Annotated in this window: 56 protein-coding genes and 1 tRNA gene (2 of these 57 running past the window's edge); 32 read left to right on the top strand and 25 right to left on the bottom strand. The window is 66.3% G+C overall.

All coding sequences use genetic code 11. The annotated features are described in order from the left end of the window. From BLR24_RS26195 to BLR24_RS26185, 3 genes are all read right to left on the bottom strand, one after another. On the bottom strand, nucleotides 1-301 hold the 5' portion of the coding sequence (locus BLR24_RS26195; RefSeq protein WP_093022877.1) for a DUF192 domain-containing protein. The gene continues 158 nt to the left of window position 1, outside the view; the window shows 301 of its 459 coding nt (coding positions 1-301); its start codon is at nucleotides 299-301; its stop codon lies off the left edge, out of view. Between the two features lie 86 nt (nucleotides 302-387). After that, nucleotides 388-576, bottom strand: a complete 189-nt coding sequence (locus BLR24_RS26190; protein ID WP_093022875.1) for a hypothetical protein — start codon at nucleotides 574-576, stop codon at nucleotides 388-390. A gap of 155 nt (nucleotides 577-731) precedes the next feature. After that, the gene (locus BLR24_RS26185) at nucleotides 732-1,055 is read right to left on the bottom strand and encodes a cell envelope biogenesis protein TolA (RefSeq protein ID WP_093022873.1); all 324 of its coding nucleotides are present in this window, start codon (nucleotides 1,053-1,055) and stop codon (nucleotides 732-734) included. A 220-nt stretch (nucleotides 1,056-1,275) separates the two neighbouring features. Between BLR24_RS26185 and icd the strand changes: the two genes are divergently transcribed. The 5 genes from icd to sbcB all read left to right on the top strand — a co-directional run bounded on the left by icd (nucleotide 1,276) and on the right by sbcB (nucleotide 8,627). Continuing rightward, complete coding sequence (icd, locus tag BLR24_RS26180) at nucleotides 1,276-2,535, top strand: NADP-dependent isocitrate dehydrogenase (protein WP_093022871.1); 1,260 nt, start codon at nucleotides 1,276-1,278, stop codon at nucleotides 2,533-2,535. Nucleotides 2,536-2,886: 351 nt separating this feature from the next. Beyond that, complete coding sequence (gene clpS / locus BLR24_RS26175) at nucleotides 2,887-3,246, top strand: ATP-dependent Clp protease adapter ClpS (protein WP_021007487.1); 360 nt, start codon at nucleotides 2,887-2,889, stop codon at nucleotides 3,244-3,246. 67 nt (nucleotides 3,247-3,313) lie between these two features. Further along, nucleotides 3,314-5,635, top strand: coding sequence for an ATP-dependent Clp protease ATP-binding subunit ClpA (gene clpA, locus BLR24_RS26170; protein WP_055796837.1), 2,322 nt, complete (start codon nucleotides 3,314-3,316; stop codon nucleotides 5,633-5,635). Between the two features lie 106 nt (nucleotides 5,636-5,741). Then, nucleotides 5,742-7,187, top strand: a complete 1,446-nt coding sequence (gene cls / locus BLR24_RS26165) for a cardiolipin synthase (protein ID WP_093022869.1) — start codon at nucleotides 5,742-5,744, stop codon at nucleotides 7,185-7,187. Continuing rightward, nucleotides 7,188-8,627 carry an exodeoxyribonuclease I gene (gene sbcB / locus BLR24_RS26160; RefSeq protein ID WP_093022867.1) on the top strand — a complete coding sequence of 480 codons (1,440 nt, stop codon included), beginning with the start codon at nucleotides 7,188-7,190 and terminating at the stop codon, nucleotides 8,625-8,627. It abuts the gene before it with no gap. 27 nt (nucleotides 8,628-8,654) lie between these two features. Here sbcB and BLR24_RS26155 read toward each other — a convergent pair whose 3' ends face one another. After that, nucleotides 8,655-9,935: an amidohydrolase family protein gene (locus BLR24_RS26155; protein WP_093022865.1), complete on the bottom strand. Its 1,281-nt coding sequence runs from the start codon at nucleotides 9,933-9,935 to the stop codon at nucleotides 8,655-8,657. Between the two features lie 151 nt (nucleotides 9,936-10,086). Between BLR24_RS26155 and cysC the strand changes: the two genes are divergently transcribed. Next, nucleotides 10,087-10,668 carry an adenylyl-sulfate kinase gene (cysC, locus tag BLR24_RS26150; RefSeq protein WP_093022902.1) on the top strand — a complete coding sequence of 194 codons (582 nt, stop codon included), beginning with the start codon at nucleotides 10,087-10,089 and terminating at the stop codon, nucleotides 10,666-10,668. Next, complete coding sequence (locus BLR24_RS26145) at nucleotides 10,665-11,741, top strand: hypothetical protein (RefSeq protein WP_093022863.1); 1,077 nt, start codon at nucleotides 10,665-10,667, stop codon at nucleotides 11,739-11,741. Before cysC ends, BLR24_RS26145 begins: the two co-directional genes overlap by 4 nt. A gap of 72 nt (nucleotides 11,742-11,813) precedes the next feature. Here the strand turns inward: BLR24_RS26145 and BLR24_RS26140 are convergent, their stop codons facing one another. The 11 genes from BLR24_RS26140 to BLR24_RS26090 form a co-directional block, all read right to left on the bottom strand. Next, complete coding sequence (locus tag BLR24_RS26140) at nucleotides 11,814-12,263, bottom strand: hypothetical protein (RefSeq protein ID WP_093022861.1); 450 nt, start codon at nucleotides 12,261-12,263, stop codon at nucleotides 11,814-11,816. Next, complete coding sequence (locus BLR24_RS26135; protein WP_093022859.1) at nucleotides 12,263-13,186, bottom strand: ABC transporter permease; 924 nt, start codon at nucleotides 13,184-13,186, stop codon at nucleotides 12,263-12,265. Before BLR24_RS26135 ends, BLR24_RS26140 begins: the two co-directional genes overlap by 1 nt. Nucleotides 13,187-13,316: 130 nt before the next feature. Further along, nucleotides 13,317-14,378: an ABC transporter permease gene (locus BLR24_RS26130; RefSeq protein ID WP_175543351.1), complete on the bottom strand. Its 1,062-nt coding sequence runs from the start codon at nucleotides 14,376-14,378 to the stop codon at nucleotides 13,317-13,319. Continuing rightward, nucleotides 14,378-15,985, bottom strand: coding sequence for an ABC transporter ATP-binding protein (locus BLR24_RS26125; protein ID WP_093022855.1), 1,608 nt, complete (start codon nucleotides 15,983-15,985; stop codon nucleotides 14,378-14,380). Before BLR24_RS26125 ends, BLR24_RS26130 begins: the two co-directional genes overlap by 1 nt. Nucleotides 15,986-16,121: 136 nt before the next feature. Further along, nucleotides 16,122-17,060 (bottom strand): 5'-methylthioadenosine/S-adenosylhomocysteine nucleosidase, encoded by a 939-nt coding sequence (locus BLR24_RS26120; protein ID WP_093022900.1) that lies wholly within the window; start codon nucleotides 17,058-17,060, stop codon nucleotides 16,122-16,124. A 14-nt stretch (nucleotides 17,061-17,074) separates the two neighbouring features. Further along, nucleotides 17,075-18,079, bottom strand: a complete 1,005-nt coding sequence (locus tag BLR24_RS26115) for a BMP family protein (RefSeq protein ID WP_093022853.1) — start codon at nucleotides 18,077-18,079, stop codon at nucleotides 17,075-17,077. A 76-nt stretch (nucleotides 18,080-18,155) separates the two neighbouring features. Next, complete coding sequence (upp, locus tag BLR24_RS26110; RefSeq protein ID WP_055796873.1) at nucleotides 18,156-18,785, bottom strand: uracil phosphoribosyltransferase; 630 nt, start codon at nucleotides 18,783-18,785, stop codon at nucleotides 18,156-18,158. A gap of 36 nt (nucleotides 18,786-18,821) precedes the next feature. Then, a complete protein-coding gene (locus BLR24_RS26105; protein ID WP_093022851.1) occupies nucleotides 18,822-20,234 on the bottom strand; it encodes a URC4/urg3 family protein in 1,413 nt (470 codons plus the stop codon). Next, nucleotides 20,231-21,577, bottom strand: coding sequence for a GTP cyclohydrolase II (locus tag BLR24_RS26100; RefSeq protein WP_093022849.1), 1,347 nt, complete (start codon nucleotides 21,575-21,577; stop codon nucleotides 20,231-20,233). The genes BLR24_RS26105 and BLR24_RS26100 overlap by 4 nt, the downstream gene beginning before the upstream one ends. 112 nt (nucleotides 21,578-21,689) lie before the next feature. After that, entirely contained in the window at nucleotides 21,690-22,160 is a 471-nt protein-coding gene (locus BLR24_RS26095; protein WP_093022847.1) for a DUF6152 family protein, read from the bottom strand. 15 nt (nucleotides 22,161-22,175) lie between these two features. Next, on the bottom strand, nucleotides 22,176-22,595 hold the full coding sequence (locus BLR24_RS26090) for a hypothetical protein (RefSeq protein ID WP_093022845.1): 420 nt from the start codon (nucleotides 22,593-22,595) through the stop codon (nucleotides 22,176-22,178). 180 nt (nucleotides 22,596-22,775) lie between these two features. Between BLR24_RS26090 and BLR24_RS26085 the strand changes: the two genes are divergently transcribed. Both BLR24_RS26085 and BLR24_RS26080 read left to right on the top strand, forming a co-directional pair. Beyond that, nucleotides 22,776-23,357, top strand: coding sequence for a sigma-70 family RNA polymerase sigma factor (locus tag BLR24_RS26085; protein WP_175543346.1), 582 nt, complete (start codon nucleotides 22,776-22,778; stop codon nucleotides 23,355-23,357). Then, a complete protein-coding gene (locus BLR24_RS26080; protein WP_093022843.1) occupies nucleotides 23,354-23,995 on the top strand; it encodes a DUF1109 domain-containing protein in 642 nt (213 codons plus the stop codon). The genes BLR24_RS26085 and BLR24_RS26080 overlap by 4 nt, the downstream gene beginning before the upstream one ends. A 38-nt stretch (nucleotides 23,996-24,033) precedes the next feature. Here BLR24_RS26080 and BLR24_RS26075 read toward each other — a convergent pair whose 3' ends face one another. Next, complete coding sequence (locus BLR24_RS26075; RefSeq protein ID WP_093022841.1) at nucleotides 24,034-25,542, bottom strand: helicase HerA-like domain-containing protein; 1,509 nt, start codon at nucleotides 25,540-25,542, stop codon at nucleotides 24,034-24,036. Nucleotides 25,543-25,643: 101 nt separating this feature from the next. Between BLR24_RS26075 and BLR24_RS26070 the strand changes: the two genes are divergently transcribed. The 10 genes from BLR24_RS26070 to fabG are packed head-to-tail and all read left to right on the top strand — an operon-like array spanning nucleotide 25,644 to nucleotide 35,172. Next, nucleotides 25,644-25,955, top strand: coding sequence for a phosphopantetheine-binding protein (locus BLR24_RS26070; protein ID WP_055796895.1), 312 nt, complete (start codon nucleotides 25,644-25,646; stop codon nucleotides 25,953-25,955). Between the two features lie 3 nt (nucleotides 25,956-25,958). Then, nucleotides 25,959-26,603, top strand: a complete 645-nt coding sequence (locus BLR24_RS26065) for a COG4648 family protein (RefSeq protein WP_093022839.1) — start codon at nucleotides 25,959-25,961, stop codon at nucleotides 26,601-26,603. 16 nt (nucleotides 26,604-26,619) lie between these two features. Then, on the top strand, nucleotides 26,620-28,329 hold the full coding sequence (locus BLR24_RS26060) for an ApeI family dehydratase (RefSeq protein ID WP_093022837.1): 1,710 nt from the start codon (nucleotides 26,620-26,622) through the stop codon (nucleotides 28,327-28,329). Further along, nucleotides 28,329-29,327 (top strand): acyl-CoA synthetase, encoded by a 999-nt coding sequence (locus BLR24_RS26055; protein ID WP_093022835.1) that lies wholly within the window; start codon nucleotides 28,329-28,331, stop codon nucleotides 29,325-29,327. Before BLR24_RS26060 ends, BLR24_RS26055 begins: the two co-directional genes overlap by 1 nt. Next, nucleotides 29,299-29,913 (top strand): LolA-related protein, encoded by a 615-nt coding sequence (locus BLR24_RS26050; protein ID WP_093022833.1) that lies wholly within the window; start codon nucleotides 29,299-29,301, stop codon nucleotides 29,911-29,913. Before BLR24_RS26055 ends, BLR24_RS26050 begins: the two co-directional genes overlap by 29 nt. Further along, on the top strand, nucleotides 29,910-32,309 hold the full coding sequence (locus BLR24_RS26045) for an MMPL family transporter (protein WP_093022831.1): 2,400 nt from the start codon (nucleotides 29,910-29,912) through the stop codon (nucleotides 32,307-32,309). Before BLR24_RS26050 ends, BLR24_RS26045 begins: the two co-directional genes overlap by 4 nt. Further along, complete coding sequence (locus BLR24_RS26040; protein ID WP_093022829.1) at nucleotides 32,309-33,151, top strand: polysaccharide deacetylase family protein; 843 nt, start codon at nucleotides 32,309-32,311, stop codon at nucleotides 33,149-33,151. The genes BLR24_RS26045 and BLR24_RS26040 overlap by 1 nt, the downstream gene beginning before the upstream one ends. Beyond that, nucleotides 33,148-33,912: a class I SAM-dependent methyltransferase gene (locus tag BLR24_RS26035; RefSeq protein ID WP_093022827.1), complete on the top strand. Its 765-nt coding sequence runs from the start codon at nucleotides 33,148-33,150 to the stop codon at nucleotides 33,910-33,912. Before BLR24_RS26040 ends, BLR24_RS26035 begins: the two co-directional genes overlap by 4 nt. Nucleotides 33,913-33,914: 2 nt before the next feature. Then, entirely contained in the window at nucleotides 33,915-34,382 is a 468-nt protein-coding gene (locus tag BLR24_RS26030; RefSeq protein WP_175543349.1) for a hotdog family protein, read from the top strand. Between the two features lie 58 nt (nucleotides 34,383-34,440). Beyond that, nucleotides 34,441-35,172 (top strand): 3-oxoacyl-ACP reductase FabG, encoded by a 732-nt coding sequence (fabG, locus tag BLR24_RS26025; RefSeq protein ID WP_093022823.1) that lies wholly within the window; start codon nucleotides 34,441-34,443, stop codon nucleotides 35,170-35,172. 17 nt (nucleotides 35,173-35,189) lie between these two features. On the opposite strand, the gene BLR24_RS26020 is transcribed toward fabG, so the two are convergent. The 4 genes from BLR24_RS26020 to BLR24_RS26005 are packed head-to-tail and all read right to left on the bottom strand — an operon-like array spanning nucleotide 35,190 to nucleotide 38,595. After that, nucleotides 35,190-35,966, bottom strand: coding sequence for a glycosyltransferase family 2 protein (locus BLR24_RS26020; protein ID WP_093022821.1), 777 nt, complete (start codon nucleotides 35,964-35,966; stop codon nucleotides 35,190-35,192). Next, the gene (locus tag BLR24_RS26015) at nucleotides 35,933-36,736 is read right to left on the bottom strand and encodes a lysophospholipid acyltransferase family protein (protein ID WP_254787576.1); all 804 of its coding nucleotides are present in this window, start codon (nucleotides 36,734-36,736) and stop codon (nucleotides 35,933-35,935) included. The genes BLR24_RS26020 and BLR24_RS26015 overlap by 34 nt, the downstream gene beginning before the upstream one ends. Nucleotides 36,737-36,766: 30 nt before the next feature. Further along, nucleotides 36,767-37,804 (bottom strand): chorismate transformation FkbO/Hyg5 family protein, encoded by a 1,038-nt coding sequence (locus tag BLR24_RS26010; RefSeq protein WP_093022819.1) that lies wholly within the window; start codon nucleotides 37,802-37,804, stop codon nucleotides 36,767-36,769. A 2-nt stretch (nucleotides 37,805-37,806) separates the two neighbouring features. Continuing rightward, nucleotides 37,807-38,595, bottom strand: coding sequence for a class I SAM-dependent methyltransferase (locus BLR24_RS26005; protein WP_093022817.1), 789 nt, complete (start codon nucleotides 38,593-38,595; stop codon nucleotides 37,807-37,809). Nucleotides 38,596-38,712: 117 nt separating this feature from the next. Here BLR24_RS26005 and BLR24_RS26000 point away from each other — a divergent pair, with 117 nt between their 5' ends. From BLR24_RS26000 to rng, 8 genes are read left to right on the top strand one after another with little or no spacing between them, the layout of a single operon-like run. Beyond that, the gene (locus BLR24_RS26000) at nucleotides 38,713-39,438 is read left to right on the top strand and encodes a YebC/PmpR family DNA-binding transcriptional regulator (protein WP_093022815.1); all 726 of its coding nucleotides are present in this window, start codon (nucleotides 38,713-38,715) and stop codon (nucleotides 39,436-39,438) included. A 42-nt stretch (nucleotides 39,439-39,480) separates the two neighbouring features. Then, complete coding sequence (gene purD / locus BLR24_RS25995) at nucleotides 39,481-40,779, top strand: phosphoribosylamine--glycine ligase (protein ID WP_093022813.1); 1,299 nt, start codon at nucleotides 39,481-39,483, stop codon at nucleotides 40,777-40,779. Then, the gene (hemF, locus tag BLR24_RS25990) at nucleotides 40,779-41,696 is read left to right on the top strand and encodes an oxygen-dependent coproporphyrinogen oxidase (protein ID WP_093022811.1); all 918 of its coding nucleotides are present in this window, start codon (nucleotides 40,779-40,781) and stop codon (nucleotides 41,694-41,696) included. The genes purD and hemF overlap by 1 nt, the downstream gene beginning before the upstream one ends. Further along, entirely contained in the window at nucleotides 41,693-42,328 is a 636-nt protein-coding gene (nadD, locus tag BLR24_RS25985) for a nicotinate (nicotinamide) nucleotide adenylyltransferase (RefSeq protein WP_093022809.1), read from the top strand. Before hemF ends, nadD begins: the two co-directional genes overlap by 4 nt. After that, on the top strand, nucleotides 42,328-43,008 hold the full coding sequence (gene rsfS, locus BLR24_RS25980; protein WP_093022807.1) for a ribosome silencing factor: 681 nt from the start codon (nucleotides 42,328-42,330) through the stop codon (nucleotides 43,006-43,008). Before nadD ends, rsfS begins: the two co-directional genes overlap by 1 nt. Next, nucleotides 43,005-43,472 (top strand): 23S rRNA (pseudouridine(1915)-N(3))-methyltransferase RlmH, encoded by a 468-nt coding sequence (rlmH, locus tag BLR24_RS25975; RefSeq protein WP_093022805.1) that lies wholly within the window; start codon nucleotides 43,005-43,007, stop codon nucleotides 43,470-43,472. Before rsfS ends, rlmH begins: the two co-directional genes overlap by 4 nt. Continuing rightward, the gene (locus tag BLR24_RS25970) at nucleotides 43,469-44,074 is read left to right on the top strand and encodes a Maf family protein (RefSeq protein ID WP_093022803.1); all 606 of its coding nucleotides are present in this window, start codon (nucleotides 43,469-43,471) and stop codon (nucleotides 44,072-44,074) included. The genes rlmH and BLR24_RS25970 overlap by 4 nt, the downstream gene beginning before the upstream one ends. 13 nt (nucleotides 44,075-44,087) lie before the next feature. After that, on the top strand, nucleotides 44,088-45,614 hold the full coding sequence (rng, locus tag BLR24_RS25965) for a ribonuclease G (RefSeq protein WP_093022801.1): 1,527 nt from the start codon (nucleotides 44,088-44,090) through the stop codon (nucleotides 45,612-45,614). A gap of 6 nt (nucleotides 45,615-45,620) precedes the next feature. Here the strand turns inward: rng and msbA are convergent, their stop codons facing one another. Next, the gene (msbA, locus tag BLR24_RS25960) at nucleotides 45,621-47,405 is read right to left on the bottom strand and encodes a lipid A export permease/ATP-binding protein MsbA (RefSeq protein ID WP_093022800.1); all 1,785 of its coding nucleotides are present in this window, start codon (nucleotides 47,403-47,405) and stop codon (nucleotides 45,621-45,623) included. A 251-nt stretch (nucleotides 47,406-47,656) separates the two neighbouring features. Between msbA and tolB the strand changes: the two genes are divergently transcribed. The 5 genes from tolB (at nucleotide 47,657) to BLR24_RS25935 (ending at nucleotide 51,165) form a co-directional block, all read left to right on the top strand. After that, nucleotides 47,657-48,883, top strand: coding sequence for a Tol-Pal system beta propeller repeat protein TolB (tolB, locus tag BLR24_RS25955; RefSeq protein ID WP_217636341.1), 1,227 nt, complete (start codon nucleotides 47,657-47,659; stop codon nucleotides 48,881-48,883). Between the two features lie 25 nt (nucleotides 48,884-48,908). Beyond that, on the top strand, nucleotides 48,909-49,427 hold the full coding sequence (gene pal / locus BLR24_RS25950) for a peptidoglycan-associated lipoprotein Pal (RefSeq protein ID WP_093022794.1): 519 nt from the start codon (nucleotides 48,909-48,911) through the stop codon (nucleotides 49,425-49,427). Further along, entirely contained in the window at nucleotides 49,427-50,176 is a 750-nt protein-coding gene (gene ybgF / locus BLR24_RS25945; RefSeq protein WP_093022791.1) for a tol-pal system protein YbgF, read from the top strand. The genes pal and ybgF overlap by 1 nt, the downstream gene beginning before the upstream one ends. A 54-nt stretch (nucleotides 50,177-50,230) precedes the next feature. Next, nucleotides 50,231-51,034 (top strand): tRNA threonylcarbamoyladenosine dehydratase, encoded by an 804-nt coding sequence (locus tag BLR24_RS25940; protein WP_254787582.1) that lies wholly within the window; start codon nucleotides 50,231-50,233, stop codon nucleotides 51,032-51,034. Between the two features lie 55 nt (nucleotides 51,035-51,089). Next, nucleotides 51,090-51,165: transfer RNA gene (locus tag BLR24_RS25935), tRNA-Lys, on the top strand. Between the two features lie 228 nt (nucleotides 51,166-51,393). Here the strand turns inward: BLR24_RS25935 and BLR24_RS25930 are convergent. From BLR24_RS25930 to dapE, 4 genes are all read right to left on the bottom strand, one after another. Then, entirely contained in the window at nucleotides 51,394-51,897 is a 504-nt protein-coding gene (locus tag BLR24_RS25930) for a hypothetical protein (protein ID WP_093022785.1), read from the bottom strand. Nucleotides 51,898-51,920: 23 nt separating this feature from the next. Then, on the bottom strand, nucleotides 51,921-53,954 hold the full coding sequence (locus BLR24_RS25925; protein WP_093022782.1) for an ABC-F family ATP-binding cassette domain-containing protein: 2,034 nt from the start codon (nucleotides 53,952-53,954) through the stop codon (nucleotides 51,921-51,923). 151 nt (nucleotides 53,955-54,105) lie between these two features. Continuing rightward, entirely contained in the window at nucleotides 54,106-54,987 is an 882-nt protein-coding gene (prmB, locus tag BLR24_RS25920) for a 50S ribosomal protein L3 N(5)-glutamine methyltransferase (protein WP_093022779.1), read from the bottom strand. 61 nt (nucleotides 54,988-55,048) lie between these two features. Next, nucleotides 55,049-55,596, bottom strand: the final stretch of a protein-coding gene (gene dapE / locus BLR24_RS25915; RefSeq protein WP_093022776.1) for a succinyl-diaminopimelate desuccinylase. The gene runs 628 nt beyond the window's last position; the window shows 548 of its 1,176 coding nt (coding positions 629-1,176); its start codon lies beyond the right edge, outside the window; it ends in the stop codon at nucleotides 55,049-55,051.

Raw genomic sequence — 55,596 nt, 5'->3', positions numbered from 1 at the left:
CGATGCGGCCGTCGTCCGCCACGAAGGCGGCCGTCAGCGGCAGCAGCGTGTTGCGCATCCAGAAGCACTGGGTAGCCGGCTGATCGAAGACGAAGATCATGCCCTCGGCCTGCGGCATATCCTTGCGGAACATGAGACCGATTTCCCGTTGCTGGGGGGTCTGGGCGACCTGCGCATCGATCTTGTACAAGCCAACGGACAGCTTGGTGCGTTGCAGGTCGGACTGGGGTTGCTGCTGGGCCTGTGCGGCGCCCATCAGGGAGGCGGCAAGCAGGAGCAGGGCGGCAAATCGCTGAAACATCGGGAGGCTTCTTTCAGGGCGGGTTCAAGGGCGCAGGGCCAATAAAAATGCCCGCTGATGCGGGCATTGCCGGTGAGCGTGGCAGCTTACACCTTCTTGGCGACGTGCGCCTTGGCCACGTGGTGGCGAACCTTGTGCTTCTTGACGGTGTGCTTCACCGGGTGGGCAGCCTTGTGGACCACGGCAGGTGCGGCCGGAGCCGGAGCGGGCGGGGTTTGCGCAAATGCACCGGCTGCGAAAAGACCGGCGACGAGGGCTGCGAGCAGCTTGTTCATGAGAGACATCCTTTGAGATTGTTGATATGGACCACCTCCCTGTGGAAGGTCCACATTCAACGCGTCTACTGCGCGGGGCGGTTGACAGCAGTTGTGCCATGGCAGGCGAAAAAAAAGCGCTCCGGAGAGCGCTTTCTTGTACGGCCGAGGCCGACTTACTGGGGCGTGCCGCCTTGGGTCGACTTGCGCTTGACGCTGCCGTCCTTGTTGCGACGACGCTGGTCGCGCGTTTCGGCGCGCTTTTCGCCAGATGCTGCAGCCTTGTCGGTGCCGATTGCACCGCCTTCGGGGGTCTTGGCGATGTCGCCAGCAGGAGCAGCCACCTTACCAGCGGGCTTGGCTTCCTTCTTGGCTTCAGCGCGTGCTTGGGGCTTGCTGTTGGTGGCGTTCCCTTGCTCAGGCGTGGTGCCGGTGGGGTTCTGGGCGTAGGCGCCAGCGGCGAACAGGCCAGCGATCATGACTGCGAGAATTTTGCTCATTGGATTGATTCCTCTATCGAGAATTGGTTGGAAACGCCTCCCGGCGAGCAGAAGGTCAGCCACTAACGAGGACGTTGCCTCGCGGGTTGACAAACGCCAGCTGATGGGTTGCGTCTAAAATGTACAGCGATTTGTTCGCGGGCTGTACAGCGATTCCCATCGTTGTCTGAATTCGCAGACAGTCGTCCGAATTACGTCACTCCCGGAGTCGCTCCACCCCATGTCCAGCTACCAGCACATCAAAGTCCCGGCCGAAGGCCAGAAGATCACTGTCAACGCCGACAACTCGCTCAATGTGCCTGATCAGCCGATCATTCCCTTCATCGAAGGCGACGGTACGGGTCTGGACATAACCCCGGTGATGCTCAAGGTGGTGGACGCAGCGGTGGCCAAGGCTTACGGTGGCAAGAAGAAGATCCACTGGATGGAAGTGTATGCGGGCGAAAAGTCGACCAAGGTCTACGGCCCCGATGTCTGGCTGCCCGAAGAAACGCTGCACGCCGTGCGCGACTACGTGGTTTCCATCAAGGGCCCGCTGACCACGCCCGTGGGCGGCGGCATCCGTTCGCTGAACGTCGCGCTGCGCCAGGAACTCGACCTGTACGTCTGCCTGCGCCCCATCCAGTATTTCGAAGGCGTGCCCAGCCCGGTGCGCGAGCCGCACAAGACCAACATGGTCATCTTCCGTGAGAATTCGGAAGACATCTACGCCGGCATCGAATTCGAAGCCGAAAGCGACAAGGCCAAGAAGCTCATCAAGTTCCTGCAAGATGAACTGGGCGTCAAGAAGATCCGCTTCCCCAACACCTCCGGCATCGGCGTCAAGCCCGTCTCGAAGGAAGGCACCGAGCGCCTCGTTCGCAAGGCGCTGCAATACGCCGTGGACAACGACAAGCCCAGCGTCACCATCGTGCACAAGGGCAACATCATGAAGTTCACCGAAGGTGGCTTCCGCGACTGGGCCTACGCCCTGGCAGCCAAGGAGTTTGGCGCCGAGCTGATCGACGGCGGCCCCTGGATGAAGTTCAAGAACCCCAAGACGGGCAAGGAAATCACCGTCAAGGACAGCATCGCCGACGCGTTCCTGCAACAGATTCTTCTGCGTCCCGCCGAATACAGCGTCATTGCCACGCTCAACCTCAACGGCGACTACGTGTCCGACGCGCTGGCGGCCCAGGTCGGCGGCATCGGCATTGCCCCGGGTGCGAATCTGAGCGACACCGTCGCCATGTTCGAAGCCACTCACGGCACGGCTCCCAAGTATGCCGGCAAGGACTACGTCAACCCCGGTTCCGAAATCCTCTCGGCCGAAATGATGCTCCGCCACATGGGTTGGACCGAAGCCGCCGACCTGATCATCAGCTCGATGAAAAAGTCGATTGCCAGCAAGAAGGTCACTTATGACTTCGCCCGCCTGATGGACGGCGCCACGCAAGTGAGCTGCTCGGGCTTCGGCCAGGTCATGATCGACCACATGTAATTGCGCGAGCAATAGCGTCTTGGCGCCTTAGGCGCCGAGGAGCCGCGGCCCCCGAGATCGTTCCGGTCTCGGGGGTTTTTTCTTGGGACAGGCTGGTACACCTTGCTCCGGAGGTGGCTTGTCGCGGAACCCGAAACCTCTCGATCGACGAGGAAGCCGATTCCCCGGATCCGGGCGGGCGGATCTCCCGAGCCGCTGCCGTGCAATATTCCTGAGGCATCTCGCGGTCGCCTGAATTTTTTTAGCCATCCGTGCTGTCGCACACGGCGCAAGGCCCTTGATTTGTCGAATACGCGCCACCAAGTCTTCTTACGCCGGCACGTTGCTTGCACGCTCTATAGAATCTTTTTTATGGCAACGAGAATTCCAAAGACTCCCAGCACTCCGCCGGCCCAGAAACCGGCCGGGGATGACGGAGATTCGGTCGTTCTGGAGCGGCGGCCGCAAAAAACCGCGCCTCCCCAGATGTACCAGGTGGTCATGCTGAACGACGACTACACGCCCATGGAGTTCGTGATCGTCGTGCTGCAAGAATATTTCAACAAGGATCGCGAAACCGCGACCCAAATCATGTTAAAGATTCATCTCGACGGGCGCGGTGTTTGCGGAGTTTATTCCCGCGACCTGGCGGCCACCAAAGTCAATCAGGTGATGGAGGCGGCACACCAGGCCGGGCATCCGTTGCAGTGCGTGAGCGAGCCTGTTGCGTGAACCAGTTGAATTGCGCAAGCTCCAACCCATCTGAAAAGTTATTTACAGCAAGGCAAAAGGAAATCACATGATTGCCCAGGAACTGGAAGTCAGCTTGCACATGGCCTTCGTCGAGGCCAGGCAGCAGCGCCACGAGTTCATCACCGTGGAGCATCTGTTGCTCGCTTTGCTGGACAACCCGAGCGCCGCGGAAGTTCTGCGTGCCTGCTCGGCCAACGTCGACGACCTGCGGGCGTCGCTCACCAACTTCATCAAGGACAACACGCCCCAGGTGGCGGGTACCGACGATGTAGACACCCAGCCGACGCTGGGTTTCCAGCGCGTGATCCAGCGCGCCATCATGCATGTGCAGTCCACCGGCAACGGCAAGAAGGAAGTCACCGGCGCCAACGTGCTGGTCGCGATCTTCGGCGAGAAGGACTCGCACGCGGTGTACTACCTCCACCAGCAAGGCGTGACCCGCCTCGACGTGGTGAACTTCATTGCCCACGGCATCAAGAAGAGCGATCCGCCTGAAGCCGTCAAGGGCAGCAGCGAATCGTCTTCGGGCGAGGGCGAAGAGGGCGGCGGCGAAAAGAACGAGAAGGCTTCGCCTCTCGAGCAGTTCACGCAAAACCTCAACCAGCTCGCCAAGGACGGCAAGATCGATCCGCTGATCGGCCGCGAATACGAGGTCGAGCGCGTCATCCAGATCCTGTGCCGCCGGCGCAAGAACAACCCGCTGCTGGTGGGTGAGGCTGGCGTGGGCAAGACCGCCATCGCCGAAGGCCTGGCATGGCGCATCACGCAGTCCGACGTGCCGGAAATCCTGGCCGAGGCGCAGGTCTACTCGCTGGACATGGGCGCGCTCCTGGCCGGCACCAAGTACCGCGGCGATTTCGAGCAGCGCTTGAAGGGCGTGCTCAAGTCGCTCAAGGACAAGCCGAACGCCATCCTGTTCATCGACGAAATCCACACCCTCATCGGTGCGGGCGCGGCGTCTGGCGGCACGCTCGACGCGTCGAACCTGCTCAAGCCGGCGCTCTCGAGCGGCCAGCTCAAGTGCATCGGTGCCACCACCTTCACCGAGTACCGCGGCATCTTCGAAAAAGATGCGGCCCTGTCGCGTCGCTTCCAGAAGGTCGACGTGGTCGAGCCGACGGTGCAGGAAACCGTCGACATCCTGAAGGGCCTGAAGTCGCGCTTCGAAGAGCACCATGGCGTCAAGTACGCAGTGGCGGCCCTGCAGGCCGCGGCCGAGCTGAGCGCCAAGTACATCAACGACCGCCATCTGCCCGACAAGGCCATCGACGTGATCGACGAGGCCGGTGCCGCCCAACGCATCCTGCCCGCGAACAAGCGCAAGAAGACCATCAGCAAGACCGAGGTCGAGGACATCGTCGCGAAGATCGCGCGCATTCCCCCGGCCAACGTCAGCAACGACGACCGCGGCAAGCTGCAGACCATCGAACGCGACCTGAAGAGCGTGGTGTTCGGCCAGGACAAGGCACTCGAGGTGCTGGCGTCCGCGGTCAAGATGGCGCGTTCGGGCCTCGGCCGCGAAGACAAGCCGATCGGCTCGTTCCTTTTCAGCGGCCCCACCGGCGTCGGCAAGACCGAAGCGGCCAAGCAGCTCGCCTACATCATGGGCATCGAGCTGATCCGCTTCGACATGTCGGAGTACATGGAACGCCACGCGGTGAGCCGGTTGATCGGCGCGCCTCCGGGCTACGTCGGGTTCGACCAGGGCGGCCTCCTGACCGAAGCCATCACGAAGAAGCCGCACGCGGTGCTGCTGCTCGACGAAATCGAGAAGGCGCACCCGGACATCTTCAACGTGCTGCTGCAGGTCATGGACCACGGCACCCTGACGGACAACAACGGACGCAAGGCCGACTTCCGCAACGTGATCATCGTGATGACCACCAATGCGGGTGCCGAGACCATGAACAAGGCGACCATCGGCTTCACCAACCCGCGCCAGGCAGGTGACGAGATGGCCGATATCAAGCGCCTGTTCACGCCGGAGTTCCGCAACCGCCTGGACGCGACCGTGAGCTTCAAGGCGCTGGACGAGCAGATCATCCTGCGCGTGGTCGACAAGTTCCTGCTCCAGCTCGAAACGCAGCTGGCCGAGAAGAAGGTCGACGTCACGTTCAGCGACGGCTTGCGCAAGCACTTGGCCAAGAAGGGCTTCGACCCGCTCATGGGCGCCCGCCCGATGCAGCGTCTGATCCAGGACACGATCCGTCGTGCGTTGGCCGACGAGCTGCTGTTCGGACGCCTGATCGATGGCGGCCGCCTGTCGGTCGACATCGACGACAAGGGCGAAGTGCTGCTGGACATCCAGCCGCTGCCGAAGAAGGAAGGCAAGTCCAAGCCCGAAGCCGAAGAGGCTGCTGCAGGATAAAGCGGGGCCGGCCGAGCCGGTTCCGCGGTATTTCTGGCAGTACCAAAAAGGCCGGTAGCATTCGCTGCCGGCTTTTTTTTGCCGGAAGCTACCTGTACCGCACACCTTGATTCTTCCCGAGCTCAGCCAGGAATGGAAAACCGGCCTCTCTTTGGCCTGGAGCGGCTATATCGCCGTGCTGTCGGTCTGGATCGTGATGCAGAAGCGCGCGCCGGTGTCCACCATGAGCTGGATCCTGTCGCTGGCGCTGCTGCCGTTTGCGGGCTTCGTCGTCTATTACTTCCTGGGGCCGCAGCGCTTGCGCAAGCAGCGGGTCAAGCGCCTGCGCAGCCGCGCCAAAGCCCACACGCAGGCGGAACTGGCGCGCCTGCGGGACGCGGCGCAGAACGCGCCGCCGGCGCTGCAGCAGATGGCGCGTCTCGGCACCGCCGCTTGCGGGCTGCCGGTTTCCAGCGCGACGGGCGTGGAACTGCTTTCGGGCGGCGCGCGCACCTTCGACGCCATCTTCGATGCGGTGCGCGGGGCGCGCGACCACATCCACCTTGAGTACTACATCTTCGAGCCCGACAAGATCGGCACCGCGCTGCGCGACCTGCTGGTGGAGCGTGCGGGGCAGGGCGTGGCCGTGCGCCTCTTGCTAGATGCGCTGGGTTCCAAGCGCATTGGCCGCAAGTTCATGGCGCCCCTTTTAGCTGCGGGCGTGCAGATTGCGCTTTTCCACGACACGCGCATCGGCAGGCGCCTGCGGCCGGTGACCAACTACCGCACTCACCGCAAGATCGTGGTGTGCGACGGCCGCGTCGGCTTCACCGGCGGCGTCAACATCACCGACGAGGAAGACAAACGCACCCGTCCTGACGCGTACCACGACGTGCACCTGCGCATCGAAGGCAGCGCGGTGCGCTGGCTGCAGACCACCTTTCTCGAAGACTGGGCCTACGCCACCGGGGAAGACCTGCGCAACATGGACCCCCTGATGGACGCCATGCTGCCGCAGGTCGAAGCCGGCAACATTCCGGTGCAGATCGTGACCAGCGGCCCCGACAACATGCTGGAGCCCATCCATCGCATGCACGTGGAGGCCATCCATTCGGCGAGCGAACGCGCCTGGCTCACGACGCCGTATTTCGTGCCCGGCGAGCCCGCCCTGATGGCGCTCACCAGCGCGGCGCTGCGCGGCGTGGACGTGCGCCTCCTGGTCCCACGCCGCAGCGATTCGGCCATTGTGAGCGCGGCCGCGCGCTCCTATTTCGACGAGCTGATCGCGGCCGGCGTGAAGGTGTGGGAGTACAAGGCCCGCATGCTGCACTCCAAGACCTTGGTGGTCGACGACCATTGCGCGATGATCGGTACCGCGAATTTCGACAACCGCAGCTTCCGGCTCAATTTCGAGGTGAGCGCGGTGGTCTACGGCCCCGAACTGGCCCGTCCGCTGGCCGCGCAGTTCGAAACCGATCTCCACAGCTCCGGCGCGGTGCGCGCCCACCGGCCGCAGAGTTTCTGGCGCCGCCTCGGCGACGCGATTGCACGATTGTTTTCCCCCTTGCTCTGAATGAACCACACCTTTCTCTGGCACGACTACGAAACCTTCGGCGCCGTGCCGCGCCGCGACCGGCCGTCGCAGTTCGCTTCCATCCGCACCGACGCCGAGCTGAACGAAATCGGCGAGCCGCTGATGATCTATTGCAAGCCGGCGCCCGACTACCTGCCGAGCCCGGAGGCCTGCCTGATCACCGGCATCACGCCGCAGCTGTGCCTCGAGCGCGGCATCCCCGAGCACGCCTTCGCCGCGCAAATCGAGAAGGCTTTCTCGCAGCCTGGCACCATCGGCGTGGGCTACAACACCATTCGCTTCGACGACGAGGTGACGCGCTTCCTGTTCTGGCGCAATCTCATCGATCCGTACGCGCGCGAATGGCAGAACGACTGCGGCCGCTGGGACCTGCTCGACGTGGTGCGCCTCACCTATGCGCTGCGCCCCGACGGCATCGAGTGGCCAAAGAAGGAGGACGGCAAGCCCAGCTTCAAGCTCGAAGACCTGGCGCGCGCCAACGGCCTGCTGCATGAGTCCGCGCACGATGCGCTCTCCGACGTGCGCGCCACCATTGCGCTGGCCCGGCTGATTCGCGATCGACAGCCCAAGCTGTTCGAGTTCGCCTTCGGCCTTCACAAGAAGGACCGCGTCGCCAGTGAGCTGGGCCTGCCGGCCATGCGTGAAACAGCCAAGCCCTTCCTGCACGTATCGGGCATGTTCCCGGTCGAGCGCGGCTGCTTGAGCGTGATGTGGCCGCTCGCGAGCCACCCCACCAACAAGAACGAGCTGCTCGCCTGGGATCTGGCCCACGACCCGAGCGAGTTGGGCGACATCGATGTAGAGACCTTGCGCCTGCGCCTCTTCACGCGCACCGCCGACCTGCCCGAGGGCGTGGTCCGCCTGCCGATGAAGGGCATTCACCTGAACAAGTCGCCGATGGTGGTCGGCAACCTGCGCACGCTCGCGCCGGCCATGGCCGAGCGCTGGAACGTCGATCTCGATGCGGCCATGCGCCATGCGGCCATCGCCCGCGACCTGCCCGACATGAGCGCCATCTGGTCGCAGGTATATGCGCGACCCAAGGAGGCCACGCCCGACGTCGATGAAGACCTCTACGGCGGCTTCGTCGGCAACGGCGACCGGCGGCGGCTGAACCAGCTGCGCGCGCTGTCGCCCGAAGAACTCGCAAAGGATCGCACCGGCTTCGACGACGGTCGGCTCGAGGAACTGCTCTTTCGCTACCGTGCGCGCAATTGGCCCGAGTTGCTCAGCCCGGAAGAAGCCGAACGCTGGGAGGCGCTGCGCGTCGCGCGGCTTTTCAAGGGCGAGGGCGGGGTTCGCACCATTGAAATGCTGTTCAGCGAGGTCGATGCGCTGTCCGAAACCGCCGACGAGCGTGGCGAGGAAATCCTGGGTGCGCTCTACGAGTACGCCGAGGCCATCGCGCCCGAGGCCTGAATTTTTTGTGGCGAACGCCACGTCCACCTAGGGCTTTTGGATCATCCAGCTCGTGGCCTGCGCACGGCCCGGCAGATGCAGCGCGGCCGTGGCAGCCGGCGTTTCCGCCAGCAGGCGGCCCTTGCGGAACACCTTGAGCCGCGTGGCGCGCAGGCGGATCGCTTCCACCGCATCGCGCGCCTGCAGCAGCACGAAGCTCGCGTCGCAGCCCGCCTCGAGCCCGTAGCCCTCCAGATGCATCACGCGCGCGGCATTCGTGGTCACGGCCTCGAAGCATTGGCGAATGCCGGCTTGGCTCGTCATCTGCGCCACGTGCAGGCCCATGTGCGCCACTTCGAGCATGTCGCCCGAGCCCATGCCGTACCAGGGGTCCATCACGCAATCGTGGCCGAAGGCGACGTTCACGCCGGCGGCCATCAGCTCGGGCACGCGCGTCATGCCGCGGCGCTTGGGGTAGGTGTCGTGGCGGCCCTGCAGCGTGATGTTGATGAGCGGGTTCGACACCACGCCGACGCCGCTCTCGGCAATCAGGGGCAGCAGCTTGCTCACGTAGTAGTTGTCCATCGAATGCATCGACGTGCAGTGCGAGCCCGTCACGCGGCCCTGCATGCCCAAGCGCTGAGCCTCGAAGGCCAGCGTTTCGATATGGCGTGAGAGTGGATCGTCCGACTCGTCGCAGTGCATGTCGACCAGCTTGCCGCGCGCGGCTGCAAGGTCCATCAGCAGCTTCACGCTGGCCGCGCCGTCGGCCATGGTGCGCTCGAAATGCGGAATGCCGCCGACTACGTCCACGCCCTTGTCGAGCGCGCGTTTCAGGTTGTCGACGCCGCCGGGGGAGCGCAGCACGCCGTCCTGCGGAAAGGCGACCAGCTGCAGGTCGAGATAGGGCGCTACCTGCCGCTTGACTTCGAGCAGCGCATCGACCGCGAGCAAGCTCGGGTCGCTGGTGTCCACGTGAGAGCGAACGGCCAACAGCCCCTTGGCCACGGCCCAGTCGCAGTACGCCAGCGCACGCTCGATCAGCGCATCTGCCGTGAGCAGCGGCTTTAGTTCGCCCCACAGCGCGATGCCTTCGAGCAGCGTGCCGCTCTGGTTGACGCGCGGCAGGCCGTAGCTCAGCGTGGCGTCCATGTGGAAGTGCGGGTCGACGAAGTGGGGCGCGACGAGCAGGCCTTGCGCGTCGAGCGTTTCGTGGGCAGGGGCGACGAGGCCTTTGGTGACTTCGGCGATGCGGCCTTCCTCGACGGCAATCGACATGCCGGTGCGGCCGTCGGGGAGGGTGGCGTTGGTGACGAGAAGGTTCAGCATTGGATGACCTGCGTGGCGGTGTTTCCAGTGGGCCCGAGATGGAGCCTAATTTTCATGTCAGAAAACTTTGCGCTGCGGAGACAAAGCGCAAGAAGGTGCTGCCTATCCTCTCATGCTCCGATATACCAAGCTTGTCCAAAGGCCGAAAGTCATGAGGATTGATCGTGATCCGATATCACCGCAAGGGCAGCTCAGCGGCGGACCGTGCGTTATTTGGCTGACAGGACTTTCAGGCGCCGGCAAATCCACGATCGCCAAAAGTCTGCGCCTGCGTGCAATGGCTGACGGTGTTCCGGTCGCCATCCTTGACGGGGACGACGTTCGTCGCGGCCTGAGCCAAGGGTTGGGGTTTGGCCAGGCAGATCGCCGCGAGAACATCAGAAGAATTGCCGAAGTCGCCCGCTTGCTGAGTGAGCAGGGGCTCGTGGTCATCGTGGCCGCCGTATCTCCGATGCGTGAACTCCGCGCCTTGGCGCGGAACATCATCGGCGCGGCTTTCCGTGAGGTCTATGTAAGTGCCCCTCTCGCGACTTGCGAACGGCGTGATGTCAAAGGTCTGTACGCGCGTGCGCGCCGAGGCGAGGTGACCAAATTCACGGGTATTTCAGATGCCTACGAGTCGCCCCTTCAGCCCGACTTGGTCATCGATACCTCGGACTGTGAAGTCGCTCAGGCTACGAGCGCTCTGATGTTGGCTTTCCGCGCGTGGCGCATGAGGGACAGAAGGAAATGAAAAATCATCTGCTCATCGCGGGGACGGGTCGTGCCGGCACGACATTCCTGGTGCAATACCTTGCCGAATGCGGTCTGGACACTCATCTTGCACGCAATCAGCATCCTGGCTACGACGAGGATGCGAATGCGGGGCTGGAAGATTTGCTTCTAGGCAATGCCGATGCGCCCTACGTCGTCAAGTCACCCTGGTTGTACGAGTACGTGGAGCGCCTGCTGGCCGATCGGGAGATCGTGGTGGATGCGGTCATTGTTCCAATGCGAAGCATCGTCGAAGCGGCTACCAGTCGTTCCATCAACGAGTTGCGCGCACGTTACGGCAACCCGACGATGCCCGACGATTGCAAGCAATGGGAGTCCTGGGGAACGACGGCGGGCGGAATCGTCTATTCACTCAACCCCATCGATCAGGCGCGTCTTCTTGCGCTTGGCTTTCATGAACTTCTGCACGCGCTCGTGAAGCGAAGTATTCCGGTCGTTCTGCTTGATTTTCCGCGTTTCGTCGACGATCCAAACTATCTCTATGAGTCGTTGCATTCAGTCCTTGGGAGCAAGGTCGAGCGCGCATCGGCCCTGCGTGCGCATGAGCGCATTGCGGTGCCTTCGAAAGTTCGCATTGGCAAGGAACTGACTTCTGATGACGCTGTGAAATGCCTGCCGGAATCCGGCGCAAAGCCGCCGGGCATTGCATTCCCCAGCCATGCGGTGCTCGACAGAACCGCATTGAAGCGCCAGTTGGAGAAGACGATGATTCATGCCGAGCAACTGACCTTGGAAAAAGCGGCGTTGGAACGGGAACTGGAAAAGGCTCGGATTCATGCCGAGCAATTGACGTCGGGCAAAACCGCACTGGAACGGAAGCGGGATGAAGCAACGACCCGTACTGCGCAACTGACGCTGGAAAAAACCGAACTGAATCAGAGGCTGAAGGAGTCCGCAATCTGCATTGCGCAAATGGAGCGTCGCGTTGTCTCATTGCAGGCGTCGCACTCGTGGCGTGTGACCGCGCCGATGCGCGCGGTATCTGGGGTGATGAAGAATTTCTGGCGAGTGGCGTTTTCTTCTCGTCCATGAAAAGCACCGGCGCAGCATCGGCGGGCCGAACGCCTAGGGTGAGTGCCGCTTGGGCGCCGACCGAGATTTGGCTTAGCGCGTGCGTTGCGGCCGGTACCGGTACTGCCCCGGCGCAGGTCCGACCTCGATCATCACGCGGCGCAGCTTGTCGTCGTGGCTCGAATCGGCCTTGGCCGAAACCACGATGCCCCGCGGCGTGGCGCGGCAGGTCAGGTCGCTGAGCGCAATTTCAGCGTGGTCGTTGTCGAGCTCGGCAATCGCCACCGTGTGCTCGGCATGCAGGTTGCCAGCGGCGTCGCGGCCCATCCATTGCACATAGAGAAAAGACTGCGCGTCCTGGTCGGCATGGATCACGCGGTAGGTGCCCTTGTGGTCCTTGCCCCAAGTGCCGCACAGCTGCACCCAATCGACCGCGTCAGGCGTCTTGAAGCGCTCGTAGGGCTGATCGATGCCCAGCGCGTGCACGGCCGCGCAACACAATGCCATGAGCAGCCCCGCGCAGATCGTGGCCGGCTTGCGCATCAGCGTTCCCCCTTGCGATAAGGCTTCATCAGCGCCTGCGGATAGCTGGCCTTTCGCGCCACCAGCACCAGCGCGAGGATCGACAACAGGTAGGGCAGCATCAGGTAGATCTGGTAGGGGAGCACCGCATCGCCCGATTGTTGCAGCCGCAGCTGCAGTGCGTCGAAAAACGCGAACAGCAGCGCGCCCAGCAGGGCCTTGCCCGGCCGCCATGAAGCGAACACCACCAGCGCCACGCAGATCCAGCCCCGGCCGTTCACCATGTTGAAGAAGAAGGCATTGAAGGCGGAAAGCGTGAGGAACGAGCCCGCCACGCCCATCAACGCCGAGCCCGCCACGATGGCGCCGGTGCGCGTGGCCGCGACCGATACGCCCTGGCTCTCGGCCGCCTGCGGGTTCTCGCCCACCATGTGCAACGCGAGCCCGAGCGGCGTGCGGTACAGCACCCAGGCGATGGCCGGCACCAGCAGCAGCGCGAACAGGGTGAGCGATGTCTGTGCATTCAATATCGGCACCGGCAGCCATTCCATCGGCGCGAAGGGTGCGATGGTCGGCGGCGTGTTCACCTTCGGAAAGCTCAGGCGGTAGCCGAAGTAGCTGAGCGCGGTGGCCAAGAGCGTGATGCCCAGCCCCGACACATGCTGCGACAGCGCAAGGCCCACCGTGAGAAAGGCATGCAGCAGGCCGAACACCATGCCTGTGAGCGCGGCCACGCCGACCCCGGCCCACAGGGGCGCACCGGCATAGACCGCGAGCCATCCGGTGAAGGCGCCTGCGACCATGATCCCCTCGATGCCCAGGTTGAGCACGCCCGCGCGCTCGCACAGCAGCACGCCGAGCGTGCCGAGGATGAGCGGCGTGGCGATGCGCAGCACGGCGACCCAGAAGGCCGAGTTGGCGAGGATGTCGAGCAGATCGGTCATCGCGTATTTCTCCCTCCCCTCCCGGGGGAGGGCCGGGGTGGGGGCAGGCGGCGCTCGATATGGACGCTGATGCCCCCATCCCAGCCTTCCCCCGGGAGGGGAAGGAGCAAGACCGAGGAGGACGGCGCTGTCATTTCATCCGCACCCGGTATTGCGTCAGCAAGGTTGCCACCAGCACCGCGATCAGCGAGGCCGCCACGATCACGTCGGCGATGTAGGTCGGCACGCCCACGGCGCGGCTCATGGTGTCGGCGCCGACCAGCACGCCCGCCACGAACACGGCCGCGGCGATCACGCCCAGCGGGTGCAGGCCCGCGAGCATCGCGATCACGATGCCGGTGTAGCCGTAGCCCGGCGACATGTCGAGCGTGACGTAGCTGGTGCGGCCTGCCACTTCGATGGCACCCGCGAGCCCGGCCAGCGCGCCCGAGAGCAACGCTACCAGCACCACCGTGCGCGTGACCGGCACGCCCGCAAAGGCCGCGGCGCGCGCATTGGCGCCCATGGCGCGAATGTCAAAACCCAGCACCGTGTACTTGAAGATCGCCCACATCATCACCGCCAGCGACACAGCCCAGATGAGCCCGGTGTGTACGCGCGTCTGGGCGATGAGCTTGCCGAGTTCGAGGTCGGGTTGCAGTGACACGCTTTGCGGCCAGCCCATGGCGGCAGGGTCTTTCATCGGTCCGTCGAGCAGGGCCGAGACACCCAGCAGCACGATGAAGTTGACCAACAGCGTGGTCACCACCTCGTCGACGCCGAGTTTGTTCTTCATGAGTGCCGGACCCAGCAGCAGCAGGGCACCCGCCACGGCCGCAGCCAGCATCATCAGTGGGAACAGCAGCCAGGGCGCGAGCTCGAAGCCGGTGCCGCCGTGCATGCCGCCCACGGCCACGGCGGCAAGGGCGCCGGCGAACAACTGCCCCTCGGCGCCGATGTTGAAAAGCCGCGCCTTGAAGGCGACCGTCGCGGCCAGCCCGGTGAGAATCAGCGGCACCGCGCGCGTCAGCGTCTCGCTCCATGCGAACACCGAGCCGAAGCCGCCGTGCAACAGCAGCGCGTAGGTGCGGCCGACCGGTGCGCCGGCCCAGAGCACGAGCAGCGCGCTCACCAGCATGGTGAACGCGACCGCGCCGATGGGCGCCAGCATCAGCGCGGCGCGCGAGGTTTCGTGGCGCCGTTCAAGCCGCATCATGGCGAGGTTCCCGCGCGTGGCTGTTGCTGCGGCGCCGTCGCACCGGCCATCGCCAGCCCGATGGCTTCGCGCGTCCAGGCGGCGGCCGGACGCGCTTCGCCCAATTGGCCGCCATGCATCACGGCCACGCGGTCACCCAGCGCGAGCACTTCGTCGAGGTCGTCGGAAATCACCAGCACCGCCGCGCCCGCATCGCGCGCGGCGATGAGCTGCTGCTGCACATAGGCCACGGCGCCAATGTCGAGGCCCCAGGTCGGCTGGTGCGCGACGATCAGGCGCGGCGCGCGTGTCGGGTATTTCTTGTTGTCGGCGTCTTCGGCCTGCTCGGGCGCGAGCAGCGCCCGCCCCAGAATCAACTTCTGCATGTTCCCGCCGGAGAGCGAGCGGGCCGGCGCCATCAGGCCGGCGCCGCGCACGTCGAATGCTTTTTCAATGCGCCGGGCATGAAGCCGCGCGGCCGCGCGCCGCACGAACCACGACCATCGCGAGAACACCGGGCTGCGCAACCGTTCCGACACCGCGTTTTCCCACACCGGCAGGTCGCCGATCACGCCCACCGCATGCCGGTCTTCGGGAATGCGCGCCACGCCGCGCTGCACCAGCCGGGCAGGCGAGGGCGGTAGCGCGCGGCCCATCAGCTGGGCCGTGCCCGAAGTGGCGCGGCGCGTGCCGCACAGCAGCTCGGCCAACGCCACCTGGCCGTTGCCTGAAACGCCTGCGATGGCGGTGATTTCTCCAGCGCGCAGCGTCAGCGACACCTCGCGAAGGGCGCTCGAATGGTCCTGCCCGTCGTCCTTGGCCGATGCGGTGCTCACGTGGTCGAGCACGCAGACCGCATCGCCCACCGTCTTGGCCGGCCGGCGCTGCGGGGCGTCGACCGCATGCCCGACCATCCAGAGCGCCAGCTGCGCCTGCGTGGTCTCGGCCGTGCGCGCCTCGGCCACGAGCTTGCCGCCGCGCAGCACGGCAATGCGCTGCGACACACGCAGCACCTCGCCGAGCTTGTGGCTGATGAAGATCACCGAGAGGCCCTGCGTCACCATCTGCGCGAGCGTGGCAAACAATGCTTCGCTCTCCTGCGGCGTCAGCACGGCGGTCGGCTCGTCGAGGATCAGGATGCGCGCGCCGCGGTACAACGCCTTGATGATCTCCACGCGCTGCCGCTCGCCGACCGAGAGGTTGCCGATGATCGCGTCGGGCTGCACCGGCAGGCCGAAGCGCTGCGCCACTTCGACCAACCGGGCACGCGCGGCCGCACGGTGCGAGAACACCCGCCACAGCGGCTCGGTGCCCATCATCACGTTGTCGAGCACGCTGAGGTTGTCGGCCAGCGTGAAATGCTGGTGCACCATGCCGACGCCCGCGGCCAGCGCCGCCTTGGGGTTGCCCGGCGGCAGCGGGGCGCCGAACACCTCGATGCTGCCCTCGTCGGCGACGTAGTGGCCGAACAGGATCGACATCAGGGTCGACTTGCCGGCGCCGTTTTCTCCGAGCAGCGCGAGCACTTCGCCGGCCTGCAGGTCGAGGGAGATGGCGTCGTTGGCGACGAGGCCGCCGAAGCGTTTGGTGATGCCCTGGAGGCGGAGAACGGTCGTACTGGTCATGAAGGTCTTGCTCCTTCCCCCTTTGGGGGAAGGCTGGGATGGGGGCAAGCGGCGCCTGCCATACCACCGCGATCGATCGAGCGCCGCGTGCCCCCACCCCAGCCCTCCCCCGAAAGGGGAGGGAGTGAAGCCACCGTCACTTCCATGCAGCCAGGAACGCCAGCATGACCTTGGCCGAATTGTCCGCCGCAATGCCCATGAAGGTGCCCATCTCGTTCTCGCCGTCTCCACCGCCCGCAAGGTCGCTGAGGGAACGAAAAGCGATGTAGGGCACGTCGTTGCTATAGGCCACCATGCCCACGGCCGCGGTCTCCATGTCGAGCACATTGGCCTGGAAGGCCTTGAAGGTGTATTCGCGATACGCCTTGTTGTCCATGAAGGCCTGGCCCGAGACGCCATTGCCGCCCACCACCAGCTGGGGCTTGCGCGCAAGGCACTTGCCGGCGCTGCAATTCGCCAGGTCGACGTTACGGATGCTGCGCGCCACGTCGAGCATCTTCGGGTCGGCCTCGAACCAGAACTTGCGCACGATCTGCGGATGCGCCGCCGAGCGCACCTCGACCGAGCGCGGATGCATCATGCCGAAATTGGGCAGCGTGGCATCCTTGATGAAGGGCGGTGCTGTGTACTTGCCCGGCGCAGTCTCGCGCGCCATCAGCACTTCGAGGTACTGGCCCCATTGCGCCGGCACCGTGACATCGCCCACGTGCAGCTGCGGATTCACGCCGCCCGCGATGCCGCTGAAGACGATATTGGTGATGCGAAAACGGTCGAGCACCACCTGCGTGTTCATCGTCGCATTGGTCATGCTGATGCCCGAGAGGAACAGCACGACCGGCTTGCCCTCGAGCGTGCCGGTGGTGAACTCGACGCCGTTGATGCTGTGCTTCGCCGGTGCCTGAATGCGGTTCACCAGCAGCGTGAGTTCGGGCTGAAAAGCGGAGATCACGGCGATGCGTGGCGTGTCGTCCAGCCGGGCGCTGAGGCTGCCATCGCTACCGGTCTTGTAGACGCCAGCGCAACCCGAAAGGCCGAGGGCCAGCACGCCGGCCGACAGAAAAGAGCGCCAGCGCATCATCGTCGGCTTCCTCACTTTGCCGTGGACTTGGGTTGGGCGTCGTCGACCTTCACCGTGAACTTGCCGGCCAAAATGTCGGCCTGCCTGGCCTTCACCTTGGCGACGATGTCGGCGGGAACCTTCTTCTCGAAAGTGCCGAGCGGTGCGAGTTCCGAGCCCTTGTGCTTCATGGTCGAGTAGACGCCGTAGTCCTCGGCCGTGAACTTGCCTTCCTTCACGAGCTTGATCGCGCGGTCGGCCGAGGGCTCGAAGTTCCACAGGGCCGAGGCCACCACCGTGTCGGGGTACTGGGCTTGCGTGTCGATCACGTTGCCGATCGCAAGCTTGCCTTTTTCCTTGGCCGCGTCCGAGACACCGAAGCGTTCGGCATACATCACGTCGGCGCCCTTGTCGATCATCGCGAAAGCCGCTTCCTTGGCCTTGGGCGGGTCGAACCAGCTGTTGATGAAGCTCACGCTGAACTCGACCTTGGGGTTGGTTTCCTTCGCGCCCGCCATGAAGGCGTTCATGAGCCGGTTCACCTCGGGAATCGGGAAGCCGCCGACCATGCCGATGCGATTGGTCTTGGTCATGCCGCCGGCCACCATCCCGGAGAGATACGCCGGCTCCTGGATGTAGTTGTCGAACACGCTGAAGTTGGGCGCCTGCGGCTTGAGCGACGAGCCCATCAGGAAGGCGACCTTCGGAAAGTCTTTCGCGACCTTGCGCGCCGCCGCTTCCACGCCGAACACTTCGCCGAGGATCAGCTGGTTGCCGCCGGTGGCGTATTCGCGCATCACGCGCTCGTAGTCGGCATTGCTGACGTTCTCGGTGGCCTTGTATTCGATCTCGCCGCGCGCCTCGGCCGCCTTGAGCGCCTTGTGGATGCGGCCCACCCATTGCTGTTCGAAGGGCACGGTGTACACCGCCGCCACCTTGAGCTTGGCCTGTGCGAGCGCAAGGCCGGGCGCGCCCGCCGCAAGCGCTGCCGCTGCGATGGCGACCGAACGAATGATCAACTGACGGCGTGCTGTCACGGTGCTTCTCCTCGAGGTATGGAAATCTTCTTGTTGCTGCCAGATCGACAGCGGCCGCCACCAGGGGGCGTCGGCTTTACTTTGTGCCGAAGATGCGGTCGCCGGCGTCGCCCAATCCGGGAAGGATGTATCCGTGGCTGTTGAGCTCTCGGTCGATCGCGGCGGTGTAGATCGGCACGTCGGGGTGGGCCTTCTGCATGGTCGCGATGCCTTCGGGGCAGGTGAGCAGGCAGACGAACTTGATCGACTTGGGGTTGAGCTCCTTCAGGCGCTCGACCGCGGCCACGGCCGAGTTGCCGGTGGCCAGCATCGGGTCGACCACGATCACGTCGCGGTTCTCCATTTCGCCCGGCATCTTGAAGTAGTACTCGACGGCCGTGAGCGTCTTGGGGTCGCGGTACAGGCCGATGTGGCCGACGCGCGCGCCCGGCACCACGGTCAGCATGCCGTCGAGGATGCCGGTGCCCGCGCGCAGGATGGACACCAGCACCAGCTTCTTGCCGTCGATGACCTTGGCCTGCATGGTTTCGAGCGGGGTCTCGACTTCGATGTCCTGCATCGGCATGTCGCGCGTGACCTCGTAGGCCATGAGCATGCTGATTTCGTTCAGGAGCCGGCGAAAGCTGTTGGTGGAGGCATCCTTGCGGCGCATCAGCGTGAGCTTGTGCTGGACGAGGGGATGGTCGAGGAGATGGACGTTGCTCATTGGATTTTTATTTCTGCCGTTGCTGATGCGGGGAGTCTAAAAGACGGTGCCGTCGCTTTCGATCAGGAGCGGTGGCGCTCCGTCACGCAAGCGCTGTGCCAAGACGCGGCCGGCGGCCCAGGTGCCGCCCTCGAGCACGCAGGCCAGCGGCAGTTCTTCCGCGGTGCGGTCGAGCATCTTGCGCACGTGCGGCGCCAGTTCGTCGAGCAGCGCCACGGTGAGTGCGCGCCACTCGACGATGAACTCGTCCCCGGCTTTCCAGACGCGCGAAAGAAAGGCCGGATCCTTCGGCACGATCACGCCGCTGTCGATCAAGAGGCCGCCGTTGCGGTACTCGGGCAGGGCGGTGAGCGCATCGAGATGGCGCACCTTCACGCCCGCCCATTCGAAGGGCTCAAGCAGCGAATAGGTGAGCCATTGCGAAAGCTTGTGGAACGGCATCCAGCCGTTGGTGAGGCCCGGGCCGCGCACCGCGCTGTGGCGCCAGCAGTCGCCGAGCGCCAGGGTCGGGTCGCTCCAGCCGACGCCGCCCGTGGCGTCGCTGCCATCGGCCGCGATGCTGTCGATGGCATTGGCGGAGGGCCAGATGCCCGACAGCGTTTCGAGCAGCAGCGACAGGATCTGGTGTGCCGTGATCTCGGCCGTGGGCGGCGCGGCGGCGCCGAACGGCGCGACCAGCGCATCGAACATGCCGGCAGGCCGGCCGTCGTCGCCGAAAGTCTCGGGTTGCTCGCTCATGGCTTCACCGAGCCGGCGCAGCAGCACCGCGCGGCCGGTCAGGCCCACCAGAGGGTTGACGTCGCTGACCTGGAAGGCGTCGCCGAGCCGGTCGGTCACGAGGCCGCGCAGCCCGGCCGCATCCACCTGCAGCGGATGGTCGGGGTTGGACGAGAACAGTCCGCTGGTGAAAGCATGGAAGCTCGCGACGGCCAATCCTTCGGAGCGCGTGAAGCGCCCGCCCGAGGCAGGCTCGGTGTAGTGCCAGTCGGGCCCCGCGCCGGCATCGAGAAGCACGCTCACCAGCACCAGGTCGATGTGCGCGCGGGCGCGCTGCCGGGCGTCGATGCGCTTGCCGAGCAGTTGGTCGAGCTGCTTCAGACGGTCCACGCCGCCGGCCTCGAAGTGGCGCCAGCGGCTGTGGTACGGGATGGTGTCCCAGGGGTAGCGCTCGCGCGTGACCTCGGCCACCGTGCGGGCCGCGTCGTCCAGCGCGTCGGCTCCGCCGATGCGGAACCACTGCGACTCGCCCCGGCGCGCGCGCGCCAGAAGCGCGGCCGCGCGTTCGCGGATTGCAGCCGTGGTGCGCAGCACGGTGGCGGCACCCGCGGGGTGGCCGGTGTCCGGCGCAAATTCGATTGCGGGATCGATGTCGCCTGCGCTGCCCGGCGGCAGGTTGCCTGAACCGTCTGCGGGCAGGTAGTCGCTGCTTTTTTCCTTCTTGTCGTTCATTCGCTCAATCCCCGGCCCTTGGCCTTCTTGAGTTCCTCGGCGTCCGGCACCGGGCCGGGCGTGAAATAGCCGGCGGCCATCTTGGCGTCCATCTCGACGCGGGCGTCGGCCGGAATCAGTTCGTCGGGAATGTTCACGCGCTCGCCGATCTCGATGCCCGAGCCGGTGATGGCGTCGAACTTCATGTTGCTCATCGACACGAGCCGATGGATCTTCTTGATGCCGAGCCAGTGGAAGACGTCGGGCATCAGCTCCTGGAAGCGCATGTCCTGCACGCCGGCCACGCACTCGGTGCGCGCGAAATACTGGTCGGCCGTGTCGCCGCCGACCTGGCGCTTGCGGGCGTTGTAGACCAGGAACTTGGTCACCTCGCCGAGCGCGCGTCCTTCCTTGCGCGAGTAGGCAATGAGGCCGACGCCGCCGCGCTGCGCGCCCTGGATGCACTCTTCGATGGCGTGCGTGAGGTAGGGGCGACAGGTGCAGATGTCGGAGCCGAACACGTCGGAGCCGTTGCACTCGTCGTGGATGCGCGCGGTGAGCTCTACCTCCGGGTTGGCCAGGTCGCGCGGGTTGCCGAAGATGTAGAGCGTCTGCCCGCCGATCGGCGGCAGGAACACCTCCAGGTCGGAGCGCGTGACGAGCTCGGGGTACATGCCGCCGGTCTCTTCGAAGAGCGTGCGGCGCAGGTCGGTCTCGGAGCAGCCGAAGCGCCGCGCCACCTCGGGCAGGTACCACACGGGCTCGATGGCGGCCTTGGTCACCATGGCGGCGCCGCCGGCGGTCAGAAAGTGGCCGTCGGCCTTGAGGCGACCACTTTGCAGCGCCTCGATCACCTCGGGCAGGATCACATGCGCCTTGGTGATCGCGATGGTCGGGCGAATGTCGTAGCCCGCCGCCAGCTCGGCGGAGAACACATCGGCCACCAACGCGCCCCAGGGGTCGAGCGAGACGATGCGCCCGGGTTCGCTCCATTGCGGGTAAGGGCCGATCACGTCCGTTGGCGCGGTGTTGGTCAGGTCGGCCTTGTGTTCGCGCTTGAGGGCGCCGGCCGCCACGGCCAGAGCGCGGTACACGCTGTAGGACCCGCTGTGCGTGCCGATGACGTTGCGATGCGCCCGCTTCGTGGTGGTGCCCACCACGGGCCCGCGCTCGGTGGCCGAGGCCGCGCCCCATCGGATCGGCAGCGCGCCGAATCCCCCGGCATGGGAGGTCAGCCGGATGTGCCCGGTCGACGACGAAGGGTGGAGCGGGGGAAGGGGGGAGACGGCAGGGGTTGCTGGAAGCGTGGGGATCGCCGGGACTGCCGGGGTCGCCGAAGGGGTCGCTGTGCTATCTGCGGACATTGGAGGCCCTCAAAAAATGCAATGTACCGATCACTCGCGCGGCTGGCAAGCAGGGCGCGAACGTCGTCAGTGCCGCCGACGGCCGCGGCATTTACCGCGGCCAGAGTGCCCCTCAGGCTGGTGAGGAGCGCAGGCCGTAGGCCTTGCCGCCCACGAACAGGTATTCGGCGCGCAGCACCGGCTCGCCCTTTTCGCCGGTGAAGGTAAAGCCCAGCGCGGCCACCTGGGTGCCGGGCTTGATCTCGTCCAGCCCCCAAGCCTGCAGGCGCGTGAGCGGCGCAAGTTCGATGGTCCACTTGCGGTCGCGGCGCGTCGGTAGCTGCGCCCTGGCCAGCAGACCGGGGCCATCGACGGTCGCGCTTTGCCTGGGCAACGCGCGCTGCTTCAGGTCGGCGGGCAGCGTGGGGTTCTCGGGCAGCTCGAGCTCCAGCTCGCCATGCGGATTGCGCCACATGACCTTGGTCGCACGCCCCTCCAGGTAGAGCGGCCGGTCCTGGTCGAAGCTGCTCCATCCATGGTGCGCCCAGGCCGGCAAGGCCAGGCCCAGCGAACCGGCAACCAACAAGCGTCGTCTCTGAATCATCTCGGTCTCCTTGGCTTAGATGTAGGCAATCCAGCGCCCGCAGATGATGACAGCGAGCCAAAACCCCAACGACATGAGGCATTGCACCTTGGCCACCCTGCCAGTCGCGGCGGGGCCGCCGCGAACGTGAAACCAGATGGCGTTGGCGCCCGCCAGGCCGATCAGGACCAGCTTGACCCGGAACGCGCTGTTGGCCAGCAGTTCGCCCGGCTGCGTGGAGAACATCGTGAGGCCGGTAGCGGCGCACAGCCCGAAACCGACCAGTGCCGGCAGCAGCGTCAGTCGGGCCAGTTGCGGCGCCGAAAGCTCGCGGCCGAGGCCGAGCACGCGCAGCTCGAAAACCAGCAGGCCGCCGAACAGCAGCGCAATGCCGACGATGTGCACCACTTCCAGCGCCGGATAGGCCCAGGGGTTCGAAGCGAGTCCGGACAGCATCGGCTTCAGGCCCTGGCCGGGCGGTGTTCACGGCCCGGGAGACACGAGGCGACAGCTTGCATGGGGCGCTCCTTGCATGGGTTCGGGCGAGCTTAGCCGAGCATCGATCCCGGCGCCGCCGCCGGGCACGGCACAATCCGGCGGAATCTTTTTTCGAAAGGGCTGTAACCAGCCGGTCCGATGGTACGAAACACAGTGGACAGCAGGACGCGAATGAGCGAAGCCGAGGCGGCGCTGCGGAGCCTGTTCCTGCGCGGCCTGGACGGCGACGCAGCGGCTTATCGCGAGTTCCTGCAAAAACTCAGCGCGCACTTGCGCGCCTTTCTGGGCAAGCGCCTGTTCGGCTGGCCCGATGAAGTGGAAGATCTTGTCCAGGAATGCCTGCTCGCCATGCACAACCAGCGCCATACTTACCAAAGCGACCAGCCGTTGACGGCCTGGGTGCATGCGATTGCGCGCTACAAGATGATCGACCTGCTGCGCGCCAAGTCCGCGCGCGAAGCGCTGCATGACCCGCTGGACGACGACCTGGCGGTGTTCGCCGAATCGGCTACCGATGCCAGCGACGCGCGCCGCGACCTGGGCGGTCTGCTGCAGACGCTGCCCGAGCGCCAGCGCCTGCCGATCGTGCACGTGAAGCTCGAAGGCCTTTCGGTGGCCGAGACCGCCAGCCTGACCGGCATGTCCGAGTCGGCCGTGAAGGTGGGCATCCATCGCGGGCTCAAGGCGCTCGCGGCAAAGATGGGAGGCAAGGCATCATGAAGACCGACGATCTCGTCGCCATGCTGGCCACCGGCTCCACAGCCGCGCCGCGCCGTGCCGCGGGGCGCCGCCTGGCCTTTGCGCTGCTGGCGGCGCTGCCCTTGTCGTTCGCCATCCTGTTCACCGAGTACGGCCTGCGCCGCGATCTGGTTCAGGCCATGTTCTGGCCGATGTTCTGGGTCAAGGTGCTGTTTCCGCTGTGCATTGCGGTGGCCGCCTTCGTGATGGTGCAGCGCCTCGCGCGCCCCGGCGTGCAGGTGCGGCGCGCCTGGCTCGGCGTCGCCGTGCCGGTGCTCGCGGTGTGGGTGCTGGCGGCCATGGCCTGGTTCAATGCGCCGCCGCAGGAGCGCATGCCCCTGCTCATGGGCGAGTCGTGGCGCGTTTGCGCACTCAGCATCGGGCTGATGGCACTGCCGGTCTTCGCCGCGGCGCTGATGGCGTTGAAAGGCCTGGCGCCCACGCGGCCGGCTCTAGCTGGTGCGGCCGCCGGCGGACTGGCGGGCGGGGTGGGGGCCGCCGTCTATGCGCTGCACTGCATGGAACTGACGGCACCTTTCCTGGCGGTCTGGTACGTCAGCGGCATCGCGCTGCCCGTGCTGGTGGGCGCCGTGCTCGGGCCGCGCTTGCTGCGCTGGTAAGCCGATTGCCCGGCCCGGAACCGGCCGGCCCACCTCGGTTAGCGCTTCTTGGCCCCGAAAATCCCGCCCAGCACGCCGCGCAAGATTTCCTTGCCCACCGAGGTGCCCATGGTCCGCACCGCCGACTTGGCCATGGTTTGCACCAGGCCGTCGCGCTTGCCGCCGCGCGGACCGGTGCTGCCGAAGAGCAGGTCGTTCAGCATGCTGCTGCCTTCGGACGATTCGGCCGCGCCCTTGCCGCCCGACTTGACCGGCGGTGCATCGGGCGCTGTTTCGGCGCGGCCCTTGAGCTTTTCGTAAGCCGACTCGCGGTCCACGGTCTTCTCGTACACGCCGGCCACAAGTGAATTGGCTATTACCGCCTGGCGCTGTGCAGGTGTGATGGGGCCGATCTGGCTGCCGGGCGGCACCACGTACACGCGCTCGGTCACGCTCGGGCGCCCCTTGGCATCCAGAAAGCTCACCAGCGCCTCGCCCACCGCAAGTTCGGTGATGGCGGTTTCGATATCCAGGCCCGGCTTCTGGCGCATGGTGGTCGCCGTGGCCTTGACCGCCTTCTGGTCGCGCGGGGTAAAGGCGCGCAGCGCGTGCTGAACGCGGTTGCCGAGCTGCGCCAGCACCGAATCCGGAATGTCGAGCGGGTTCTGCGTCACGAAATAGACGCCCACACCCTTGGAGCGCACCAGCCGCACCACGAGTTCGATGCGTTCGACCAGCGCCTTGGGCGCTTCGTTGAAGAGCAGGTGGGCCTCGTCGAAGAAGAAGGCCAGCTTCGGCTGGTCGGGGTCGCCGATCTCGGGCAGTTGCTCGAACAGCTCGGACAGCATCCAGAGCAGGAAGGTGGCGTAGAGCCGCGGCGAATTCATGAGCTTGTCGGCCGCCAGGATGTTGATCACGCCCTTGCCGCCCACGGTCTGCATGAAGTCGGCGATGTTGAGCATCGGCTCGCCGAAGAACTTGTCGCCGCCCTGGGTTTCGATCTGCAGCAGGCCGCGCTGGATGGCGCCCACGCTGGCAGCGCTGATGTTGCCGTACTCGGTCGTGAACTGGCTCCCGTTCTCGCCCACGTACTGCAGCATGGCGCGCAGGTCCTTCAGGTCGAGCAGCAGAAGGCCGTTGTCGTCGGCGATCTTGAACACCAGGTTCAGCACGCCGGCCTGGGTTTCGTTCACGTCGAGCATGCGGCCCAGCAGCAGGGGGCCCATGTCGGAAACGGTGGCACGTACCGGATGGCCTTGTTCGCCGAACACGTCCCACAGGGTGACCGGGCGGGCGGCCGATTCGGGCAGATCGATGCCGCGTTCCTTCAGCGTGGCCGCCATCTTTTCGCCGATGGCGCCTTTCTGGCTCATGCCGGTCAGGTCGCCCTTCACGTCGGCCATGAACACCGGAACGCCGATGCTCGAAAGCTTCTCGGCCATGGTCTGCAGGGTGACCGTCTTGCCGGTGCCGGTGGCGCCGGTGATCAGGCCGTGGCGGTTGGCCAGGCTGGGCAGCAGGGCGCACTCGATGGTGTCGTGGCGTGCGATGAGAAGGGGGTCGGCCATGCGGGGCTCCGGGTCGTATCGAAGCGGGCAGTCTAATCAAGCGGCCCTCCTATAATCCACGACCCCCGAGGTAGTAACCGAAAAAGTTTCAGGAGGTTTTCTTGTCATCGACTGCTCAGCCCCCCATTCCCGCCGTTGGCGATTCACCTGAACAGTCGCCGATTGAAAAAGAATTGGCCGTCCTGCTGGTGAACGCGCTCAATCTAGAAGTGGCACCCGAAGACATCGTGCCGACCGATCCGCTGTACGGCGAAGGCCTCGGCCTCGACTCGATCGACATCCTCGAAGTTGCACTCGAGGTGTCCCGGCGCTACGGCTTCCAGCTGCGCTCGGACGACGAGCGCAACCAACAGATCTTCCAGTCGCTGCGCACGCTCGCGACCCACGTCGCCCAGCATCGCAGCGCTTCCTGATCCATGTCACGATGGCGACTGGCGCTCCTGCTGCTGGTGGGGGTGGCCTATGCCGGCCTCTCTCACTGGATGATGCTGTTCCACCCCACCGAGCCGTGGGCTGTGGTGGTCCTGCTCGGCCCGCTCTGGCTTGCCGCCATGGGCTTTGCCGCCAGCAAGTTCGGCCGCCTGGGTTTCATTGCGGCAATGCTGCTCGGCATCGGGGGCTTCGCGCTCGTGTTCCTCGGTGAGGCGGGCGACACCAACCGGCTCTATGTGTTCCAGCACGTCGCCATCAACGGCCTGTTGTGCGGCTGGTTCGGCGCCTCGCTGCGCGGCCCGGGGCTTCCGCTGATCACGCAGTTCGCGCAGCGCGTGCATCCGCTCAAGGGCCACATGCTGGCCTACACCACGCAGCTCACCCGCATCTGGACTGTCTACTTCGCGCTGGTCGTGGTGTCGTCCATCGTGGTGTACCTGACTCTGCCTTTTTCAGCCTGGTCGCTGCTCGCGAACGTGCTTACCCCGCTTTCGGTAACGCTTCTTTTCGTGGGCGAGCACCTGGTGCGCTATCGGCTGCATCCCGAATTCGAGCGCACGCGGCTCATCGACGCGGTGCGCGCCTTCCAGGGCACATCCACCATCGACCACGGCACCGGCGGCCGGTGAAACAGGGGCCACCCGCGTGACCGCCGACACCCGCCTGCTGCCGCTGATCGCCAACCGGGATCTCGATGCACCCCTGGCCTGGCGTGCCGGCGTGCCGGTCAGCACGCGGCAGTTCCTGGCCGACGTGGCCCGCTTTGCGCCGGTGCTGCCGGCGGAGGGGAAAGCCGTCAACCTGTGCGTCGACCGCTACGCCTTTGCCGTCAGCCTGGCGGCTGCGCTGGTGCGCGGCCATGCGAGCCTCCTGCCGCCCGACACGCGGCCCGACACGCTGGCGCGCCTGCTCGAATCCGGCGGATCGAAGCTTTTCGCGCTGACCGACGACGCCGGACTCGCCACGCCCGGCATGCCGCGCGTGCTGATCGAGGACCGCTCCAGCCCCGAAGGCGGCGACGGCCTCGAGGTACCGCTCATCGACGGTGCCATGCACGCGGTGAGTCTGCTGACTTCCGGCTCCACCGGCGTGCCCCAGCCGCACGCCAAGAGGTGGGACACGCTGGTCGGCGACGTGGCGGTGGCGGTGGAGCGGCTCTCCAGCCTGCTCGGGCTGCCGTCGCTCGCCGGCCTGACGCTGGTGGCAACCGTCCCGGTGCAGCACAGCTATGGGCTGGAATCGTCAGCACTCCTGGCCATGCTCGGCGGCGCCGCGTTTGAAAGCGGGCGGCCATTCTTTCCGGCCGACGTGGCCAAAACCCTGGCATCGGTGCCGCGTCCGCGCGCGCTGGTCACCACGCCTTTCCATCTGAAGACGCTGCTGCTGTCAGGGATTGAACTGCCGGCGGTCGACCTGATTCTTTCCGCCACCGCGCCGCTGTCGCCGCAACTTGCGGCCCAGGCCGAGCAGGCGCTCGGCGGCGTGCTGATCGAAATCTACGGCAGCACCGAATCGGGCCAGGTCGCCACCCGCCGCACCACCCAGAGCGAAATCTGGGAGAACTTCGGCGATATCCGCGTGCATGCCGAGTCAGGCGAGGGCGACGGCCCCGAGCGCTTCATCTTCAGCGGCGACTTCCTGCCCGAGCCCACGCCCATGGCCGACGTGCTCGAACTGCTCGACGAGCGCCGCTTCCGGCTGTTCGGCCGCGCCAACGACCTGATCCACGTGGCGGGCCGGCGCAGTTCGCTCGCGCATCTGAACTATCACCTCAACAGCATTGCGGGCGTGGAGGACGGCGCGTTCTGGCTGCCCGACGAAGTGGCCGACGGGGTGGTGCGCCCCGTTGCCTTCGTGGTGGCGCCCACGCTCTCGGCCGGCGAAATCATCGCGGCGCTGCGCCAGAGGCTGGAGCCGGTGTTCGTGCCGCGCCGCGTGGTCCAGGTGAAGGCCTTTCCGCGCGAAGGCACAGGCAAGCTCACGGTACGGGCACTGCGCGAATTCGCGCTCGCACAGCTTGCAGACGACACCACCCCGGTGCAGCTCGCCCATGCGGTGCCCATCGACCATCCGGCATTCGCCGGCCATTTTCCGGGTCAGCCGCTGTTGCCGGGCGCGCTGATTCTGGCCGAGGTGATGGAAGCCATGCAGCGCGTGCCCGCGCTGGTCGCGCGCCTCGGCAGCCATCCCACGCTGGCGGCCGCCAAGTTTCTCGCGCCCGTGCGGCCCGGCAGCATGCTCTCGATCGAGCTGCATCCCGAGTCCGGCGGCTCGCGCGGCGTGCGCTTCGACGTGCGCTGTGACGGCGTGGTGGCTGTCACCGGCCGCTGGGCCGCCGTGCAAGAGTCCGCGTGATGAAGCACACCGATGCCGAAACGCGCGCCGTGAACGACGCAGCGCAAGCGGGGCACCGCGGCGACTGGGCGCACACGCCCGAGCGCAGCAACATGCTGGCCCTGCGTCTCATCTGCCTTGTGGCGCTGGTCTGTGGGCGCCATTTGACGCGCCTGCTGCTGCCGCCGATCAGCCTGTACTTTCTCTTGTTCGCGCCCGCGCCGCGCCGCCACATCAAGCGCTACCTGTTCAGGGCCATCGGTCCGCAGGCCGGCTGGATCGACGGCTACCGCCTGCTGCATGCCTTTGCCTCCACCGTGCTCGACCGCGTGTATTTCTTGCGCGGGCGCATGAATCTGTTCGACGTGAAGGTGAAAGGCAACCCCGCGCTGGAAGCCGAGGCGCTGGGCGGACGCGGCGCCTTCCTGCTGGGTGCGCACGTCGGCAGCTTCGAGGCGATGGGCGCCTGCAAGCAAAAAAGCGAGCACAAGCAAGAGCTTCGGCTCGCAATGTTGATGTATCCCGACAATGCGCAGCGCATCACGGCCATCCTCAACGCCATCAGCCTGCCCGAACTGCGGCCTCACGTGATCGCGCTGGGTCGCCCGCATTCGATGCTCGCGCTGCGCGACTGGCTCGATGGCGGCGGCCTCGGCGGCATGCTCGCCGACCGCACCCTGCCGGGCAGCGAAGACCAGCCGGCGCAGCAGCGCGGCAACACCATCGTGCTGCCGTTCCTCGGCCAGCCAGCAAGCTTCAACGACGGCCCGTTCCGTCTTGCGGCGCTGCTGCGGCGCAAGGTGTTCTTCATGGCCGGCCTCTATGGCGGCGGCGCGCGCTACGATGTTCAATTCGACCTCCTGGCCGACTTCGGCGAGCGGTCAATCGACGCCGCCGAGCGGGAACGCCGTATCCAGGCGGCGGTCGAAGCCTACGTGACACGCCTGGAAGCGCTGTGCCGCGCCTATCCGTACAACTGGTTCAACTTTCATGATTTCTGGCTCGAAGATTCGGTTTGACTGGCTGTGCAGGAGCTTGCTGCTGGCACTGGCCTGCTGTGCCGCGCCGGCCTGGGCTCTCGACCTGCCCGAGCTGATGGGGCTGCTTTCCAAGCAGAAAAGCGGCGAAGCCCGCTTCACCGAACAGCGCTTCGTGCACGGCCTCGAAGGCCCGCTCGATTCGCGCGGCACACTGAGTTTCAACGCCCCCGACAAGCTGGTGCGGCGCACCTTGTCGCCACGCGAGGAGACGATGGCGGTCGAAGGCAACACACTCACGCTGTCGCGCGGCGGCCGTAACCGCACGCTGACGCTCGACAGCATGCCCGAACTGCTCGGCCTGGTCGAAGCCATGCGCGGCACCCTGAGCGGCGACGGCACGACCTTGCAGCGGTATTTCCGCAGCACGGTGAGCGGCTCGGCCGCCAACTGGACGCTCGACCTGCTGCCGGCCGACAGCCGGCTTGCCGCCCAGGTGCGCAGCATCCGCATCAGCGGGCGCGCCAGCGAGGTGATCGGCCTCGAAATGGAATTCGTCGGCGGCGACCGCTCGGTGATGAACATCACGCCCGAACGCCCGGGCGCCGCCGGACGCACCACGCCGTGAGGGCACCCGAGACCGGCGAAGGCCCGCCGAGCTGGCGGCGCCGGGCGGTGGTGCTGCTGGTCTGGGCCCTGGTCCTGCTCGGCGGCGCGCTGCAGATCGCGCGCACGCACTTCAGCGCCGATCTCTCGGCCTTCCTGCCCAAGAGCCCCGACGTTCGGCAGCAGGTGCTCATCGAGCAGTTGCAAAGCGGCGTGGCGTCGCGAACGCTGATGCTCGGCATCGAAGGCGGTGCCAGCTTGGAGCAGCGCGCCGCGGTATCGCGCGCCGTCGCCAAGGCGATGCGCGAAAGCAAGCTGTTCGACTTGATCCAGAACGGCGACACCGGCGACTGGAGCGAAGCCGGCACCTGGGTATTCGAGCACCGCTACCAACTCTCGCCCGGCGTGCGGCCCGAGCAGTTCACGGTCGCCGGCCTGCGTGACGCGATCTACGAAACGCTGTCGATGCTGGGCACGCCGGCCGGCAATGCGATCAAGCCATTGCTCGACCGCGATCCGACCGGCGAAACGCAGCGCATCGCGGTGGAGCTGACGCCGGCCAGCGCGCCGCGCAGCGAGAACGGCGTCTGGATGTCGCGCACCGCGCCCCGCGCGCTCATGATCGCCACCACACGCGCGGCGGGCAGCGATCTCGATGCGCAGGCCGTGGCCATTGCGCGGGTGCAGGCGGCCTTCGACGCCGCAACGCAGGGCATGGCCGAGGCTGGCAGGCCGAAGCTGCTGCTGAGCGGGCCGCCCGTGTTCTCCGTGCTGAGCCGCGACAAGATCAAGACCGAGGCCATTCACCTGGCCATCGTCGGCGGCATCGTGATGGGCGGCCTGCTGCTGCTGGCGTTCGCCTCGCCGCGCGCGCTGGTCATCGCGTTCCTGCCGGTGGCCACCGGCGTGGTGGTGGGGACCGCCGCGGTGAGCGTGGTTTTCGGCTCGGTGCACGGCATGACGCTGGGCTTCGGCAGCACGCTGATCGGGGAGACGGTCGACTACGCCATCTACTACCTGATCCAGGCCCGCGGCGCCGCCGTGGCCGGCACCGGCTGGGCCCGCTGGCGCGAGGTGCATTGGCCCACCGTGCGGCTCGGGCTGCTGACCTCGGTGTGCGGTTTCGCGGCTCTGGTGTTCTCGGGATTTCCGGGCTTGGCGCAGCTGGGTGTGTTTTCCATCGCGGGGCTCGTGGCTGCCGCGCTGGCCACGCGCTATGCGCTGCCCATGCTCGCGCCCGATGGCGCCACCGGCATGGGCATGCGCAGGTACATGGCGCACGCTGCCGGCGTGCTAGTGCGCGGCCTGCCGCGCCTGCGCTGGGTGCTGGCCGGGCTTGGCGCCGCCGCGCTGGTGATCGTGATCTGGCAGGGCGGCCATCTCTGGCGCGCCGACCTCGGTGCGATGAGCCCGGTGCCCAAGTCGGCACAGCAACTCGACGAAATGCTGCGTGCCGACATCGGAACTGGCGACGGCGGAACGCTGGTGGTGGTCTACGGCGCCGATGAAGAAACGGCATTGCGCAACACCGAAGCCGCCACGGCGCGGCTCGAGACGCTGGTCGACAAGGGAGAGCTCGGCGGATTCGAGGCCGTCACCCGCGTGCTGCCGAGCGTGGCGACGCAGGCGGCCCGCCTGGCCAGCCTGCCCGAGAGCGAGGCGCTGCGCGCCCGGCTGGCCGAGGCCACGCAAGGCTCACCGCTCCCGGCCACGCGCCTCGGGCCTTTCCTGGCCGACGTCGAGGCCGCGCGCAAGCTGGCGCCGGTGCGGCGCGCCGACCTGACCGGCGGGCCGCTCGGTTCTGTGGTCAACACGCTCATGTACCAGCGCCCGGGAGGCGGCTGGTCGACGCTGGTGGTTCTGCATCCTGGTCCGAACTTCAATGCGGGCCGGCTCGAAAGGGCGCTGGCGGGTGTGCCCGAAGTGCAGGTGGTCGACGTCGGCCGCGAACTCGCGGGGCTCTATCAGCGCTATCTGCACGAGGCCTTCGTGCAGGTGCTGCTCGGCGCGCTGGCCGTGGTGGTGCTGCTCGGCATTTACCTGCGTTCGGGCAAGCGCCTGCTCGCGGTGTGCCAGCCGTTGGTGGTCGCGGTGGTACTCACGCTGGGCGGCATGGCCGTGCTTCAGGTCCCGCTGGGCATCCTGCACTTGGTAGGGCTGTTGCTGATCGTGGCGGTGGGCTCCAACTACGCGCTGTTCTTCGACCAGCTGCGCGTGGCCGGGCGCGCCGACGAGGACACGCTGGCCTCGCTGATGCTGGCCAACCTGACCACGGTGGTCTCCTTCGGGCTGATTGCGATCTCGGACATCCCGGCGCTGTCGTCGATCGGCCGCGTGGTCGCACCGGGTGCCTTGCTGGCCTTGCTGCTGTCGGCCGCATTTGCCCGGCGGGTGGCATCGCCGCCCGCGCACGGCTGATGGGACAATCCCGCGCCATGTCTTCCGCTTCTGCCGCACCGTCCGAATCCTGGCCCTGGCCGCCGGCCATCCGCGCCAGCGCGGCCTGGCACGTGGCGGCCATCGGTGCGGGCGCGCTGGTGCCGGGCGCCATGCCCTGGGCCATCGGCGCCATCGTGCTGAACCATGCGCTGATCACCGGCGCGGGGCTCACGCCGCGCAGCAGCCTGCTGGGGCCCAACGTCACGCGGCTGCCTGAAGCGGCCGGCGCCCGGGGTCAGGTGGCGATCACCATCGACGATGGCCCGGACCCCGAGGTCACGCCCAAGGTGCTCGACCTGCTGGACGCACACGGCCAGCGTGCCACCTTCTTTTGCATTGCCGAACGCGTGCTTGCGCACCCGGCATTGGCGCGCGAGATCGTGGCGCGAGGCCACAGCATCCAGAACCACACTGCGCGCCATCGGCACAATTTTTCCTTTCTCGGCCCCCGCGGTTTTGCCAGCGAGATTGCGCGCGCGCAAGACATCCTGGCCGAAACCACCGGCCAACGGCCCACCTGTTTCCGCGCACCGGCCGGTTTGCGCAATCCGTTCCTCGAGCCGGTGCTGCACCGGCTCGGCCTGTCGCTGGTGAGCTGGACGCGCCGCGGCTTCGACACGCGGGAAGGCGACCCTGCCAAGGTCATGGCGCGCCTCGGCCGCAATCTGCAGGCGCGCGACATCCTGCTTCTGCACGACGGCAATGCCGCGCGCACTCCTGAGGGAATCCCCGTGTTGCTGGAGGTATTGCCCTTGCTTCTCGAACGTTTGCGCGCCGGCGGACTGCGCGCCGTCACCTTGCCGGAAGGCCTTGAACCATGAGCGCTGTGCCGCCTTTTTCCACCGACACCGCCTGGCGCGAGCTTCACGAGGATGCCACCGTTCCCTACAAGAAGGGCGGCAGCTTCGCCTGGCATTTCGCGCGTGGCAAGCTGGGGCGCGACCCGGTGTTTCGCGGGCTGCTCGAACGCGGCCTGATCGACTCGGCGCATCGCCGCGTGGTCGACATCGGCTGCGGGCAAGGGCTTTTCGCGAGCTTGCTGGCGTCGATGAGCCGCATGCAGGCGCATGGCCGCTGGCCCTCGTCCTGGAAGCCCACGCCGACGGCGGCCGACTACACCGGCATCGAACTGATGCCCAAGGACGTGGCGCGCGCTGCGGCCTCCATCGGGCATCTGCAACCGGCGCCACGGCTGCTTTGCGCCGACATGTGCACGGCACCGCTGCCCGAGTGCGACCTGGTCGTGATTCTCGACGTGCTGCACTATGTCGACATCGACGCCCAAGACAGCGTGCTGCAGCGCGTGCGCGACGCGTTGCGGCGCGGCAGCAATACGAATGCCCGGCTGCTGCTGCGCATTGGCGACGCGTCGAGCAAGCGCGGCTTCGCCATCAGTCAGTGGGTCGATCGCACCGTGACGCGCATTCGCGGCCACAAGGTGTCGCCCACCTGGGGCCGCCCGCTGGCCGACTGGGTGGCGGTGCTGCAGCGGCTGGAGTTTCGCGTGCAGAGCATTCCGATGAGCGAAGGCACGCCCTTTGCCAACGTGCTGCTCGTGGCCGACCTGCAGCCCGCCGCGTGACCATGGTCCCGGAGACGCTCGACCGTGCCGGCATTGCCGAGCGCATTCCGCACAGCGGCAGCATGTGCCTGCTGGAGCGGCTCGATCGCTGGGACGCCGAGTCCATCCATTGCAGCACCCGCACACACCTGCACCCGGACAATCCGTTGCGGACGGCGGGTGGGTTGCTTGCGCCCAACGCCATCGAGTACGCGGCCCAGGCCATGGCCCTGCACGGCGGCCTGCTGGCGGCCGAGGGGAGCACGCCGTCGGCCGGGTTCCTTGCGAGCGCGCGCAATGTGCGCTTCTCGGTTGCGCGGCTTGAGACCGTCGACGGCGCGCTGCAGGTGCAGGCGCGGCGCCTCTCGGGCGACACGAACCAGATCCTCTATGAATTCGCGGTGAACGACAGCGCTGGGCGTGTACTGGCCGAAGGCCGCGCCGTGGTGGTGCTGAACACGCCGCTTGCAACCGGAGCCACGACGCCATGAGTCCCGCCCGGCCGCCCGAAGGGACTCGCACCACAGCCCGCAGGGCGGAGGTTTACCCATGACTCTTGAAGGAAAACGCGCGCTGATCACCGGCGCCAGCGGTGCCTTGGGCGCAGCCATGGCAGAGCGCCTGGCGCGCGACGGCGCCACGGTGCTGCTGCATGCCAACTCGCGCCCCGAAGCGGTGGAGCAACTGGCGACTGCCATCGTGGCCGCGGGCGGCAAGGCCGAGTGCCACGTGTTCGACCTGCGCAGCGACGACGCCTGCCGGGTGGCGTGCGAACGCATGCTCGAAAGCGGGCCTGTGCAGATCGTCGTCAATAACGCGGGCGTGCACGACGACGCCGTGCTGCCCGGCATGCGCGCCGAGCAGTGGCACAAGGTCATCGACGTTTCGCTTAACGGATTCTTCCGTGTGACACAGCCGCTACTGCTGCCGATGATGCGCACGCGCTGGGGCCGCGTTCTCAACATCTCCTCGGTGTCGGCACTGACCGGCAACCGCGGGCAGGTCAACTATGCCGCGGCCAAGGGCGCACTCAACAGCGCGACCAAGGCACTCTCGCTCGAAGTGGCGTCGCGCGGCGTGACCGTCAACGCGATTGCGCCGGGCATCATCGCCTCGCCAATGGCCGATGCGGCGTTCGATCCCGCCGTGGTCAACCAGATGGTGCCGATGAAGCGTGCCGGAACGCCGCAGGAAGTGGCGGCGCTGGCTTCTTTTCTGGTGAGCGACGAGGCGGCCTACATCACGGGGCAGGTGATCTCGATCAACGGCGGGATGATCTAGCCGCCGCCGAGTTCATGTCAGGCCTGAAAGGGCGGCAAGCGCCTGGCCTTGCGCCACAGCAGCCCAGGCAGGCGCAAGACGAACTCGATCATCAGCCGCGTGTGCATCCACGTCAGCAGCACGTTGTCGCGCCCATAGCGAAAGTGCGACACCCCGCCTTCCTCGGCCGTCAGGTATTTCACCGGTGCATCGATGTTCACCGGCTTGACGCCGCGCCAGGCGAGCCGAACGACGGCTTCGGTGTCGAAGTCGAAGCGGCGCATCCACGGCTGCTTCTGCATTACAGCAATGAGGTCAGCCACGGGGTACACGCGAAACCCATAAAGCGAATCGCCCACGCCGGCAAACAGGGTTTCGAGCTGGGTCCAGCCGTTGGACACGCGCCTTCCGCGCACGCGCAGCAACGGGGCGGAGGCATCGAACACCGGGCGGCCCAGCACCATGGTTTCGGGTCGGACCTGCGATGCGTGCATGAAGGCGGGAATCAAATCGGCCGGGTGCTGGCCGTCGGAATCCATGGTCAATGCATGCGTGAAGCCGGCCTTGCGCGCTTCGCCGAGGCCGTGCAGAACGGCCGCGCCCTTGCCCTGGTTCTGCGGCAGCAGCCACACCCGCAGACCCGGGTCGCTGGCGGCCATTTGCTGCAGGCGCTCGCCCGTGCCGTCGGTGCTGCCGTCCACCACCACCCAGACCGGATTCCACTGAGCGCGCGCCGCTTGGACCGTCGAGAACAGGCGTTCGCCCGTGTTGTAGCTGGGAATCAGGACAAGGTGTGTGCGCGAGGCGTCTGGCATGCGGGGGACGCGTCGGTGGCGCGCTGTTCCATGTTTTGGCGAAAGTATTGTTCCAGCTCCGATTGCAGCACGTGGCTGTCCGGAAGCGGCGCGAACCGTTCGCCCAGCCGCAGCTTGAAGACGATGGGCAGCGGCGGCACGCGCCACAGCGGCCAACCCTTGCTGAGATAGGGCGAGTCGGTCTCGATGAACACGGTCTGGATCGGCGCCTGTGCGAGCTTGGCGATCAGCGTCACGCCGTGGCCGAAGGGGTTGACCGGCGGCGTTACCGTGCGCGTGCCTTCGGGAAAGATCACCAGCTGGCCGCCGTTGCGCAAGTCGGCCACGGCCAGCCGCACCATGGTGCGGGCCGACTCGTTGCTGATGTAGCGCGCGAGCCGCGCACCAGCGCCAAGGAAGATGTTGTGCAGCAGGTCGGCCTTCATGATGCAGGCGCTGCGCGGCAGCCGCGCCACCAGCAGCAGAGCGTCGAGCATCGTGGGATGGTTGGCGACGAAGATCACGCCGGGCTCGTTGCGCATCGGGTCCAGGCAGCTGGCGTCGATGCGCATCATCCCGGTCACGGAGGCCAGGCCCCAGAACATGCGGTACGCAAAGGCGATGGTCAGCCGTCCCAGCGTGCGGGCCGGCGCCTCCGGCATCACCGGATAAAGCAGCATGGCGACGAAATTCCAGGCCAGCGAAATGAGGCCGAGGAAAAGCAGCAGCGCGTAGAGCATCAACGCGAGTGGAATGGCCGTGAGAATGCGCAGCACGCGGGTCATCGACATGGGGTCGCCGGTCCGATCGATCGCAGCGGGTCAGGCCCGCAGGCGACCCGGCGCGACCGCATGGGCTTCGATCTCGACCAACAGGTCGCTGCGGCAGATGTCCGCCTCCAGGTAGACAGCGTGGCGGATCAGCGGCGCGCCGACGCCGAGCGCGCTCTCGATCACGCCGCGCACCTTGTCGGTGTCCGCCGGATGCCGCACGTAGACCACGCAGTCGAGCGTGGCGAGCGAGAAAGCTCCCGAGACGTGGGTCACCTGCCCGTTGGCGGCCGCGATGACGGCTTCGAGATTGCGCAGCGTTTCGCGGGTTTGCTCCAGCACGTCGCCGTGATGAACGGTTTCGTGGCCCACGATGCTCGCGGTGCCCGAGATGAACAGCGCCACCTCGCCATTGCCGATGTCGGCCAGCGCGGCGCGCGAGAAGGTGGGCGAGCGCGGCCCGTAGGTTTCCGGGTAGCGGTAGGCCGAGACCTGGCGCGGGTTTTCGACTGGCAACGGTGCCTTTCGGCCGGCCAGGAAGCGGATCGACAACGCACCCTGGTGGATGCCCAGCGCGCAAGCCGCCGGCGCTCCCTCGAAGGCGGCGCGGCCGGCCTCGAAGAAGGCTTCCTGGCGCCCGAGGTTGAACTGGCGGTAGCGCTCCAGCCCGCCGCCGTCGGCATTGATCTGCGGCAGGTAGTTCCAGATGCGCAGCAGGTGCGGTGTGGCGGCCTGGTCCAGCGTCTTGAACAGATCGCGATAGGCGCGGTGGGCAATTTCGGCGAGGTTGTGTTCTTCCGCGGATTCGTCGATATCGATGGCGCCGAGCAGCCAATGGCCGTCGGTGCGCCAGCGCGCGATGCCGGTGGTGCCCGACTCGACGTTCGCACCGGCCACGTGCCATACGTCGGCCATGGCACCTTGCGCCGAAAGAACGCGTGCGTTGACCGTTGGCATCCACGCCAGCTCGTGCGGTGTGCCGTAGCCGAGCGCCGCAAAAGGCGCGGCACCGTTCGCGGCCAGCGCGAGGCAGGCGGGCAGTGAAAGGCGCTCGACGCGCAGATGTGAGGTTTCGCCCTGGACTTGCACGGTCAGCCGGCCTCGACGATGGTTTCCGGTTTGCGGGCCATGTATTCGGAGAAGACACCCAGGCTTGCGTGCCGGCGCACGTCGGTGAAGCCGGCGGCGCGCAGTGCCTCCAGCACGCGTTCTGGCGGGATGCAGGCCTCGATGGTGTCCCAGTAATAGCGCCACAGCTCCGAGGTATTTGAGCGGCGCCCGACCACGCGGGCTATCAGCGGCACCACAGCGCGCATGTAGCCTTTGAGCAGCGCAGTGGCGATGCGGCCGTTCGGCTTGGTGATCTCGAGCACGACCAGGCGTCCGCCGGGACGCAGCACGCGGTGGAACTCGCTGAAGGCGGCCGCCACGTCGCTGATGTGGCGCATCGCATAGCCCATGCTCACGAAGTCGCAACTGGCGTCGGGGCGGGGCAGCGCCTCCGCCACGCCGGGAACCAGCTCCACGCCCGGCAGGTCGATCTGTTCCATCATGCCCACGCTGGGATCGACGCCCACCAGCCGGCCCGCCGGGCCGATGATCTTGAGCGCCTCGCGGGCGACCAGCCCGGTGCCGATGCCGACGTCGAGCACCTGCGCACCCTGGGCAAGCCCGGCCTGCGTCAGGGCCTCCCGCCGGTAAGACGGACCGGTGCCGAACGCGAGCACGCTCTCGATCCGGTCGTAGTCGGCGGCGGTGCTATCGAAGATGCGGCGCAGGAATGCCTGGTGCTCTGCCTCGTTCTTGTAGTACAGGGGCAAGGGGGTGTGCGGCGGCAGGGTGGTCGGATTCCCGGGCCCGACGGAAGGCGATGGCGTCATCGGGGGATTATCACCAAAAGGGAGCGCCGCCTCGGCGCCGACTCGCCAGCCGTTGTGTGCGCCGGACAGTAAACTCGGAGCCTGCTTTGAAAACACAAGACTGCGAGATAGAAAGCCATGGCCGGACATAGCAAATGGGCAAACATTCAGCACCGGAAGGGCCGCCAGGACGAGAAGCGCGGCAAGCTCTGGACGCGCGCCATTCGCGAAATCACGGTGGCAGCGCGCGCCGGCGGGGGTGACCTGAGTGCCAACCCCCGGCTGCGGCTGGCGGTCGAAAAAGCCAAGGCGGTCAACCTGCCGATCGACACTGTCAAGCGCAATATCGACAAGGCCACCGGCAATCTCGAAGGCGTCAATTACGAAGAAATTCGTTACGAAGGGTACGGCATTGGCGGCGCGGCGATCATCGTCGACACCATGACCGACAACCGCGTGCGCACCGTGGCCGAGGTGCGCCATGCCTTTTCCAAGCACGGCGGCAACATGGGAACGGAAAACTCGGTGGCGTTCCAGTTCAAGCACTGCGGCCAGATCATCTTCGCGCCCGGCACCGATGAAGACAAGGTCATGGAAGCCGCTCTCGAAGCAGGCGCCGAAGACGTCGTCACCGATGACGACGGCGCCATCGAGGTGATCACGGCCGTCGCCGATTTCGAAACCGTCAAGAACGCGCTCGAGGCCGCCGGCCTCAAGCCCGAGGTGGCCGAGGTCACCATGCGGGCCGAAAACACGATCGAACTGATCGGCGAAGACGCCGCCAGGATGCAGAAGCTGCTCGATGTGCTCGAAGACCTGGACGATGTCCAAGAGGTCTATCACAACGCCGCACTTTCCGAATGAATGAATGACCATTGATCCACAGCGAATGAAGAAGGCCCACGAATGAAGGTACTGGTAATTGGAGGAGGGGGCCGGGAACACGCATTGGCGTGGCGGCTGGCGCAGGCCAGCCGGGTCAGCCGCGTGTACGTGGCGCCGGGCAACGGCGGCACCGTGAGCGACGAGCGCTACGACTGCATCGACATCAGCGAGCCCGCCGCGCTGCGCGAATGGGCCACCAAGGAAAAGATCTCGCTCACCGTCGTCGGGCCCGAAGCGCCCCTGGCGGCCGGCGTGGTGGATGAATTCCGCGCCCACGGCTTGCGCATCTTCGGCCCCACGCGGGCGGCCGCGCAGCTCGAGAGCTCCAAGGCGTTCTCCAAGGCGTTCATGAAGCGCCACAAGATTCCGACGGCCGAGTACGAAGCCTTCACTGATGCGGCCGCCGCACACGCCTACATCGATGCCAAGGGCGCTCCCATCGTCGTCAAGGCCGACGGCCTGGCCGCCGGCAAGGGCGTGGTGGTGGCCATGACCGCGCAAGAGGCGCACGAGGCGGTCGATTTCATGCTGGTCGACAACAAGTTCGGCGTGTCGCACAACGATGGCGGCGCGCGCGTCGTGATCGAGGAATTCCTGCAGGGCGAGGAAGCCAGCTTCATCGTGCTGTGCGATGGCAAGAACGTGACCGCGCTGGCCACCAGCCAGGACCACAAGCGCCTGCTCGACAACGACGAAGGGCCGAACACGGGCGGCATGGGCGCGTATTCGCCCGCACCGGTCGTCACGGCCGAAGTGCATGCGCGCGCCATGCGCGAAATCATCCTGCCGACCATTCGCGGCATGGAAAAAGACGGCATCCCATACACGGGCTTCCTGTACGCCGGTCTCATGATCGACGCAGCCGGGCACCCGAAGACGCTCGAATTCAATTGCCGCATGGGCGACCCCGAAACGCAGCCGATCATGATGCGGCTGAAGTCCGACCTGTTCGAAGTGTTCTGGCACGCCACCGACGGCACGCTCGACCAGGTCGAGCTGCAGTGGGACCGGCGCGTGGCGCTTGGCGTGGTGATGGCGGCGCACGGCTATCCGCTCTCGCCGCGCAAGGGCGACCGCATCACCGGCATTCCGCCAGAAGCGCCGGATGCCGTGGTGTTCCACGCTGGCACCACGCAGCAAGACGGCGAGCTCAAGACCAGCGGCGGCCGCGTGCTGTGCGTGACCGCGCTGGCCGACAGCGTGAAGCTGGCGCAGCAGCGGGCCTACGAAGTCGCCGCGCGCATCAATTTCGACGGCGCGCAATACCGCAAGGACATCGGGCACCGCGCGGTCCACGCGCGCGGCACTCCCCACGCCTGATGCAACAGACTAATCCCGCAGCGGTCGGCGACTACCTGCGCAAGTTGCAGCAGGACATCGTCGCTGCGGTTGAAGCGGCAGATGGTGGCGCCTGCACGCGAGACGCCTGGCTGAAGGAACCCGGTGAGGCGCTGCAAGGCAGCGGCCTCACCTGCATCCTCGAGGGCGGTAAGCTTTTCGAGCGTGCGGGCTGTGGCTTCTCGCAGGTACGCGGTGCGAAGCTGCCGCCATCGGCCACGCAGAACCGGCCTGAACTCGCGGGCGCGCCGTTCGAGGCCATGGGTGTTTCGCTGGTGTTCCATCCGCGCAACCCCTATGTGCCCATCGTTCACATGAACGTGCGCATGCTGGCTGCGCTGCCTGAGGGCAAAGACCCTGTGTGCTGGTTCGGCGGCGGCATGGACCTGACGCCCTGCTACGGTTTCGAAGAAGACGCGGTGCACTTTCACACCACCTGCCGCGATGCGCTCGCCGCCTTCGGCGACGACAAATATCCGCGTTTCAAGACCTGGTGCGACGAGTATTTCTTTCTTAAGCACCGCAATGAGCAGCGCGGCATCGGTGGCATCTTCTTCGACGACTTCGCCGAGGGCGGATTCGAAAATGCCTTTGCAATGCTGCGCGCCGTGGGCAATGCCTTCCTGCCGGCCTACCTGCCCATCGTCGAGCGCCGCCGCGCAACGCCCTGGGGCGAGCGCGAGCGGGCATTCCAGCTCTACCGGCGCGGACGCTACGTCGAGTTCAATCTCGTGTGGGACCGCGGCACGCACTTCGGGCTGCAGTCGGGCGGGCGCACCGAATCGATTCTGCTGTCGATGCCGCCGCTCGCAAGCTGGGCCTACCGTCAGCAGCCGGAGCCGGGCAGCCCCGAAGCCGTGCTCTACAGCGATTTCATCGTGCGGCGCGACTGGTTGTGAACCCTCCTGCCAGCAAGTCACCCCCGCGCATCGGCATTTTCGGCGGCGCCTTCGACCCGCCGCACAACGCCCACGTGGCATTGGCCGAGGCGGCGCTTTCGCAGCTCAGCCTGGCCGAACTGCACGTCATACCCACGGGGCAGGCCTGGCACAAGAGCCGGGCGCTGACGCCGGCGCAAGACCGTCTTGCAATGACGCGGCTGGCTTTTTCGGGGCTGAAGGGAACGGTGGTGGTCGACAGCCGCGAAGTGCTGCGCGATGGCCCCACCTACACGCTCGACACCCTGCATGAATTGCAGCGGGAGCAGCCCGGAGCCCAGCTGGTCCTGATCATGGGTGCCGACCAGGCCAGCGCCTTGCCGAAGTGGCACGGCTGGCAGGCTATACTCGGCATTGCTATTGTTTCTGTAGCGTATCGCGCATTATCGACGGGCGGCACTGCTCGTTTTGATCCGAAGATGCTGCCCGGCCTTCCGGCTGGCGCGCGTTTCGAAGCGCTCGAACTGCCGGTTATGGACACCAGCGCCACCGATATACGGCGGCGTGCGGCGCTTGGCGAGGACATTTCCTCGCTGGTTCCGCCAGCCGTTGCACGCTATATTGACCAACACCACCTTTACCGCCCTGCCTGATGACCACTGAAGCCGCCGCCAAGAAAGACACCCAAAAACTCCAGCGAGCCATCATCGATGGACTCGAAGACGTCAAGGCGCAGGACATCCAGGTTTTCGACACAGAGCATCTCTCACCGCTGTTCGAACGCGTGATCGTTGCCTCGGGCACCTCCAATCGCCAGACCAAGGCGCTGGCCGCCAGCGTTCGCGATGCGGTGCGAGAGGCTGGCTTCGGCAAGCCGCGCATCGAGGGCGAGGACAACGGCGAGTGGATCATCGTGGACTGCGGCGCGGCTGTCGCGCACATCATGCAGCCCGCTATCCGCCAGTACTACCACCTCGAAGAGATCTGGGGCGACAAGCCAGTGCGCGCCAAGCTCGGCGGCACCAAGCCGGCCCTTGCAACCGCCGCCAAGGTCATCGACGAGAAAAAGCCGGTGGTAGCCAAGATGCCCAACCTGCGCCGTACCAGCGCGGCCAAGACTGCCATCCGCGCGGCCGAGCAGGAAGCCAAGGCCGAGAAGGCCAGCCGCAGCCCGGCCAAGAAAACCGCCGCCAAAAAGGCGCCGGCAAAGAAGACCACGACGGCGCGCGTGCCGGTCAAGGTGGTCGGCAAGCCGGCCGCGAAGAAGCCCGCGGCAAAGAAGGCGCCTGCCAAGAAGGCGCCTGCCAAGAAGGCGCCAGCCCGCCGCGCATGAAGCTCCTGGTGGTCGCCGTCGGGCAGCGCATGCCCGACTGGGCTCAGACTGCCTGGGACGACTACGCCAAGCGCTTCCCGCCCGAGCTCAAGCTCGAGCTGCGGGCCGTGAAGACCGAACCCCGCGGTTCCAAGTCGCTCGAAACCATCTACGCTGCCGAACGCGAGCGCATCGAAGGCGCCATTGCCAGGGGCATGCGCATTGTGGCGCTCGATGAGCGCGGCACCTCGCTCACCACCAAGGCGCTGGCCTCGCGCCTGCAAGCCTGGCAGGGCGAGGGCGACGACGTCGCCCTCGTCATCGGCGGCCCCGACGGCCTCGACCCCGCCTTCAAGGCCGCAGCCCACGAACGCATCCGCCTCTCCGACCTGACCCTGCCGCATGCGATGGCGCGCGTCCTGCTCGTGGAGCAGTTGTACCGGGCCTGGTCGGTCAACGCGGGCCATCCGTACCACCGGGAATGACACCAGACTTCATCTACCTTGCGTCGCAGAGCCCGCGCCGCGCCCAGCTGCTCGGCCAATTCGGCATTCGCCACGAGCTTCTCCTTGCTGGCCCTGAAGAAGATGCCGAATCGCTCGAGGCGGTCCTGGTCAACGAATCTCCCACCGCCTACGTACAGCGCGTCACTGCGCTCAAGCTCGATGCCGCAGTGGCGCGGCGTAAGCGCCTCGGACTCGCCGATGCGCCGGTGCTCTGCGCCGACACCACGGTGGCCCTCGGCCGCAGCATCCTCGGCAAGCCCGACGATGCACGCGATGCCGAGCGCATGCTGGCACTCTTGTCGGGCACCACGCATCGCGTGCTGACCGCCGTGGCGCTGCAGCATGGCCGCCGCCGCCATGCGGCACTCAGTGTTTCGCGCGTGCGCTTCGCCACCATGACCAGGAAGCAGGTCGCGCGCTACGCGGAAAGCGGCGAGCCGCTCGGCAAGGCCGGCGCCTATGCGATCCAGGGCGCGGCGGCCGCGTTCATCGAGCACATCAGCGGGTCCTATTCGGGCATCATGGGACTCCCGATGTTCGAGACCGCGCAGCTTCTTCGCAGCGCCGGTTTCAATACCTGAGAATTCCAATCCCATGCAAGACATCCTGATCAACTGGTCCCCGCAGGAGACCCGTGTGGCGCTGGTCGAGCACGGCGCGGTGCAAGAGCTGCACGTCGAACGCACGTTGGAGCGCGGGCTGGTCGGCAACATCTACCTGGGCAAGGTGTCGCGCGTGCTGCCGGGCATGCAGTCGGCCTTCATCGACGTCGGCCTGGAACGCACGGCCTTTCTGCACGTGGCAGACATCGTGGCGCCGTTCACGCCGGGCTCGCGCCCCAGCACACCGGCACCCGAGCGCGACCACCGCAATGGCGGGCCGATCGTGCCCATCGAGAAGCAGGTGTTCGAAGGCCAGTCGCTGCTGGTGCAGGTGATCAAGGACCCGATCGGCACCAAGGGCGCGCGGCTGTCGACGCAGATCAGCATTGCCGGCCGGCTGCTGGTGTTTCTGCCGCAGGACAACCACATCGGCGTTTCGCAGAAGATTCCTTCGGACCAGCGCGAATCGTTGCGCACGCGCATGCTCGCGCTGATCGAGGCGGCCGCGGCGGCCGACAGCGGCGGCGTGGTGCCCGCCAACACGGGCGGCTTCATCCTGCGTACCAACGGCGAAGACTCGTCCGATGCCGAACTGGCCGAAGACATTGCGTATCTGCGCAAGACCTGGTCGCGCATCCGCGAAGCATCGAGCAAGATGCCGCCAATGTCGTTGCTGCACCAAGATTTGAGCCTGCTGCAGCGCGTGCTGCGCGACATGACCAGCGAAGACACGCAGACCATCCGCATCGATTCGCGCGAACAGTTCGAGGTGCTGCTCAAGTTCGGGCTCGAATACATGCCGCAGGCGGCCGGCAAGCTGCAGCACTACAAGGGCGAGCGGCCGATCTTCGACCTGTATTCGGTCGACGAGGAAATTGCCAAGGCTCTGGGCAGGCGAGTTGAACTCAAGTCGGGCGGCTACCTCGTGGTGGACCAGACCGAGGCCCTCACCACGGTGGACGTGAACACCGGCGGCTTTGTCGGTGCGCGCAACTTCGACGACACCATCTTCAAGACCAACCTGGAAGCGGCGCAAGCCATTGCGCGGCAATTGCGGCTGCGCAACCTGGGCGGGATCATCATCGTCGACTTCATCGACATGGGGCGCGACGACCACCGCGAACAGGTGCTGGCCGAGTTCCGCAAGCAGCTCGCGCGCGACCGCGTCAAGACCACCGCCGGCAGCTTCTCGCAGCTCGGGCTGGTCGAGATGACGCGCAAGCGCACGCGCGAATCATTGGCCCACATGCTGTGCGAGCCGTGCGTTGCGTGCAGCGGGCAGGGCATCGTGAAGACCGCGCGCAGCGTGGCCTACGACGCCATGCGCGAGATATTGCGCGAGGCGCGGCAGTTCACGCCGCGTGAATTCCGCATCGTGTCGTCGCCGCAGGTGATCGAGCTGTTTCTCGACGAGGAAAGCCAGCATCTGGCGGGGCTGAGCGATTTCATCGGCAAGCCGATCTCCTTGCAGTCCGAGCCGGCCATCGGGCAAGGCCAGTACGACATCGTCCTGCTCTGAGCCCCTTCAGAGCGTGGGGTCCTGGCCCGGAGTCGCGCTGCGCACGGCCAGCGTCTGCAGACGGGCATAGAGCCCGTCAAGCGCCATCAATTGCGCGTGGCTGCCTTGCTCGGCGACGCGGCCTTGCTCCATCACGATGATGCGGTCGGCATGCTGGATGGTCGAGAGCCGGTGCGCGACGATCAGCGTGGTGCGGTTCTGCATCAGGCGCTGCAGGGCATCCTGCACCAGCCGTTCCGATTCCGTGTCGAGGGCCGAGGTGGCTTCGTCGAGCAGCAGGATGGGCGCGTTCTTGTAGAGCGCGCGTGCGATGGCCAGGCGCTGGCGCTGGCCGCCCGACAGCTGCGTGGCATTGTGGCCAAGCACCGTGTCGACGCCGTCCGGCAGGCTCTCGACGTGGCTCGCGAGGTTTGCGGCCTCTATGCATTGCTGCACCCGCGCGCGATCGATTTCGGAGCCCAGCGCCACGTTGGCGGCCAGCGTGTCGTTGAGCATCACCACGTCCTGGCTCACCATGGCGAACTGCGCGCGCAGGCTCTTGAGCTCCCATTCGCTGGTATCGTGGCCGTCGAGCAGCACCTGCCCGCCGCTGGGCAGCACGAACCGCGGCAGCAGATTGACCAGCGTGGTCTTGCCCGAACCCGAGGGGCCGACGAAGGCCACCACCTGGCCCGGCTCGATGGCCAAGTTCACGCCGTCGAGCGCGCGGGCTTCGTCCTCGCCGCGGTAGCTGACCTTCACGTCGCGAAGCTCGATGCGACCCTGCGCATGTTCGATGCGGAAACTGCCCTGCGGCTCGGGGGCCACGTCGTCGATGAGCACGAGGCCGCGTTCGAGTGCCGCAAGGCCGCGCGTGATCGGCGCGGCCATGTCCGCCAGGCGGCGGATCGGTGCGATCAGCATCAGCATGGCCGTGATGTAGGCGACGAATCCGCCCACCGTCAGTCCCTGTTCGCCGCTCTGCCATAGCGCGATCATCACCACGATCGACAGCGCGAGCGACGCCATCATCTGCGTGAGCGGCGTGGTGGCCGCCTGCGCGATGGTCGACTTCACGGCCAGCCGGTTCAGGCGCTGGCTCAGTTGCTCGAAGCGCTCGCCCTGCGCCGCCTCGGCCCCGTGCAGCCGCACCATGCGGTGCGCGAGCACGTTTTCTTCCACCACGTAGGCCAGCTCGTCGGTGGCCTGCTGGCCCTGCTGCGTCAGGCGATAGAGGCGCTTGGAGAACACCTTCATGATCCACGAGATGCTCGGCACCAGGAAGGCGACGATGAGCGTGAGTTTCCAGTTCAAATAAACGAGGTAGGCGAGCAGCGCAATCAGCGTGAAGCCGTCGCGCGAGAGCCCGAGCAGTGCCTGCACCAGCAGCATGGAGCCGGTCTGCACCTCGTACACCACTGTGTTGGAGAGTGCGCTGGCCGATTGGCGCGAGAACAGGGCCAGCTCCGCGCCCAGCAAGCGCTCGAACAGCACGCGGCGCAGCCGCTGCATGCCTTCGTTGGCAATGCGCGAGAGTGCATATTGCGAAATGAACTGGGCAATGCCGCGCACCGCGAACAGCAGCAGCACGGCGGCCGGCACGATCCACAGCGCCAGCTGTCCGCGGTTGAAGCCGCGGTCGAGCAGCGGCTTCAGCAGGGCGGCCATCAGCGGCTCGGTGATGGCCGCCAACAGGGCGCCGACGAGCCCGACGGCCCACCAGTGGCGCGAGCCGCCGAACCAGGTCATGAGTCGCGCCATTCGGCGCAACAGGGGAGGGCGCGCGGTCTCGCTGCCGGGGGATGCTTGCATGGCGGCGGATTCTACGGGGGCCCCGGCAGGCGCCTTGAAGGCCGCGCTGTAGGACGGCACCGACCGATACACCTTTTGTGATTACGCGGCCAAACCAGTGTGTAACATGTGGCCCGTCGCACGTGGGGAGAACTTTTTACCCCGAAACATCTCCGAACCGCATGATCAAGCCGTTGTCAGTTTCCATTCCAACTCCTTCTTCATCGTTTTTTGCACGCCGCACATTGATTGCGGCTCTTGCTGCAACTCCCATGCTGCCCGCGCTCGCCCAGTTCCGGGTCGAGGTGTCGGGCGTCGGACTGACGCAGCGGCCCATCGCGCTGGTTCCGTTCAAGGGGCAGGACGCATCGCCGCAAAAGATCTCCGAGATCGTGCAGGCCGACCTCGAACGCAGCGGCCAGTTCCGCGGCGTCGATGCCTCGGGCCAGGCGCTCGACGAGGCGTCGCGCCCCGATCTGTCCCTCTGGCGCCAGCGTACGGCGGATTCGCTCGTGGTCGGCAGCGTCACGCGCTTGGCCGATGGCCGCTTCGACGTGCGCTTTCGCCTCTGGGACGTGGTGCGCGGACAAGACCTCGGCGGCCAGAGCTACACCGTTCCGCAAGGTGACCTGCGCCTTGCATCGCACCGCATTGCCGACTACGTCTACGAGAAGCTGACCGGCGACAAGGGCATCTTCTCGACGCGCATCGCCTACGTCACCAAGGGCGGCAGCCGCTATTCGCTGTGGGTGGCGGACGCCGACGGCGAGAACTCACAGGCCGCGCTCGCGAGCCCGGAACCCATCATCTCGCCGGTCTGGTCTTCCAACGGCCAGCAGTTGGCGTACGTATCCTTCGAATCGCGCAAGCCCGTGGTGTACGTTCACAACGTGGCCAGCGGACAGCGCCGGTTGCTCGCGAACTTCCGCGGCTCCAACAGCGCACCGGCGTGGGCACCCGATGGCGGCTCGCTGGCCGTTACGCTGAGCCGCGACGGTGGCTCGCAGCTCTACACCATTCCGGCAGGCGGCGGCGAGCCGCGCCGCCTGACCCAGAGCGCCAGCATCGACACGGAACCCGTGTACTCGGCCGACGGCAGCACGATCTACTTCGTGAGCGACCGCGGCGGGGCTCCGCAGATCTACAAGATGGGCGCCGGCGGCGGCGCGCCGACCCGTGTTACCTTCAGTGGCACCTACAACATTTCTCCATCTGTCAGCGGCGACGGCCGGTGGTTGGCCTACATCTCTCGCGTGGGCGGTGCGTTCAAACTCCATGTGATGGAGTTGGCCACTGGTAATGTCTCGGCCATCACCGACACCTCGGCAGACGAGAGTCCCAGTTTCGCACCCAACAGCAAGCTGATCGTCTACGCAACGCAGCTGCAAGGCCGCGAAGCGCTCATGACGACCACGCTGGACGGAAAAATAAAAGCGCGGCTCGCCGGGCAGGCGGGAGACATAAGAGAACCGGACTGGGGTCCGTTTCAAAAGCAATGATCAAGGTTTATTTGAGGAGTACCCAATGTTGAAACGTACGATTTATTCGCTGGCCATCGTGGCTATGATTGCCGGTTGCTCGTCGGGCACCAAGCTCAACGACGCCCCGGTGTCTGACCGCTCCGGCGCCGCTGGCGGCCAGCAGGGCAGCTCGACTGCGGTCGCGCCCGTCACCATCGACCCCAATGCATCCACCGCGCAAGGTCCGGTCGGGATCGAACGGATCGTCTATTTCGACTACGACAGCTACACGGTCAAGCCCGAGTTCCAAGCCCTGATCGACGGCCATGCCCGTTTCCTCAAGGCCAACCAGCAGCGCCGCATTTCCATCGAAGGTCACACCGACGAACGTGGCGGCCGCGAGTACAACCTGGCACTGGGCCAGAAGCGCTCCGAAGCCGTCCGCCGTGCGCTGACGCTTCTGGGCGTGAACGACGCCCAGATCGAAGCCGTGAGCTTCGGCAAGGAAAAGCCCGCGGCCCAGGGTTCGGGCGAAGAAGCCTGGGCGCAGAACCGCCGCGCTGAAATCCGATACACCCGGTGATGCAACGCGCCTTGTTGCGAGGCGCGGCCCTGGCTGCCGCCTTGCTTTGCGTTTCGATCGGCTCGCAAGCTGCATTGTTCGAGGATGATGAAGCGCGCCGCGCCATCCTCGACTTGCGGCAGCGGGTCGAGGCGATGCGCCAGCAGACCGACCAGCGGCTGACCGACGAAAACGGCCAGTTGCGCCGCAGCCTGCTCGAACTGCAAAACCAGATCGAGCAGATGCGGGGCGATCTTGCACGCATGACCGGGCAGAACGAGCAGCTGCAGCGCACGCTGAGCGAAATGCAGTCGCGCCAGACCACCATCGACGACCGGCTCAAGCAGAACGAGCCGGCAAAGGTGTCGGTGGATGGCCGCGAGTTCACCGCCGATCCCAAGGAAAAAGCCGACTTCGATGCGGCGCTCGGCATCTTCCGCGCGGGCCAGTTCGCGCAGGCGCAAACCGCGTTCGCCGAGTTCGTCAAGCGCTACCCGCAAAGCGGCTACAACGCCTCTGCGCTGTTCTGGCTCGGCAATGCGCAATACGCCACGCGCAACTACAACGAGGCTATTGCGAACTTCCGCTCCATGCTGTCGCTTGCACCCGACCACGCCAAGGCTCCCGAGGCCGTGCTGTCGATTGCCAACTGCCAGATCGAGCTGAAGGACACGCGCGCGGCACGCCGCACGCTGGAAGACCTGACCAAGGCCTATCCGCAATCCGAAGCCGCACAGGCGGGCCGCGAGCGTCTCTCGCGACTGCGCTAGCGCCAGCGGAGCCTGCGCTTGAGCGCAACCCTTCCGCAAGCATCGAACTCCGCCGTGGATGTCGTCACTGACACCGCGGCGGCACCTGATCTTGCGCGCCGCTTCGGCGGCCTCGAACGCCTCTACGGCGTGGCCGGTGCCGCGCGCATCCGCGGCGCGCACGTCCTCATTGCCGGCATCGGCGGTGTGGGCTCGTGGGCTGTCGAAGCTTTGGCGCGCAGCGGAGTGGGGCGGCTGACGCTGGTCGATCTCGACCATGTGTCCGAGTCGAACATCAATCGGCAGATCCATGCGCTCGACTCGACGGTGGGACAAGCCAAGGTCGAGGCCATGCGTGACCGCATCGCTCAGATCAACCCGGAGTGCAAGGTGCTCGCGATCGACGAGTTCGTCGAACCCGGCAACTGGACGACGCTGCTCGAAGCGGCGCAGCAAGCCAACGGACCCGCAACCGCCGTCATCGACGCCTGCGACCAGGTGAAGGCCAAGCTCACGATGGCCGCATGGGCGCGCGCCTCGCGCACCGCCTTCGTTACCGTGGGTGCGGCCGGCGGCAAGCGGCAGGCGCACAAGGTCGACATCGACGATCTCTCGCTTGTCACGCACGACCCGCTGTTGGCCCAGCTGCGGCAGCGCCTTCGCAAGGAGCATGGTGCTCCGCGCGAGGGTCGCAAGATCGGCGTGACCTGCGTCTTCAGCCGCGAGAGCGTCGCACCGCCCGATGCGTCCTGCGCCATCGAAGGCGACGGTTCGCTCAACTGCCACGGCTACGGCTCGGTGGTGAGCGTCACGGCTACTTTCGGTCAATGTGCGGCAGGTTGGGTTCTCGACAAAATTGCGAGCAACGCCACGCTATAATCTTTGGCTTTGCTGCATTTGCTGCCGGCAAATCTTCAAAACGAAAAATGGTTCCGGGACGTTAGCTCAGTTGGTAGAGCAGCGGACTTTTAATCCGTTGGTCACTGGTTCGAATCCAGTACGTCCTACCACCCCTCAAGAAGCCGCTCCATCGAGCGGCTTTTTTTATGGCTGCATCGGTTGCATCTTTTTTGCTGCGCGCCAAAAAAACAGCCCGCGCAAGGGCGGGCTGGAAGGTGACCTGCTGGAGGAGGGAGGATCAGAGGGAGTGCAGGCCACAGGAGAGCCTCCACTATGTTCGCTGAACCTGCATGCCACCTGACCAGAGGGATCGTCTTCTTCGACGACTGCGTGCGCCTTCAGGCGGGCGCGTGCGGTTCAGGCGGTGCCAGGGCGAGCGTCGTGCTCACGCGGACGCAATCCTTGATGTGCTGCTCGCCGAGGGCGCGCAAGGCCGCATAGCCGAGCGCGGCGGACACGATTTGCCCGGCAACCGGCACGTACTTGGTGACCTGCTTGGCGGTGAGCTTCACGCCCGCATACCGGGCGAGCTTGATCAGCAGCTCGCGCGTGACGAGCCGGCCGACCAGCAAGGCGCCGACGGTGGTGGCGGCTTTCTGGATGCGTTCGCGCTGATGTGGCGCGAGCTTTTCGACCTGCGTGACGGAAAGGCCGAACTCGGCGCTGATCTGCGGCACCAGGCGTGTGAGCAGGGCCGCGTCGGCAGCCCAGTCGATGCCCGGCAACGGAATGGCGCTGGCGGCCGCGGCCATCAACGCCTTGCGGCCGATCAGGCGGCGGCTGCGGTGAATGGCCGCAATCAGCTTTTCGTCGCCCCGGGCCAGTTCGATGGCAGACGGCATGCGATGTGCCTCCTTTGCAGGGTTCAGGCCGCCAGCGTCTCGAGCTGGTCCGACAGGGCCAGCCAGCGCTCTTCGAGTCGGCCGATTTCGTCGTTGAGGGTCTTCAGGCGCTTGCCCGCCTCTGCAATCTCGGCGGACGGCAGGGGCTGTGCCAGGCGCGCTTCGAGCGCGGCGCGCTCGGTGCCTGCGGCGGCCAGTCGCTCGTCGATCTGCGCGATCTCGCGCTTGATCGGCTTAACCTGGTCGCTGCGCTGCTGGCGCCCCTGGGCGTCCTGCTTGCGCTGCTGCGGGTTCTTGTTCGTCGCGGCGGCGGGATCGCTGGCGGCGGGTGCAGGAGCAGCGGCAACAGCCACGGGCTCGGCAGCGGTTGCGATTGCGGCGGCCGCGTCGCGCACGGCGATCTTGGCCTCCTCGCGCAGCCGCTTGGCTTCATCGAGCAGGTAGCGCTGGTAGTCGTCGAGGTCGCCGTCGAAATCGGCGACCACGCCGCGCCCGACGAGCCAGAATTCGTCGCACACCGAGCGCAGCAGTGCGCGGTCGTGGCTCACCAGCATCAGCGTGCCTTCGAACTCGTTCAGCGCCACGGCCAAGGCCTCGCGCGTGGCCAGGTCCAGGTGGTTGGTGGGCTCGTCGAGCAGCAGCAGGTTGGGGCGCTGCCACACCATCATCGCGAGCACCAGGCGGGCCTTTTCGCCACCGCTCATGGTGCCGACGGGCTGCTTCACCATGTCGCCGCTGAAGTTGAAGCTGCCGAGGAAGCCGCGCAAGGCCTGCTCGCCGGTGCTTTCCTTGACGGCGCTGCCCAGCTCGCGGGCCATGCGAACCATGTGTTCGAGCGGGTTGTCCTGCGGTCGCAGCACGTCGAGTTCCTGCTGTGCGAAGTAGCCGATATTGAGGCCCTTGCCTTCGGTGACCTGGCCGGCCAGCGCGCCCATCTCGCGTGCGATGGTCTTCACCAGCGTTGACTTGCCCTGACCGTTGGCGCCCAGGATGCCGATGCGCTGGCCCGCCAACACCGAGCGGCTCACGCCGCGCAGGATGGTCTTGGGCTCGGCATCTTCAATTTCGTAGCCGAAGCTCGCGTTGCTGATGGACAGCATCGGGTTGGGGATGTTGCCTGGCTCCTTGAATTCGAAGGTGAAGTCGGCCTCGGCCAGGAGCGGCGCGACCCTTTCCATGCGTTCCAGTGCCTTGACCCGGCTTTGCGCCTGCTTGGCCTTGCTGGCCTTGGCCTTGAAGCGGTCGATGAACTTCTGCAGGTGCGCAATCTTGTCCTGCTGCTTGGAGAAGGCGACCTGCTGCTGCTCCATTTGCAGCGCGCGCATGTCCTCGAACTTGCTGTAGTTGCCGCCGTAGCGCGTGAGCTGGGCGTTGGCGATGTGCAGCGTGACGTCGGTCACGGCGTCGAGAAACTCGCGGTCGTGGCTGATCACGATCATGGTGCCAGCGTACTTCTGCAGCCAGGCTTCCAGCCACACCAGGGCATCCAAGTCCAAGTGATTGGTGGGTTCGTCGAGCAGCAGCAGGTCGCTCGGGCACATCAGCGCGCGGGCCAGCTGCAGGCGCATGCGCCAGCCGCCCGAAAAGCTGTTGACGGGGCCATCCAGCTCGTGCGACTTGAAACCCAGCCCGAGGATCAGCGCCTGGGCGCGCGGCACGGCGTCGTGCTCGCCGGCGTCGGCCAGGTCGGTGTAGGCGTGGGCCAGCTCCATGCCGATGTCGGCGTCGTCGGGGTTGGCTTCGTAGGCGGCCTCGATGGCCGCCAGCGTGGCGCGCAGCTCGGCCAGGCGGGTGTCTCCCCCCACTACGAAGTCAGTGGCCGACTCCTCGGTTTCAGGCATGTCCTGCGCGACCTGTGCCATGCGCCACTGCTTGGGCACGTAGAAGTCGCCGCCGTCTTCGTGCAGCGAGCCATTGAAGAGGGCGAACAGGGTCGACTTGCCGGCGCCGTTGCGCCCGACGAGGCCGACCTTTTCACCGGGGTTGATGGTGACGGTGGCGCCGTCGAGCAGAACCTTGGCGCTGCGGCGAAGAATGACGTTTTTGAGAGTAATCATGAAATAGGAACCGTAGGGGCGATTATCCCGCCCGGCCGCGGCGGCTTGGCGCGAAGGGGCAAATGAGAACGCCGTCCGGTAAAAGAAGGGCCTGCAGCCGTGGCTGCGAGAAAGCGGCAGAGGGGAGGAATGGGGGCGAGGGCTGACGCAGCTAACGCGCGCCGGCGCCGGCCAGCAGCGCGGCCCGGGTCACGAGCAGAACCTGGTCTTCGCCCGCGGAGGTTTCGAGCCAGACGACCTCGAGCTGCGGAAACGCCGCTTCGAAGTAGTCGCGCTCGTTGCCGATTTCCAGCACCAGCACGGCCTCTTCGCTCATGCGCGAGGGGGCATCGGCAAACAGCCGGCGCACGAAGTCCATGCCGTCGTCTCCGCCGGCCAGTGCCAGTTCGGGCTCGGCGCGGTATTCGGCGGGCAGGGCGGCCATGCTCGCGCTGTTCACGTACGGCGGGTTGCAAAGCACCAGGTCGTACGGGCCGGGCAGGTTGGCCAGGCCGTCGGATTCGATCAACCTGATGCGGCTGTCGAGCTGGTGTCGCGAGACATTGATGGCGGCCACCTCGAGCGCTTCGACTGACAGGTCGGCAGCGTCCACGGTGGTCTCCGGATAGGTCATGGCAGCGAGGATGGCCAAGCTGCCGTTGCCCGTGCACAGGTCGAGCACGCGCTGCGTGTGTTCGCCGAGCCAGTAGTCGATGCTGCCGTCGGCAATCAGCTCGGCAATGAAGCTGCGCGGCACGATGGCGCGCTCGTCCACGTAGAAGGGCACACCCTGAAGCCAGGCCTCCCTGGTCAGGTAGGCGGCGGGCTTGCGCGTGGCAATGCGTTCGTCGAGCAACGCGGCAACCTTGCCCGCATCGGCCGGCGAAACGGGCGTGTCGGCCACGGCATCGATTTCATCGAGCGGCAGCTTCAGGCGCCACAGTACCAGCCAGGCGGCTTCGTCGAAGGCGTTGGCCGTGCCGTGGCCGAAAGCGACACCGGCGTTTTCGAGCCGCTTGGCGCCGGCCTCGATCAGTTCGATGACCGTGCTCACTGAATTACCTCCGCGCTTCGCGCTGCGGTGCGAGCTTGCTTGGGGCGGCCCGGCGCGGCGCTCATCCGACCAGCGACGCTTCGAGCCGCTCCATCGTGCGCCTGTAGATGTTCTTCAGCGTCTCGATCTCGGCCACGTCGATGTGCTCGTCGATCTTGTGGATGCTCGCGTTGACCGGGCCGAGCTCGACCACCTGCTTGCAGATCTTGGCGATGAAGCGCGCATCACTGGTGCCGCCGCTGGTCGACAGCTCGGTGGCAATGCCGGTTTCATCGGCGATGGCAGCTTTCACCGAGGTGACGAGTTCACCGGGCGCTGTCAGGAAAGGCAAACCGCCGACAGTCCAGGCCAGCGTGTAGTCGACGCCATGAGCGTCGAGTACCGCATGCACGCGCTTCTGCAAGGACTCGGGCGTCGACTCGGTCGAGAAGCGGAAATTGAAATCGATCACCGCGCTGCCCGGGATCACGTTGCTCGCGCCGGTGCCCGAGTGAAAGTTGCTGATCTGCCAGCTGGTCGGCTGGAAGTAGTCGTTGCCCGCATCCCATCCGGCCGCCGCATTGATCGCCACGAGTTCAGCCAGCGCGGGCGCTACGGCATGCACCGGGT

It is taken from the genome of Variovorax sp. OV700 (genome assembly GCF_900099805.1).
GTDB lineage: Bacteria > Pseudomonadota > Gammaproteobacteria > Burkholderiales > Burkholderiaceae_C > Variovorax.
The sequence above is the reverse complement of the archived record's forward strand: the minus strand, read 5'-3'. Positions and strand labels throughout refer to the sequence as shown.

Coding starts and splice junctions, on each gene's coding strand:
- BLR24_RS26190 (WP_093022875.1), bottom strand. CDS start 576: ATGAACAAGCTGCTCGCAGCCCTCGTCGCCGGTCTTTTCGCAGCCGGT.
- BLR24_RS26185 (WP_093022873.1), bottom strand. CDS start 1,055: ATGAGCAAAATTCTCGCAGTCATGATCGCTGGCCTGTTCGCCGCTGGC.
- icd (WP_093022871.1), top strand. CDS start 1,276: ATGTCCAGCTACCAGCACATCAAAGTCCCGGCCGAAGGCCAGAAGATC.
- clpS (WP_021007487.1), top strand. CDS start 2,887: ATGGCAACGAGAATTCCAAAGACTCCCAGCACTCCGCCGGCCCAGAAA.
- clpA (WP_055796837.1), top strand. CDS start 3,314: ATGATTGCCCAGGAACTGGAAGTCAGCTTGCACATGGCCTTCGTCGAG.
- sbcB (WP_093022867.1), top strand. CDS start 7,188: ATGAACCACACCTTTCTCTGGCACGACTACGAAACCTTCGGCGCCGTG.
- BLR24_RS26155 (WP_093022865.1), bottom strand. CDS start 9,935: ATGCTGAACCTTCTCGTCACCAACGCCACCCTCCCCGACGGCCGCACC.
- cysC (WP_093022902.1), top strand. CDS start 10,087: ATGAGGATTGATCGTGATCCGATATCACCGCAAGGGCAGCTCAGCGGC.
- BLR24_RS26145 (WP_093022863.1), top strand. CDS start 10,665: ATGAAAAATCATCTGCTCATCGCGGGGACGGGTCGTGCCGGCACGACA.
- BLR24_RS26140 (WP_093022861.1), bottom strand. CDS start 12,263: ATGCGCAAGCCGGCCACGATCTGCGCGGGGCTGCTCATGGCATTGTGT.
- BLR24_RS26135 (WP_093022859.1), bottom strand. CDS start 13,186: ATGACCGATCTGCTCGACATCCTCGCCAACTCGGCCTTCTGGGTCGCC.
- BLR24_RS26130 (WP_175543351.1), bottom strand. CDS start 14,378: ATGCGGCTTGAACGGCGCCACGAAACCTCGCGCGCCGCGCTGATGCTG.
- BLR24_RS26125 (WP_093022855.1), bottom strand. CDS start 15,985: ATGACCAGTACGACCGTTCTCCGCCTCCAGGGCATCACCAAACGCTTC.
- BLR24_RS26120 (WP_093022900.1), bottom strand. CDS start 17,060: ATGCGCTGGCGCTCTTTTCTGTCGGCCGGCGTGCTGGCCCTCGGCCTT.
- upp (WP_055796873.1), bottom strand. CDS start 18,785: ATGAGCAACGTCCATCTCCTCGACCATCCCCTCGTCCAGCACAAGCTC.
- BLR24_RS26105 (WP_093022851.1), bottom strand. CDS start 20,234: ATGAACGACAAGAAGGAAAAAAGCAGCGACTACCTGCCCGCAGACGGT.
- BLR24_RS26100 (WP_093022849.1), bottom strand. CDS start 21,577: ATGTCCGCAGATAGCACAGCGACCCCTTCGGCGACCCCGGCAGTCCCG.
- BLR24_RS26095 (WP_093022847.1), bottom strand. CDS start 22,160: ATGATTCAGAGACGACGCTTGTTGGTTGCCGGTTCGCTGGGCCTGGCC.
- BLR24_RS26090 (WP_093022845.1), bottom strand. CDS start 22,595: ATGCTGTCCGGACTCGCTTCGAACCCCTGGGCCTATCCGGCGCTGGAA.
- BLR24_RS26085 (WP_175543346.1), top strand. CDS start 22,776: ATGGTACGAAACACAGTGGACAGCAGGACGCGAATGAGCGAAGCCGAG.
- BLR24_RS26080 (WP_093022843.1), top strand. CDS start 23,354: ATGAAGACCGACGATCTCGTCGCCATGCTGGCCACCGGCTCCACAGCC.
- BLR24_RS26075 (WP_093022841.1), bottom strand. CDS start 25,542: ATGGCCGACCCCCTTCTCATCGCACGCCACGACACCATCGAGTGCGCC.
- BLR24_RS26065 (WP_093022839.1), top strand. CDS start 25,959: ATGTCACGATGGCGACTGGCGCTCCTGCTGCTGGTGGGGGTGGCCTAT.
- BLR24_RS26055 (WP_093022835.1), top strand. CDS start 28,329: ATGAAGCACACCGATGCCGAAACGCGCGCCGTGAACGACGCAGCGCAA.
- BLR24_RS26050 (WP_093022833.1), top strand. CDS start 29,299: ATGATTTCTGGCTCGAAGATTCGGTTTGACTGGCTGTGCAGGAGCTTG.
- BLR24_RS26040 (WP_093022829.1), top strand. CDS start 32,309: ATGGGACAATCCCGCGCCATGTCTTCCGCTTCTGCCGCACCGTCCGAA.
- BLR24_RS26035 (WP_093022827.1), top strand. CDS start 33,148: ATGAGCGCTGTGCCGCCTTTTTCCACCGACACCGCCTGGCGCGAGCTT.
- BLR24_RS26030 (WP_175543349.1), top strand. CDS start 33,915: ATGGTCCCGGAGACGCTCGACCGTGCCGGCATTGCCGAGCGCATTCCG.
- fabG (WP_093022823.1), top strand. CDS start 34,441: ATGACTCTTGAAGGAAAACGCGCGCTGATCACCGGCGCCAGCGGTGCC.
- BLR24_RS26020 (WP_093022821.1), bottom strand. CDS start 35,966: ATGCCAGACGCCTCGCGCACACACCTTGTCCTGATTCCCAGCTACAAC.
- BLR24_RS26015 (WP_254787576.1), bottom strand. CDS start 36,736: ATGTCGATGACCCGCGTGCTGCGCATTCTCACGGCCATTCCACTCGCG.
- BLR24_RS26005 (WP_093022817.1), bottom strand. CDS start 38,595: ATGACGCCATCGCCTTCCGTCGGGCCCGGGAATCCGACCACCCTGCCG.
- BLR24_RS26000 (WP_093022815.1), top strand. CDS start 38,713: ATGGCCGGACATAGCAAATGGGCAAACATTCAGCACCGGAAGGGCCGC.
- purD (WP_093022813.1), top strand. CDS start 39,481: ATGAAGGTACTGGTAATTGGAGGAGGGGGCCGGGAACACGCATTGGCG.
- hemF (WP_093022811.1), top strand. CDS start 40,779: ATGCAACAGACTAATCCCGCAGCGGTCGGCGACTACCTGCGCAAGTTG.
- rsfS (WP_093022807.1), top strand. CDS start 42,328: ATGACCACTGAAGCCGCCGCCAAGAAAGACACCCAAAAACTCCAGCGA.
- rlmH (WP_093022805.1), top strand. CDS start 43,005: ATGAAGCTCCTGGTGGTCGCCGTCGGGCAGCGCATGCCCGACTGGGCT.
- BLR24_RS25970 (WP_093022803.1), top strand. CDS start 43,469: ATGACACCAGACTTCATCTACCTTGCGTCGCAGAGCCCGCGCCGCGCC.
- rng (WP_093022801.1), top strand. CDS start 44,088: ATGCAAGACATCCTGATCAACTGGTCCCCGCAGGAGACCCGTGTGGCG.
- msbA (WP_093022800.1), bottom strand. CDS start 47,405: ATGCAAGCATCCCCCGGCAGCGAGACCGCGCGCCCTCCCCTGTTGCGC.
- tolB (WP_217636341.1), top strand. CDS start 47,657: ATGCTGCCCGCGCTCGCCCAGTTCCGGGTCGAGGTGTCGGGCGTCGGA.
- pal (WP_093022794.1), top strand. CDS start 48,909: ATGTTGAAACGTACGATTTATTCGCTGGCCATCGTGGCTATGATTGCC.
- ybgF (WP_093022791.1), top strand. CDS start 49,427: ATGCAACGCGCCTTGTTGCGAGGCGCGGCCCTGGCTGCCGCCTTGCTT.
- BLR24_RS25930 (WP_093022785.1), bottom strand. CDS start 51,897: ATGCCGTCTGCCATCGAACTGGCCCGGGGCGACGAAAAGCTGATTGCG.
- BLR24_RS25925 (WP_093022782.1), bottom strand. CDS start 53,954: ATGATTACTCTCAAAAACGTCATTCTTCGCCGCAGCGCCAAGGTTCTG.